Genomic DNA, 40,759 nt, shown 5'->3' on the forward strand with positions numbered 1-40,759 from the left:
CTGGTCCGGCGGGACGCTGGCGGCGGTGCCCGGCATCCGCGCAGCGGGCCCCGCCGGGGCGCCCGTGGCCGGGTCGACGGCCTGGGCCCACACGCCGTTCTGGCCGGTGGCGTTGCTGTACCAGGCGACGCCGAGCCGGCCGGCGCTCGCGTCGACGGCCAGCGTGGGCTCGTAGGCGCAACAGCTCGCGCCCTGGAGGTTGGCGGCCGGGACCGCGGCGTCGGTGCCGCGGTGCACGAACAGGCCGGAAGATGTCGCCCAGGCGAAGAACGGCGTCGCTCCGTCGGTGCCGGCGAGCGCGCTCATCGGATCGGCGAACCCGGCGCCGGTGGCGACGTCGGACGGCGTGAGCACCCAGCTCCCACCGCCGTCGAACGACGTGAAGTGGGCGACGTTCTGGATCGGGTCGCCCGCGTCGATCGAGTGCTGCGCCGCGGCGACGAGCTCGAGCTGGCCGGCTGCGGTTCGCATCAGCGCCGGGCTCCCGATTCCGGCCCAGCCGGAGGCGATCACCTGCGCGGCGCCGACCGCGCCGTCGGGCGCGATCACCGTGTGATTCAGCTCATAGCTCGTCGCGTCCGGCTGCCGCCGCCACGCGACGTGCAGGCGGTTGTCGGGCGTGCGCAGCAGGCTCACCTCGTCGGTGTTGCTCGCGCCGGGCGTGGTGACCGGATCCCACTTCGCGTGGGCGGCGCCGGGCAGGCAGAGCATCGCCGCGAAGGCGGCGGCAGGGAGCAGCGCGCGGCGCATCAGAACATCCGCCGGTGCTCGCGCGAGACCGTGAAGCCGTGGTGGTCGGTGCGATTGATGCAGGTCAGCCCGGTCGTCCGCGACGTGCAGCGGAATTGGCCGAAGCGGCGGCTGTGGCCGTAGGCCAGGACCGGGGCCGTGTGCGGGTCGGCGATGACGTCATTCGCGCCGTCGATGAACGCCTTGCCGGTCGGCCACAGATACGCGGCGCGGCCGGCGAGGAAACGCAGGTCGCAGCGGATGTGCGCCGGATCGTCGTCGCCGCGCTCGTACCCGCAGAGGATGCGGTGCGACGGGGTTTGGAAGGTCGTGACGTGGACCGAGGCGGACGCCGCACCGGCGAACAGCGCGAGCGCGATCAACGCGAGCGGAGCGGAGAGGCGAAAGGGGAGGAGCATGCACGTCTAACCCGCGAACGCGGGCCGCCTTTACGGCGTGCGACTGCGCAAGCGCCAGACGTTCACCGAGATCACCCGCTCGCCGTCGGCGGCGACGGTCGCGCTGTGCGGCACACCGCCGGGAATCACCGCGAGTTCGCCCGCGGACATCGGCGCCGGGCGGCCGTCGACCACGAAGTCGACGGTCCCGCCCTCGGCGATGAAGGTCACCTGATCCTCAGGATGCTCGTGCGTCTCCCACGCGCAGCCCGGCTCGTAGCGGTAGACGGTAACCGTCAGCTGGTCGGAGTCGATCGTCGCGCCGAAGATCCCTGGCCGGACCTCGGTGAACTCCTGATCATCCCAGCGCATCAGGCGGGCGCGTGGACGTCAGCCCAGGCGACGACGCGGTTGCGCAGGATGCCGACGTTCTCGATCTCGCACTCGACCTCGTCGCCGGGCTTGAGGTAGAGCGACATCGGGTCGTCGCTGAAGCCGGCCACGCCGGAGACGGTGCCGGTGGAGACGATGTCCCCGGGGGAGTAGCCCATCGGCGAGTAGTGGCTGATGATCTCCGGGATCGTCACCGACATGCGGCTGGTGTGGGAGACCTGGCGGGACTCGCCATTCACGCGCAACTCCATCGACAGGTTGTGGGGGTCGCCGACCTCGTCGGGGGTGACGATCCACGGGCCGATCGGGCAGAAGGTGTCGATGCTCTTGGAGAGGCAGAAGACGCCGGACTTCATCTCCTCGCGCTGGATGTCGCGCGCGGTGATGTCGTTGAAGATGATGTAGCCGGCGATGTAGTCCTCGGCCTCCTCGGGCGAGAAGAACTTGCCCGCCTTGCCGATCACGACGGCCAGCTCGAGCTCGTAGTCCATCTCGTTCGTGAGGCCGTCGGGTGGATAGACGATCGCGTCGTCGGTGCCGATGATGGCGTCGATGTTCTGGAAGAACACGATCCACGGCAGCACGGGGTGCGACCAGTTGACGTTCTTGGACTCCTCGTCGTGCTCGCGGAAGTTGCCCGCGGTGTGGAAGAACTTCTTCGGGATGATCGGGGCGCGCAGGCGCACGTCGGCGAGCGCGAAGGTCTCGCCGGTCTCGTCGGCGAGGAGTCCGCGCTCGTAGTAGGTGCGCATGTCCGGCACGTCGAGCTCGACCACGCGCGAGCCTTCGATGCGGCCGACGCGGCCGTCGTCGAACGTCACCAGTTTCATCGCATCTCCCTCAACCCTGTAGACTTACGTGCAACTTGCATACACTCTACAGATCTGCGTAAAGTTTCTCAAGATGCGCATCGCGAATTTGCATGACCGGCTCGTGCTGCTGACCGGCGGTGGCGCGGTCGACGTCGAGCGCGCCTCGGACGGCCGCTTCGGCCCCGACCCGCAGGCGATCTACGCGCGCTGGGACGAGTTCCGCGCGTGGGAGCCGTCGTACCCGCCCGAGCCGTTCGAGGCCGCGCAGCTCGGCGCGCCCGCCCCGCGCCCGCGCCAGGTCTTCGCCCTCGGGCTCAACTACGCGCTGCACGCGCGCGAGGCGCGGTTGGAGCTGCCCCCGGCGCCGCTGACCTTCACGAAGTTCCCGTCGTGCATCACGGGTCCTGACGCGGAGGTGGTCGTCGCGACCGACCGCGTCGACTGGGAGGTCGAGCTGGTCGCGGTGATCGGGCGCGAGGCGTACCGCGTCGAGGAGACCGACGCCTGGGACCACGTCGCCGGCCTGACCGTCGGCCAGGACCTGTCCGCGCGCGACGTGCAGATGGTCGGCTCGCCCCCGCAGTTCAGCCTCGGCAAGTCGTTCCCCGGCTTCGGCCCGACGGGGCCGTGGCTGGTCACCCCCGACGAGCTCGCCGATCGTGACGACCTCGCGATCGGCTGCGCGGTCAACGGCGAGCCCGTGCAGGGCGACCGCACGTCCTCGATGCTGTTCAGCGTGGCCGAGACGATCGCGTACCTCTCGTCGATCTGCACGCTGCTGCCCGGCGACCTGATCTTCACCGGCACGCCCGCCGGCGTCGGGAACCGGATGGACCCGCCGCGCTACTTGAAACCCGGCGACGCGCTAGTCAGCACGATCGAGGGCATCGGCTCGCTCACGACCCGGTTCATCGCGTGAGCGACTGGCTGGGACTCGCTGGGCGCCGGGTGGTGATCGCCGGCGGCGCCGGCGGTTTCGGTGCGGCGATCACGGACGCGTTCCGCGCCGCCGGTGCGCAGACCGCGGTGATCGACGTCGCCGGGGGCGACCACATCCAGGCCGACCTGCGCGACGCGGGCGCCGCGCGTGCGGCGATGGCCGAGGCGGCGGACCGTCTTGGCGGCGTGGACGTCTTCGTCCACGCCGTCGGCATCAACCGCCGCAAGCCGATCGACGAGTACACCGATGCCGACTGGGACGACATCGTCGCCATCAACCTGTCGAGCGCGTTCTGGACCGCCCGTGCCGCGCTTCCGAAGATGCGCGAGCAGGGCTTCGGGCGGATCGTCTTCTTCTCGTCGGTCGCGGGGCGCAGCGGCCACAAGCACCATGGGCCGTACGCGGCGACGAAGGGCGCGATCAACCAGCTGATGCGGGTGATGGCCCACGAGTCCGCGGCCGACGGCGTGACGGTCAACGCGGTCGCGCCCGGCTACATGGACACCGAGCTCACGCGCCAGTACCTCGCGGACCATCCGGGGCGGCGCGAAGCGCTCATCGAGCTGATCCCGGCCGGGCGTTTCGCCCGCATCGACGAGGTCGTCGGGCCGGTGCTGTTCCTGTGCTCGAAGCAGGCGAGCTTCGTCACGGGCACGGTCTTGTACATCGACGGCGGACGGAGCGTGATCTAAGACATGGCGGGCAAGGTCCAGGACAAAGTGGTGATGGTGACCGGCGCGGGGACCGGCTTCGGCGCGCAGCTGGCCGTGCGGGCGGCGCAGGAGGGCGCGAGCCGCGTGATCGTCCACTACCGCAGCTCGGCGGCGGGTGCGGAGGAGACGGCCGCGAACGTCCGTGCGGCGGGCGCCGAAGCGACCTTGATGCAGGGTGACATCTCGGTCTGGGACGAGATCAAGCGGATGGCCGACGAGGCGGGTGACGTCGACGTCCTGGTCAACAACGTCGGTGACATGGCGTCCTCGCAGACCTCGTGGCGCGAGCTCGACGAGGCGACGATCGACCACTGCCTCGCGGTCGACATCAAGGGCACGATGCTGATGGTCCACGAGTTCGGCACGCGGATGCTCGATCGCGGCGCCCGCGGCGCGATCGTCAACATCGGTTCGACGGTGATTGTGCGCGGCAGCCCGCGCGCGCCGATCTACGCCGCCGGCAAGTACGGCCTGCTCGGCATCACCAAGTCCTACGCCAAGGCGCTCGCGCCGCAGGTGCGGGTGAACATCTTCGCGCCGGGGTTCATGGCCACGCCCGCCGTGCTCGAGCGGCCGGACTTCCAGGCGGGCCGCGGCGAGCAGATCACCCGCGACACGCCGATGGGGCAGATCCCGCCGCCGGAGGAGCTCACCGGCGCCGCGCTCTTCCTCGCCTCCGACGACGCCGGCCACATCACCGGCAGCTACATGATCTGCGACGGCGGCTACTCGATGCTCGGCGCGTAGCGCCAAGCGCGCTCGCCGTCGCCGTTGACCGTGACCAGGCGCCCGAAGCGGTTGCCCGCGTCGTGCGTCATGGTCACGTACGTGTCGCTGTCGAGCAGCTCGTGGGCGAGCGCGGCGCGGGTGGCGCGGGCGAGCTCCGGGTCGACGTCGGTCGCCGACGTCCAGTCGTCGCTGAGCAGCTGCGCGGGGTTGTGCGCGGCGTCGGCGAGCAGCAGCGCGCGCTCCCCACGCGAGCGGATCTCGACCACGCAGTGCCCGGGGGAGTGACCGGGAGCGAGCCGCAGCGCGATGCCGGGGATGATCTCGCCGTCGGCGATGTGCTTGTGGATCCGGTCGGCGAGCGGGGCGAGGCGCGCGGGTGCTGGGATCGCCCCGAAGTCCTCGCGTCCCGGGCCCGTCTCGGGCGCCGGGTCCGCGCCGCACCAGTGATGCCAGTCGATCGCGTGACAGTGATGCTCGGCGTGCGAGAACAGGATGCGCGTCCCGTCGGTGGCCCAGCCGACGTGGTCGAAGTGCAGGTGGGTGAAGATCACGTCCGTGACGTCGTCGACGCGCACGCCGGCTTCCGCCAGACGTTGCGGGAGGGTGCCGACGGGCAGCTCGGGCAGCGCGCCGCCGCCGATCCCGGTGTCGACGATCACGAGTCGCTCGCGCGTGCGCACCAGGAAGCCGCCGAAGTTGACGCCCATCAGGCCGTCGGCGTCCAGAAAGCCGTCCGGCCACTCGGCGGCGGGCTTGCTCAGCAGCGCGTCGGGCGGGATCCGCAGCTCGCCGTCGCTCAGCGGGGTGATGTCGATGTCTCCGATGCGCACGGGCGTGTTCAGTCCTTGTGGTTCCAGCCGGCCTCGAGGCCGGCGATCAGCGCGGCGATCGCCGCGTGCAACGGCGTGGGGACACCCACCGCCTTGCCCGCCCGCACGATCCCGCCGTTGAGGGCGTCGATCTCCGTCGGCCGGTGCGCCAGGACGTCCTGGAGCATGCTCGGCTTGTGGGCGAAGTTCTCCTCGGCCGCGCGGGTGATCAGCGCGTCCGGGTCGCTGTCGAGCGTGATGCCGAGCGCGTCGGCCACGGCACGGCCCTCGTCGACCAGCGCCGTGACGGTCGCTCGCAGCTCCGGCTGCGCGCACAGCTCGCCGTGGGTCAGGCCCGTCAGCGCGGCCAGCGGGTTGGTCGCGGCATTGAAGAGCAGCTTGGTCCACTGCGCGCCGCGGGAGTCGGCCAGCGCGACCCCGCCGATCATCTCCGCGAGCGCGCGGATCTCCTCCTCGCGGGCGGGCTGCGGCTCGAACGGCCCGAGCCACGTGGTGCCGGGCGCGTCCTCATGCACGACCCCCGGCGCGACGACGTGCCCGGCGAGCAGCGTGACCCCACGGATCACCCGCGGGACATACCGAGCGACGACCTCCTCGCTCCCGATCCCGTTCTGCACGCTGCACACCGCCCCACCCGCAAACACGTGCGCGGTCGCCGCCATCGCCGCCTCGGTGAAAGTCGCCTTGGTCGCGACGATCCCAAGCTCGCACGGCGGAATCTCACCGGCGTCGGTGCGAGCATTGATGCGCGCCACCGCGCCGCCCTCGATCCGCAGCCCATCGCGATGGATGGCTTCGACGTGGGGGGCGGAGACGTCGTAGGCCCAGACCTCGGCGTGGGCGGCGAGGCGGGCGGCGAAGAGGCTGCCGATCGCGCCGCAGCCGACGACGCAGACCCTCACGAGGCGAGCACCGCGGCCGCCAGTTCGTGGCAGAGCTGCGGCGGGGCGCCGCCGATCCCGAGCCCGGCGACGACGCGCTCGCCGTCGGTGACGGGCAGCCCGCCGGGAAGCGCGGAGACCTTGTAGGGGAGCAGCGGGGCTGCGCCGTCGGGCAGCTCGCTGCTGGGCAGTTGGAACGTCGCTGCGGCCGCGGCGACGGCCTCGGCCACGAAGGGGCCGGCGGTCGGCGCGTCGTCCATGCAGTCCTGCTGGATCGGGTCGCCGCGCCGGTCGACGATCGCGACGGCGATCCGGAGATCCCGCCGCCGCGCCGCGACGAGCACGCGGTCGGCGAGATCGAGCGCCCACGCGAGCTCGAGCTGGGCGGACGCCGGCGGCGGGTCGGCCATCCCGAGCCCCGGCTCGTCGGGCAGCGCGCCGTACGCGTCCAGCCAGCGCTGCTCGTCATCGCCATGCTGGCCGACGTACGGAATCCCGAGCGCATAGTGGACGAGCAGGTCCTCGCCGTTGGCGGGCTTGCCGTCGGCGATCAGCTTGCGCCTCTCAGCGCCCGGATAGTCGACGAACGGGCCGACGGTCGCACCTGAAGCGGCGATGCCGGCGATCACCGGCTCGCCGATCGGCATCCCGCCCGCGCCCGGGAACACCGCCTCAGGCGAGCACGCGACGAACCCACGCTCCATCGGCGCCGGCAGCGTGCGCATGCGCCCGAGGTGCACGACGCTCGGTAGCTGCTGCGTCGCCGCGATCCACGCCTTCGAGCGCGCCCGCGCCATCCCACTGGTCCCGCCGCGGTCCATCCGCGAGGCTGAGACCAGCGCGCCGCTGGCGCCCACGACCGCCACCGCCCCGCGGACCCCGATGTCCTCGGCCTTGTCGATGGCGCGCGCGACGAGCGCACGGGCCGAGTACAACGGCATGTCCCGCGGGTGCATCACGCGAAGTATACAGACACGCGAGATGGACTCTCTACGCATAAGTGCGTACAGAATTCGCTCAAGCGCGGAACGCGCCGACCAGTCGTTGCAGCGAGGCGGCCATCTGCGCGAGCTCGTCGCTGGAGGCGGAGATCTCCTGCGTGGCGGCCGAGGACTGCTGCGTCGCGGCCGAGACGTCGGCGGTCGCGTCCCCGGCCTCGCGCGCGATCTCGCCGACGGCGCCCGTGGCGGTCGACATGCGCTCGATGCAGCCGGACACGCTCGTGATGCCCTCGGCAAGGGCATGGAACGCGGCCTCGGTCCTGCGGACCGTCTCGTTCGAGGATTCGGCGAGCCGGCGCACCTCGTCGGCGACGACGGCGAACCCGCGCCCCTGCTCACCCGCGCGGGCGGCCTCGATCGCGGCGTTGAGCGCCAGCAGGTTGGTCTGGTCGGAGATGGCGGCGATCTGGCTCGTGAGCGCGACTCCCTGCTCGGCCAGCAGCCCGGCCTCCGCCGCGAGCCCTTCGGCCTCGCGATTGATCGCCCGCGCCGCGTCGATGCTCTCGATCTGGCGTGCGGCGCCCTCCGCCACGGCCGAGGAGAGCCGCGCGATGTTCTCGATCGCCGCGCCGGTCTGGAGCGTGGTGCTCGACATCTGCTCCGACGCCCCGGCGACCTGCGACGCGGTGGCGCCGATCGAGACGATCATCTCGGCGATCCCGGCGCGCGTCGCGTTGTAGGCCTCCAGCCCACCCTGCGCCTTGCCGAGCATGACGTTGAACGTCTCGCCGAGCGCCCCGAGCTCGCTGCCGGGGACCGGCACGAGCGGCGTCGTCGCGGGCTCGACGCCGGTCGTCAGGTCCCCGTCGGCCATCGCCGCCAGGCCTTCACCGAGGCCGGTGAGGCAATGATCGCTGAGGCTGTTCAGCCGCTCCTGAAGTCCTGCGAGGCAGCTGTGATCGCCGAGCGCCGCGCGCAACGTCTCGCGGACGCCGTTGTAGCCCTCGAGCGCGGCCTGCGCCTGCGCCAGCATCGCGTTGAAGAGCTCGACCAGCTCCTGCGTCTCCGGGTCGGCGGCGCGCACGTCGATCCGGGTGGTGCGAGCGGACACCTGGACCGTCAGGTCGCCGCCCTGCATCGCCTCCAGCCCCGCGACGAGGCTCGTGAGGCAATGGTCATGCAGGCTGCGCAGGCGCAGCTTGAGCTCGAGAGCGGTCGGGTCGGGGGCGGCGACCGGCTCGGTCGAGCGGCGACGTCGGAGGAGGGAGGACATGTCCGTCGCTATCGGCACTCCGGTGGCGCTGGGCGCGCTCAATCATCCGGGTGAAATCCCCGCTCAGCCGCAGAACGGGCCCGATCGCTGCCGATGACTGAGGCATGTCATACGAATCACGCGGTCCCGCGGGGCTGATCGCCCTGTGGAAGCGCTGGTATCGCGGCGATGGGGAATTGACCGACGACTCCGCGATGTTCGCGGCGGCGCTGGCGGCGCTGAACCTGATGGGCGCCACGCTCTCCGTCCTGTGGCTGCTGCTGGCGCACGAGGACCACGCGAACGAGGTCGTCATCGTCTGCGCGACGCTCGCCGCGTACGCGCTCGGCACGTTCCTCGTCCTCGGGCGCCGCGCGAAGCCGTGGTGGATGTTCCAGCTCTCGATCGCGCTCGACACGCTCGTGATCAGCGTCGCGCTGGTCGCGACCGGCGACCCCGGCAGCGTCTACGCGTTCTACTACCTGTGGGCGACGCTCTACGCGGTGTGCTTCTTCGACGCCCGCCAGATCGTGCTCCAGGCGGTGTGGGTGTGCACGGCGTACGCGACGTCGCTCGCGCTGATCGGCGAGCGGCCGGTGACCGCGCTGATCGCGCAATGGCTGCTGCCGATGGTGACGCTGCTCGCCGCGGGAACGCTCGTGCGCGTCTTGACCGGCCGGCTGCGGCGGACCGAGGCCCGGCTCCGGCACGACGCCGGCCACGACCCGCTCACCGGGCTCCCGAACCGCGCCCGGTTCGGCGCGCGCCTGGAGGCGATGCTGGCCACGCCCGGGGAGCAGGTCGCGGTCGTGTTCATCGACCTCGACCACTTCAAGCGCGTCAACGACAGCCTCGGCCACACGGTCGGCGACGCGCTGCTGGTCGAGGTCGCCGCGCGCCTGCGCGGCCACGCCGCGCCGACGACGTCGCTCGCCCGCTTCGGCGGCGACGAGTTCCTCGCGCTGATCCGCACGCCGGAGTGGGAGGCCGACGCGCGACGGCTGCTGCACGCGTTCGAGCAGCCCGTCCGCGTCGGCGGGTACGAGTTCGCCGTGACGGCGAGCCTCGGCGTCGCCGCGGCGCGGCCCGGCGAGGACGCACAGACGGTGATCGCCAACGCCGACGCCGCCGTCTACAGCGCAAAGCACGAGGGCCGCGCCGGCGCAGCGATCTTCGACGCCTCGATGCGCGCTGCGGTGACCGACCGGCTGCGACTGGAGAGCGATCTGCGCGCGGCACTGGAGCGCGACGAGCTACGCGTCGCCTATCAGCCGATCGTCGCGCTCGACGACGACGCGATCGTCGGCGCCGAGGCCCTCGCCCGCTGGACGCATCCCACGCTCGGGCCGATCGCGCCGGACGTGTTCATCGCGCTCGCCGAGGAGACGGGCCTGATCCACTCCCTCGGCGAACGGGTCCTGACCACCGCGTGCCGCGACGCCAAGCGGTGGGTCGAGGAGATCCCCGGCTTCCATGTCTCGGTCAACCTCTCACCGCGCCAGCTGACCGCGGCCGACTTCATGCTGCGCCTCGAGCGTGCGCTCGCGCGCAGCGACTTCCCGCACGCGCGGCTGCTGCTGGAGGTCACCGAGACCACCGTGCTGACGCATGACGCCCGCACGCGCGCGAACCTGCAGGCGATCGGCGAGGCGGGCATCGGCCTCGCGCTCGACGACTTCGGCACCGGGCACTCCTCGCTCGCGCAGCTGCGCAGCGTGAACTTCGACGTGATCAAGCTCGACCGCGGCTTCATCGTCGCCGACCGCACGCCGACCGGCGACGCGATCCTCGCGGCGGTCGCGAGCATCGGCACCGCCACCGGTGCGCGAGTGCTGGCCGAGGGGATCGAGACCGCCGAGCATCGCGAGCGGGTGCTGCGGCTCGGCTGCGGGTTCGGGCAGGGCTGGAACTTCGGCCGGCCGTCCGCCGCGGCGGATTTCGAAGCGGTGCTGTGCGCTCACCTCGGCGATTCGGCTTCGTCGAGCAACCCGAGCGCGACCGCGCGGGCAACCGCCTCCTCGCGCGAGCTGACGCCAAGCTTGCGATAGATCGCGCGGATGTGCGACTTGATCGTGTTGCCGGACAGGTAGAGCGCGTCCGCGATCTCGCGCACCGTGCACTGCCCGAGCAGGCGCAGGACGGCGAGCTCGGCCGGTGAGGGGAGCTCGGCCACCGGCGCGACTTTGTCGGTCCCTTCGAGCGCGGCCGTCAGCTCGGCGGCGAGCGCGGGCAGCCGGCCCGCATCACGCGCGCCGGCGAGCAGCTCTTCGGCCTGCGCGAGCGAGCGTCGGGCGGCGGCGAGATCGCCGCGAAGGAGCTCGATGCGAGCGAGCTCCAGCAGCGCCCACGCGTGCCACATCCCGCCCTGGATCGTGCTGCGCACCGCGCGTTGCGCCGCCCGCTGGGCGTGGCCGAGGCGGCCTTCGAGGGCCGCGGTGACGGCATCGGCGAGCTGCGCCCGTGAGTCCGACGGGCGACCGATCAGCTCGGCCTCGCGCGTCGTCGCCAGCGCGCGGTCGGCGTGCCCGCGCGCGAGGTGTGGTCTCCCCGCGTGCGCGTCGAGGATCGCGAGCGCCGCCGACGCGCCGATCAGCCCGAACGGCCGCTCGCCCGCGTCCGGATGCTCGAGCGCCGCTCGAGCGGCCACCGCGGCGCTGTCGTTGTCACCGGCGATGAGCCGGGTGAGGGCGAGCACCGCGTTCGCGGCGACCACCAGTTCCTGCTGATCGGCGGCGAGGTCGACCGCCGCCTCGGCCGCCTGGACGGCGTCACCCACGTGATCGTCGGTGTAGTGGGCAAGCGCGAGCTGCAACGCCGCGCTGTCGATCGCCCGCCAGCCACCCGATCGCATCGTCCCGGCCGCGTGCACCAGCCCGAGCAGGCGGCGAATGTCGGGTGCCGGCCGGCCGACCGCGTGCCCGGCGATCACGGCGGCCACGAGCGCATCGGGCCGCCGGGCCAGCACCTCGCGCGGGATCGACGCCGTCCACCGCGCGAGCGTTCCCGTGCGACCGGTGCGCAGCAGGCGGAACTGGTGATCCTCGACGAACCCGGCGAGGGCGTCCCACTCGCCGGCGGCCAGGGCGTGCTCCGCCGCGTCGTCGACGCGCCCGCGCTCGAGCGACCACGCCATCGCCCGGCGGCGCAGGACGGTGCTCTCGCCCGGTTCGACGACGTCCAGCTCGGCCAGGAGATGATCGCGCAGCAGGCTGTGGTAGCGGTACCAACCAGGCCGGTCGGGCAGTTCGGTGACGAGCAGGTTCGCGCGCTCGAGCCCGCGCAGCCGTTCGAGCGAGCCCGAAGCCTCGAGGACGACGTCGCACTGCTCGCCCGACAGCTCCGCCAGCACCGACGTGCGGGTCAGGAACCGATGCGCGTCCGGCTCGAGGTCGGCGAGCACCTCGGCTGTGAGGTAGTCGCGAACGTGGCGGTGGGAGCCGCGGAAGGCATCGACGGCGGCCTCCGCGTCCGGGCGCTCACGCAGCCACAGCGCCGCGAGATAGAGCGCCGCCGCCCACCCCTCGGTGCGTTTCGTCAACGTCGCGACGGCCGTCGCGCTGAGCGAGACGCCCTCGACGGCCGCGAACAGGCGGCGCGCCTCGGAGGGGGTGAACGCGAGCTCGGCGGTGCGGATCTCGGCGAGCTCGCCCTGGCTGCGCAACCGTGCGATGCGCAGCTTCGGCAGCGTGCGCGAGCACATGACCAGGTGAACGTTCTCCGGCAGCACCTCGATCGCGTGGTCGAGCGAGCGCAGGCAGTGCTCGTCCCCGATCGACTGGAGGTCGTCGAGCACCACGACGAGCGGTTGCCGGTCGGCGGTGAGCGCTTCAGCGAAGGCGTCGATCGCCGGCCGCACGTAGCCGACCGGCTGCTGCAGCCGTTCCAGCGCGGCGGCTCCGGCCCCGTCGCGTTCCCGCTCCACCGCCGTCGCGATCGACGTCCAGAGCCGGACGGGATCGTTGTCTGACGGATCGGCGACCACGGACGCGGCCACGTTGCCGCGGTTGGCGATCCAGCTCTCCACCGCGATCGTCTTGCCGTAGCCGGCAGGTGCGACGACGAGCGTCAGCGACGCCTCCCACCCGCGATCGAGCGCGTTCTCCACACGTGGACGCCGCACGATCCCCCGCCGCAACCGCGGCCGGACCGCTGTGCCGAGTGGGCGAGCTGCGCTCACTGCAGATCGCCACGATCATCCCTCGGCGGGTGAGTGCGCCTCACACGGCCGGGGTGACCGTCGCGCTCAGGCCGCGCTGTTGGCCGCGATCGCGGCCGGCGTGGCGCCGCTGCCGAGCAGGCGCGAGGCGGTGGCGACGATGCCGACGCCGACGATGACCGCGAAGCCGAGCAGCGTGTCGCGCGCGCTCACGTACTGGAGCGCGATCCCCGCGCCGACCGCCGGGAACGACAGGCCGAGGTAGCCGGCGAGGAAGAGGCCGGCGAGCGCCTCCGCGCGGGTGTCGGCGGGTGAGATCTCGATCACGGTGCCGACGGCGCCCTTGAACACCGCGCCGCCGCCCGCGCCGCTCACCGCACCGCCGATCAGCAGCAGCGCGAGGCTCGGGGCCGGCAGCCAGACGGCGAGCACCGTCAGCGCGAGGCCGAGCAGCATCAGCGCGATCCCGAGCGCCAGCACGCGGCGCACGGACCAGGGGAGGGTCGCGATCTGCACGACCACGCCGGCGGCGAACATCACGAAGACGGTGAAGCCGGCCAGCGCGTGCGACGACTGGTGCAGCGTGCCGATCAGGAAGGTCGAGGCGAGGCCGGTGAACAGGCCGAGGACGCCGAAGGCGACGAACGCGCCGAGCGCCGCGGCGAAGAACGCGCCGCGCGCTTCGGCGGGCACGGCGAGGCGCTGGATCCGGTAGGGCGGGCGCGGGTTCGGCGTGGTGTGCGGGTCCGGGGCGACCGCGACGAGCGCGAAGGCGACGAGCAGCACGACGACGAACACGGCGTAGGGGACGGTGAGCGGCGAGCCGGCCCACTGCGCGAGAAGGCCGGCGATCAGCGAACCGAGGCCCAGTCCGCCGACGTTGACCACGGTGGCGACGACCTGCGAGCGCCGGTTGCCCGTGCCCGGGCGGGTGGCGGTATGGAGGTCGGCGAGGTACGCGGTGGCGGTCGCGGTCACGATGCCGACGGAGAAGCCGTTGATGATCCGCGCCACGATCAGCCCGGGGAGGTCGCGCCAGACCAGGAACACGAGGGCGCTCACGACCGTGATCGCGATCGCCGGCAGGAGCACGCGGCGGCGTCCGTGCCAGTCGGAGATGTGTCCCGCGAGGATGAGGCTGGAGACGACGCCGACGGCGTAGGCCGCGTAGATCAGGGTGATCACGAACGCCGAGAAGCCGTCGCGCTGCTGATAGAGCCCGTAGAGCGGGCTGGGAATGGTGGAGAAGGCCATGACCGCCAGGAACGCGAACGCCACCGACCAGAACGCGAGATCGTGACGACGCGCATCGGGGACGGTGCGAGTCAAGTTCATTGGCGCTCATCGTTGCGCACGAAACCATCGCGTTCAATGCTGATCGGAGCTATCGGTCATCACGCGCAGCGATTACCATTGTGGGTGACGATGGAACTGCGACAGCTCGCGACGTTCGTCGCCGTGGCGGAGGAACAGGGCTTCTCGCGCGCTGCGGATCGGCTTGGAGTGGTCCAATCGGCGGTCTCCGCGACGATCCGCAACCTCGAGCGCGAGTGGGGCGTGACGCTGTTTCACCGGACGACGCACCGCGTCGAGCTGAGCGCCGAAGGGCGCGAGCTGCTCCCCGTCGCGCGCGAGGCGCTGCGGGCGGCGGGCGCGGTCGACGGCGCGGTCGAGGAACTCCACGGCGGCCTGCGCGGGACGCTGCGCCTCGGGATCATGCAGACGACGCTCAGCCCGGGCGTGTTCAGCGCCGCGGGGGTCATCGCCGCGTTCCGCGCCACGCATCCGGCGGTCAAGATCGAGGTGCGCCAGGCCGGCAGCGGCAGCCAGGCGGACGCCGTCCGCGAGGGCGAGCTCGACCTCGCGTTCGTCGGGCTTCCACAGACGAGCCTCCCGGGTCTGGAGCTGACGCCGTTGTCGCGTGCGGAGATGCAGGTCGCGTGCCCGCCCGGGCACCGTCTGGCGTCGCGGGCCTCGGTCGACCTGGGCGCGCTGCGGGATGAGCCGTTCGCCGAGATGCCACCCGAGTGGGGCGTGCGGATCGCCAACGACCACGCGTTCGCCGCCGCCGGGGCACAGCGGACGATCGCGTACGAGATCAACGATCTGGTGACCGTCGCCGACTTCGTCCGCCACGGGCTCGCGATCGCGATCCTCGCGCCGGGCATGTTCCCGCAGGACCCGCTCCTCGCCTTCGTGCCGATCCGCCATCACGCGCCCGCGTTCCTGGTCTCGCTCGTGCAGCCGTCGAACCGTCCGCCCAGCCCGGCCGCCCGCGCGTTCGCCGCGACCGCCGCCGCCTACGCCGCGACCTGAACACGCAGCCCGGCCCGCCGCCCCCAGGCGATCGCGGCGGTGAGGAGGGTGGGCGCTGCGACGAGGAACAGCGCGTCATGCGCGCCGCGGTGGGCGAGCAACCCGCCGATCGCGGCGCCGGCGGCGAGACCGGCGCCCTGCGCACTGGTCAGCCAGGTGAGGGCCTCGACCGCGCGATCGGCGGCGGCGACGCCGTCGAGCAACTCGAACAGCGCGACGTTCAACAACCCGAATCCGGCTCCCGCGAAGACGAGCACCGCGGTGACTCCGAGCAACGACGCGAAGACGAGGCACAGCGGCAACGCGACCGCCACGACGAACGTGCCGAGCAGATAGCGCGCCGCGGGTGCGTGCCGGCGGGTCGCCCCGACCCAGAGCGTGCATGCGACGCTCCCGAGGGCGAACGCGGCCAGGGGAACACCGGCCGCGCCGGTCGCGTCCGCTTCGCGGGCGAGGGCGGGTACGGCGACGTCGAGCGCGCCGAACGCGAGCCCGAGCACCCCATCGCACACCGCCAACGTCCGCAACCCGGGACTCTCGCCCAAGACGCCCCAGAACCGGTGCGGGGATGAGGGTGGCTGGGTCTCACGTGAGGAGTCGGGTGCTGTGAGCGCGACGAGCAGTGCCGCCGTCGCGGCGCCGGGGATCACTGCGGCGAGGGCGACGAGCGGGCCCAGGAGCGCGGCCGTCGCTCCGGTCAGCGCCGGGCCCGCGACCGCGGCGACGTCGCCCAGCGCGGCGTTGAGCGCGTGCGCGGTGGGCGTGAGCTCAGGTCCCGCCACCTCGACCCAGGCCGCGCGGGCGGTCGCGATCACGGGTGGGACCACGGCACCCGCCAGCCCGCTCGCCACGACCGGAGCCCATGCCGGCCCCGCGCAGCCCACGATCACGAGCACGAGCCCGGCGGCGTGCAGGGGAGCGAGCACCAGCAGCGCCCGCGCGCCGCGGCGGTCGACGAGCCGCCCGCGTACCGGTGCGAGCGCGGCCGACGCCGCCGCGAACGCCGCCACCGCGGCTCCCGCGACCGCGAACGATCCCGTGGCGCCTTCGGTCGCGAGGACGATCGCGAGCGCATAGCTCGTGAACGACAACCAGCCCAGGGCGCACCCGGCAGCGAGCCGGATCGCCCCAGGGCGCGCCAGCAGCGCGCGATATGGCGTAGCCACAACCACTTCCCTTCACTCGACGCTTGACCGGACCGGTGGACCCGCGGCGAACGCGGGCGGGTCGGGTCTACGGCGGCGTGAGGCGCAGGAGCGGCATCGCTCCAACGATCATGTCATGCGGGCGGTCACAAGAACGGCGCTCGGTGGAACTTAAGTGTTAAGTCGCCACTGAACGGAGGAATGCTCGTGCCCGGACGTCCCGTAGGTCTGATCGCCACCAGCGCGGTGCTGCTCGCCGCCGCGCTGTTCCCCACCGCCGCGTCGGCACAGGCGCCGGCCACGACGCTCACGGCTGCGGGGGTCGGTCAGTCTGCGCCCAAACCGGACGATCCCAAGAGCGAGCGCTCGATCCGTGAGGCCGTAGAGGCTGCCGAGGCGTCGGCGCTGCCGAAGGCGGTCGCGGAAGGCAAGGCCCACGCCGTCGCGCTGGCGGCCGCCGCGGGTCTGACGCTCGGTGCGCTGATCTCGATCTCGGACTCGCCGCCCAACTCCTACCCGTTCTACTACCAGTTCGGGACCTTCCCCAACGGCCACTACTGCGGGAACGTCCGCCGCGTCAAGACGGTCGTGCGCAACGGCAAGCGCGTTCGCGTCGCGGCCGGTACCCGCAGGGTCTGCCGCGTCCCGCCGCAGGTTTCCGCCTCGGTCCAGCTCACCTACGCGGTCACACCGGCGGCGTAACGATCTCGATCCGGATCTGCTCGTCGTCCGGGATCTCGGCGACGCGGTCGCGACCGCGTCGCCAGTGACTGGGAAGGAGGAAGTACTTGCCGCCCGAGTGCATCAGCAGCCGCAGCCCGCTGTACTGCTTCCGGTAGCGGCCGGGCACCGGCTTGCCGGTGCCCGCGGGCACGAGGTCGCTGTCGCTGACGCCGTGGCCGTGCAGGAACAACGTGCTCTGGGAGAGGACGACCACTTCGGCCGCGTTCGGGAGCTCGCGCTCGATGGCCTTCGCGCGAGCGAGCCCGTCGTAGACGGCGAAGAGTGAGACCGTCCAGAAGAGGGCCATCACCAGCAGCGCGACGAGCAGGGCCCGCGGTAGCTCGCTCTGCTTGAACCGGCCGGTCGCGGTTCCCGCATAGATGAGGAGAGCGAACGCGGTGGCGAGCGACGCGGGCAGCCACGCGTAGAAGATCGCCGGCGAGTTCGGCATCCAGTGGCCGATCCGCGCTGACCACGCGGGCATCAGCAGCGCCGAGCCGCCGAGGACGAGCAGGGCGATCGCCAGCACGCCCACGGCGTTGTGCGCGCGAGCGGCCGCCGCGGGGCGGCTCGCCAGGTACCGGTGCAGGGCAAAGCCGGCGACCGCCACGAGCCCCAGGCGCAGCATCGGCATATATGCCGAGCCGACGCTGCGCAGGATGTAGTCGGTGTTCGCGAAGTCGAGCAGGCTGAGGTCGACGCCGAAGTACGCGAACGTCCGCTGGGTGCGGGCCCAGCCGAAGTACAGCAGCAGCGACGCCAGCAACGCGCCTTGCGCCACCACCCAGCCGGCGACGCGCCAGACGGCCTCCGGGCTCGCGCCTGGCTGCGGCGTGAGCGCGGACGTGTCCTGTGACATCGCTACTCGCCGGGGTCGGCGGTCGTGGACGGACTGGCCGTCGGGGTCGCCGTGGGCACGTTCGTGGGCTCCTCGGTCGGCTCGGCCGTCGGCGTCGCCGTCGGGACGTTCGTGGGCTCCTCGGTCGGAACGTTCGTCGGCTCGTCGGTCGCGGTCGCCGTTGCCGTCGGAACGTTCGTCGGCTCCTCGGTCGGATCCGCGTTGGCGGTCGGGACGCTCGTGCCCTCTTTCGACGGCGTCGCCGTCCGGCCCGGCTTGTGCGGCCCCGGCTGATGCGGGCCTTTCGTCGTGGCCGCGGTCGCGGTGGCGTCGCCGCCGTCCGGGGCGTCAGGACCGAACTGCGCGGCGTTCTCCGACCCGCCGCAGGCGGCGATCGCGATGACCAGGCAGGTCAGCAGTGAGCGGGCGAGTCGCTTCAGAGCCATCGCTGGGTAGACCCGGCTCCGGACGACCCTGATACACGAGCCTCGTGCCCGCGACGCCTTCGCGGCGTCGCGGGCACGCTCGCCCTACCCGGCGACCTGCAGCCGCTGCCGCGCCGCGTCGACCGCGGCCGGGTCGTGCACGACGCGGGCTGACGGATGCGCGCCGGTGAGCGTCAGAAGCTGGTCGGCGCCCGCTTCCGGCAGGACCTCGTAGCTGGTCCAGCGGATGGTCTGCGGGGCCTCTTCAGCGTCGCGCCCCGGGTCGCGGAGCTCCAGCGGCTTGCCGTTGTCGGCATCCACCCAGATCGTCCACGCAGGCCGGCCGGCGTCGGGCTTGAGCGAGATCGCCCAGGCCTGGGTGCCGTTGTGGTCCTCGAGCCCGGTCACGCGCATGTGGCCTTCGCTGAGCAGGATCCGCACCTTCTCGACGATCGGATCGCCGGAGGGCAGCGCCGGGTCCCGGCCCTTGTTCGCGGGGACGGGCACGCGGGACTTCCCCACGGTCGCGCCGCCCGCTGCGGCCTTGCGCTCCGGGGCGCCGCCGGCGCCCTTGGCGGCCGGGCCTGAAGGGCCGTCGTAGATCGTGTCGGTCGACGGGTCGTAGAACGCATCACCGGACAGTTCGTAGGTGCTGGCGTCTTCGATCCGCAGACGCTGGTCGGCCGGGTCGTCGGAGGACTGCCAGACCTCGCGCGTCGTCGTGCGCCCGCCCTGGGTCTCGACGCTGCGCGCGTGCAGGATCTGGTCGGCGCCGGGGTCCAGCCAGTGCAGCGCCTGGGTGATCGCGGAGGCCGACGACGGCCCGCCGACGTCACCGGGCCCACCGGCCAGCATCACCGCGCCGGCGACGGTGAGCGTCACGCCCGCGGCCACCGGGATCGCGACCGCGCGCGGAACCGCGCGGCGCGCCCGAGCCTCGATCGGCTGCTCGCGCACGCGGGCCAGCAGCTCGGGGTCGAACGCGTCGTCGTCGACGCGCGGGCGAGCGGCGCGCAGCCGCTCCATCACGTCGTGTTCCATGTCGGACTCTCCTTCGTCGTCGTTGGACTGAGCGCGGCGCGCAGGCGGCGCCGTGCTCGAGCCGCGCGCATCCGGAACGCGGCGTGGGTGATGCCGAGGACCCGTGCGGCGTCGGCGCCGGAGAGCTCGAACCAGGCGCTCAGGACGATCGCCTCGCGGTCCAGCGGCGAGAGCGCCATCAGCGCCGCGCGCAGCTCGCCGTCCTCGACGTGGTCGGCGGGGTCTGGCCCGGGTACACGCGGCTGGAGGTCGAGCAGCGCGTGCAGGGCACCCGCCCGGAACCGGGTGCGGCGCGCGTTGGCGAGTACCCGCCGCGTGACGCCGATCAGCCACGCCAACTCGGCCCCGTGCGGGATGTCCCGCTGCCGGCGCCAGGCGATCGCGTACGCCTCGGCGACCGCGTCGTCTGCGTCCTCCCGCGACGCCATCGAGCGGGCGTACGCGAGGACGCGGGGATACGTCGCCCGATAGAGCTCTTCGAAGTCCACGCAGGGCAAGTGTCCACGACCGCGCGGAGTGCAACCGGGGGTGCCCCGGGAAACGCTCGCCCAGCGATACCGAGCCGGGGCACCCCCGCGGATCTACCCCCGGCGGACGGTGAGGCTGAGCGTGCGCGCCGCGCCGCCGGCGATCGTGGCGCGGGCGGTGTAGCGGCCCGGCTTCAAGCTGGCGAGCCTGAGCGAGCGGGTGCCGGGGCGCAGCGTCCGCGTGCGCAGCGCCTTGCGGTGGCCGCGCCGCGTGACCGTGATCTTGACCGTGGCCGGAGCGGTGAGCGTGACGCGCAGCCGGGTGCTCGCCGACGCCCGGAAGCGCTTCCGCGAGGCCGTGAACGCCGTGATCGCGGGTCGGGCGGCGGGGGCCACGACGGCGGCGGCGGCGGCGGGCGCGGGCTCCGGGTCACCCACCGGCGCGGGTACGTCCGGCGTCGCCACGGGGGAGACGACGGGCGGCTGCTCGCGGGCGAACGCGAGCACGGCGCTGCGGTTGTAGGACGCGGCGTAGAGGTTGCGGCCGTCCGGGCTGACGACGAGCTGGTGCACGCCTTCGAGCAGACGGCCCTGCGCGCAGATCCCGCCCGCGCCGTCGTAGCTCAGACACCCGCCGGTGCCGTCGAGCTGGTGCAGGCCGCCGGTGGGGGGATCGCGCTCGAACGTGTCGATCGCCCCGGCCAGGACCGCCGCGACGTAGACGTTGCGGCCGTCGGGCGCCACGACCACCGCCTCGGCTCCGGCGAGCGCCCGGCCCTGGACGCATCCGTCGCTGCCGTCGTTGGTGACGCACCCGTGGCGCGCCCCGCTCGCCGCCTGGCTGAGCGCGCCGCTCGGTGCGCTGCGCAGCGCGGCGACGCCGCCCGGGACGGTCGACGTCACGTAGACGTCGTCCGCGGCGACCGCGACGTCGAACGGCGCCTGCATCCCGTGCACGGCGGGAATGCCGCACGCGCCGTCCACGGGCGACACGCAGGAGGGCATGGCGAGCACGCCTGCCGGGTTGCGCGGGAAGGTCCACAGGGCGCGGCCGCCGCGGTCCACGGCGAACAGGTGGTTCGCGGCGGGCGTCAGGGCGAGCGCGGTGGGCTGCTTGACGGCGAGACCGGCGTGGGTGCAGTCGGCCTCCTTGCCGGTCGTGCTGCTGGCCATGCCGTCGCGGCTGATGCACGCCGGTCGCCCCGGCGGCTGGGAGAGGATGCTCGTCGCGGGATCGCGCCGCAGCTCGGCGATCGCCGCGTCGCCGCCCGCAGCGACGTAGACGTCGCTGCCGACGGTGATCACGTCCTCGGCGGCCCCGAGCGCGGTGCCGCTCCCGGGGCACCCGGGCAGCATCCACGAGCCGATGCACGGCTGGGTCGGCGGCTGCGACAGCGCGCCGCTGTTCGGGTCGCGAGCGAACACGGTCACCTCGTCGGCGAGGTTCGCGACGTAGACGCTGCGACCGTCGCTCGAGACCGTGATGGCGACGGGGTTCGACAAGCCGCGTGGGACCCGCACGCAGTGCGGATCTCCGGCCGCCAACAGGGTGAAGCAGCCCAGTTCGGTCAGCGCCCCGGTTGCGGCGTCGCGCGCGAAGACGGCGAGCGACTGCGTCGCCGGCGCCGCCACGTACACGTTGCGGCCGTCCGGGCTGATGGCGATCGCGGTCGCGCCTTCGATGCCATAGCCGTCCGCGCACGTCCCGCCGCTTGAGCTCTCGCTCACGCATCCGGCCTGCGTCAGCGCGCCGGGCTGCGCGGAGGCCGCGCTCGGCAAGAGGAGGGTGAGCGCGAGTCCGGCGAGGGCGACGATCTTCATGCCGCCAGCTTCTCCGGCGGCGCCTCACGCGCCCAGGGGAGAAGCCTGGCGTTCTGGTTGGCGGACGACCGCCAACCGCTGGCCCTAGCCGCGCAGCCCTCCCGCCCACGGGCGGTTCGCGGGGCGCTCTCCCTCGGCATGCTCGGCCGAGGGCACCTCGTCATCGGAGTTCAGCAGCCCGCCGAGCGACAAGAGGTCGACGCGATCCTCGTCGCCCTTCGGCAAGGGGAACGTGGCCTCCCACGCGGGCGTCTCCGCGACGGGCGCGCGGCGCACGACGGGTGCCGCGGCACGCGGGGCGACCCGCCGCGCGACCGGCTTGGCCAGCGCGGGTGCCGGAGCCGGAGCGGGCGGCGCCGTCTGCGCCACGGGCTTCGGCGCCACGGCCTCCGGCTCGCGCGTCGCGCCCGATTCCAGGGGCCGCATCGGCCGCGGCGCGATGCCGGTGTCGATGTCCACGGCGCGCGAGCGAACCTCGGCGAGCATCCAGTCGCGATCCGGCGAAGCGGGCATCCGCTCCAGCCGGTTCATCAAAGCTCTTAGTTGCGCCAGCCGATCTTGGCCCTTCATCCGCTCCCCCTGTTGGACGCTGTCACCTCCGCACCCACGTCTATCGGCCGGTCGGCCCCCGACCTTTAGACCGCGAACGCGCCAGCTTCTGGGCGACCGGGTACAAGCCGGAGGGATGCGGCTTTCGGCAACCCGCAAGGTACTGACCGCGTGGCCCTACGCCCTTGGGCTCTGCGTCCTCCTCACTGCCACCCGGTTCGCGGCGTGCCACCGCGACGCCTCGCCATATGGCAACGCCTGGATGGAGGACCACAACGGCTACTGCTCCAACAGCGGCTGGGACGCGTTGACCGGCGGCTCGGCGCTCCGCGCCGTCGCGTTGATCGCGATCACCGCAGCCTGGCCCGCCACCGCCCTGGCCGCGGCGACCGCCGCGGCTTCCGCCCGCGATGACGGAAGGCTTCCACGCCGCGCCTGGCCGTGGGTCGCGGGTATCGGTTCAGCGGCGGTGATCGCGTTCCACTTCAAGTGGGGCCACGTGACGATCGTCGGCGGCGCGGGCGGTTAGGCGTCGGCGTTGGAGTGCTGGTCGGTGTCGCCGAGCGGCGAGTCGTCGTCGGCGGGCGCCGCCGGCGGCCGGTGGGTCGCGTCGGACTCGCCGCCCTCGGCTCCGGGATGGTTCTCGTCGTCGCGCTTGTCGTTCGTTCGTTGCGGGTTCATACCAAGACCTACGGGCGGCGTCGGCGAGAACGGTCACCGCGACGGCGCCAACCGCGTCATGCGGGGACGCGCATGCGGTTGTTGCGCGCGTTGTGCTCGACCTCCACGCGGCCCAGCGCCTCCAGCACGGGCGGCACGTAGTTGGCGAACCGGCCGCGCAGGCCCTTCTTGATCCCGTACCACCCGCCCACCGGGTTGTCCGAAGCCCGTGCCCACGCCTCGACCGTCCCCTCGGCCGCGGGCTTCTGCTCGTCGGCGCTGCCGAGCGGCATCCAGTCGCCGTGCGCCGCGAGCATGTCGACGAGGTCGTCGAGCGCGCGCAGGTGGTAGCGCAGCTGGGTCTTGCCCACCTGCACCACGAGCGCGGGCGGGTCGAGGGACTCGTCGCGCCAGGCCGTGTATTCGGACGAGCCGGGCGGGGTCTTCAGCTGCCAGGGACTGCCGGGAGTGCCGTCGGACATGCGCCCAACGGTAACCAAAAAGTGACGGAGGCGCAAAGCGGCGCCCCCGCTGAACGCGTCAGGCGACGCGCTCGGGCTCGGCCACGGGCTCGGCCACGGCGACCGGCTGGATCGCGGCGAGCTCACGTTCTTCGCGCTCGTCGTCGTCCTTGGTGTCGCCGGACAGCGAGCCCTTGAACTCGCGGATCCCGCGACCGAGCGACTTGCCGGCGTCCGGCAGCCGCTTGGGGCCGAGGACGACGAGCGCGATCACCAGGACGATGATCAGTTCCATGGGTCCGATGTTGGGCATGTAACGCGCCTCCTTACTTGATGAAGCCGGTCGCGCCGACCGCCGCGAGCACCGCGGACTTCGTCAGCGCGGGGTTGAACGCCGCCGGCGCCGGGCCGAGACCCGCGAGGTTACGGATCCACGCGGCGTGGCGTGCCTCGACCGGGTGGATCGAGATCGCCGCCTTGAAGACGTCGTTGGACTTGATGAACGGCGCCTGGCCCTGGTAGGCCTGCACGCCGGTGTCCTCGAGCGCGATCGAGGTCGCGGTGAACGAGGCCTTGCTCGTCACGGCGGACCCGAACGCGAACGCCGGGCGCTTGATCGCGGCGTTGCCGAGCGCCTTGCGCAGCGCCTCGACATGCGCCATCTCATGCTGGTGCACGAGCCGCGCGAAGCGCTCGAACTCGCCCGTCAAGCCGGCGTGCTTGAGCGCCGACGCGTAGAACGCGGACTCCAGGTACTCGAGCGTGAGCGCGAAGTTGAGGATCGCGACGTCGCCCTTGGACGTGGCGGCCAGCGCGGAGCCGGGCACCATCCCGCCCGCGACGGCGATGCCGCCCGCCGCGAGCCCCGAGTTGCGCAGGAAGCGGCGGCGCGAATGGCGCGCGGCCGTGTCGGCGGTCTCGCGCAGTGCGCCGTCGGCGTCGAACTCGACGACCGCGGACAGGTCGACCCTTGGCTTTGAAGTGAACATGGTCATGGCCTCCGGGTTCAGGACTTGATGAAGCCGGTCTGCTTGACCGCGCTGAGGACTTGCGACATCGACATCGGCGTGCTGAACGCCTCAGGCGCGGGCTTGACCGACTTGCCCGCGTAGAGCAGGTCACGCACCCACGCCGCGTGGCGCGCCTCGACGGCGAGGATCGCCCCCGCCGGCCCGAGCACGGCGTTCTGGTGGATCAGCGGCGCCTGGCCCTGGTAGGCGGCGACGCCCGTGTCCTCGAGCACCTTCGCGGTGCGCAGGAACGTGCTCCACTTGCGGGTCGTGCCCTTGAAGTCGAAGGACGGGCTCTTGACCGCCTTGGACCCCAGGACACCTTTCAAGGTCGCGACGTGGGTCGCCTCGTGGGAGGCGACGACCGACGCGAACCGGCCGACCGCGCCGGTGTACCCGCCGACGCGCAACGCCTCGGCGTAGAACGCGGCCTCGAGGTACTCGAGCGTCAGCGCGTAGTTGAGGATCTTGACGTCGTTGGCCTTCGAGCCACCCGAGCGGGCGGACGCCGAACGCGGCAGCAGCGCGGCGAACGCGCCGACACCCGCCAGCGCCCCGGCACCGCGGAACAACCCGCTGCGCGTGCGCTTGGAGTCTTCGATGCCGGCGATCGCCTCGGCGACCGCCTCGTCGCCGTCGAACTCGACGACGCTGAGCTCATCGCTCATCAGTTCCCCTTCCGGGAGATCAGTCATACGGCCCTTGCTGCGCCGACCTCTCCCGGCCCGGATCACTGGTGTCCGGTGGCGAACAGCCCCGGTTAATTCCCTGCAGATCGGGGAACCACGCGAGCGCGGTTCATTCGCGCGCGGCGGCTTGCAGGCCCTGGTCGAGCATCTCGACGAGCAGGGCGAAACTCACGTCGAGGTCGAGCGGGAGGCCGAAGCCGTCGCCACTCTCGAGCGTCGCGAAGCCATGCAGGGCGGAGCGCAGGACGCGGGCCGCGTGGACCGCTCGCTCGTCCTCGAGGCCGTAGCCGCGCAGCACGGCGAGCAGCGTGTCCAGTGCGGCGGTCGCCGCGGCGCCCGTCTCGGCGTCCTCGAGGTCCGTCGTCCGCTGCGTCGCCGCGTAGGTGCCAGGGTGCTCGACGGCATAGCGCCGGTAGGTGTCGGCCGCCGCCGCGAGGGCGTCCTTTGCGGCCCGTCCGGCGACCGCCGCCTGCAGGCCCGTGGCGAGTTCCTGCGCGCCGCGCAGCGCCAGCCGGCGTCGCAGCCCCGGCAGCCCGTCGACGTGCACGTAGAGCGACGGCGGACGCACGCCGAGCTGTGCCGCGAGGCGCGCCAGCGTGACCGATTCGAGCCCGTCGGCGTCGGCCAGCGCGGCGGCGGCGGTGACGACCGCTTCCGTGTCGAGCCCGGAGCGCGCCATCAGGAGAGCACGCGATCGATCGCCGCCACCGGGTTGCGCACGGCCGGGCCATGGCCGACCACCATCAGCGTCGGCTCGAGCGCGCGGACGACCCGGGCGGAGGTGAGCTCGGTCTCGCCGTTCCACGTCGCCATCGAGGCGAGCGGGAACGGGAACCGCATGCGATCGGTGGTGGCGAGACGCCCGATCGAGGTGAAGGTGTCGCCCGCGATCACCGAACGGTCGCGCGTGTCGAGGAAGGCGACGTGGCCCGGCGTGTGGCCCGGGGTCGCGACGACCTCGAGGCTGCCGACCCGGTCGCCGGCGTTCAGCCGGCGGTCCGGCGCGGTCTTCACCGTCGGCCAGCTGCCCGGCAGCTTGCCCTCGACCACCTTCTCGCCCGCGAGGATGCGGGCGTCGAGCTCGGGGATGAGCACCTCGACGTCGGCGCCGAGGCGCTCCCGCAGCCCATCGAGCGAGCCGGCGTGATCGCCGTGTCCGTGCGTCAGGGCGATCCGCCGGATCGGCGCGCCCGCCCGCCGTGCCGCCTCGACCAACGCATCCGCCCCACCGCCGAGCGTCGTGTCGACGAGCGTGAACCCGTCGTCTTCGCGGACGAGGAAGGCGTTGACGAAGTGCAGGCGGGTGAGTTGCGTGAGGTTCTCGGTGACGGTGGTCGTCTTCATCAGGGTCTCCTTGGGCGTCAATTACCTACTGTGCTTAGGAGAATACCTAATGGCATTAGGATGTCAAACGCTGTCGAGCGCCGCGACGTCCTCGGGGGTGAGCTCGAGGTCGCCGGTCGCGACGTTCTCCTCGAGGTGGGCGAGGCTCGACGTGCCCGCGATCACCAGCAGGTTCGGCGCGTGGGCGAGCAGCCAGGCGAGGCCGACCTGGGCGGGCGTGGCGCCGAGCCGCGCGGCGATCGACGTGACGACGGCGTTGCCGGTGACCTTCCCGAAGTCCAGCGGGAAGAAAGGCGAGAAGGCGATGCCGCGCTCGGCGCAAGCGGCGAGCAGCGCCTCGTCCTTGCGGAAGGTCAGCGCGTACTGGTTCTGCACGCACGCGACGTCGATCCCGAGCTCCGCGGCACGGTCGAGCTCCGTCAGCGTCACATTGGAGAGCCCGATCGCGCCGATCTTGCCCGCCTGCACGGCGTCCGCCATCGCGCCGAGCTTCTCGTCGAACGCCGGGTCACCGACCTCCATCAGGCGCAGGTTCATGACGTCGACGCGGTCGACGCCGAGCCCGATCAGGTTCTCGTCGATGCCCCAGTGCAGCTCGGTGGGGGTGGACGCGGCGATCCAGCTCTTGTCCGGCCCGCGGCGACCGCCGACCTTGGAGACGATGGTCATCCCGTCGTAGGGGTGAAGCGCCTCGCGCAGCAGGTCGTTGGAGACCCACGGGCCGTAGTAGGCGGACGTGTCGAAGTGGTCGACGCCCAGCTCGCGGGCGCGGCGCAGGACGGCGATCGCCTGGTCGCGGTCCTTGGGTGGGCCGAAGACGCCGGGGCCGGGCAGTTGCATCGTGCCGTAGCCGACGCGGTTGACGTCGTGTCCGGCGAGCGAATAGGTCGAAGTCATGGGAGACATGCTGCGCTAGCGTCAGCGGGGTAACCAGGAGCCAGCTGAACATGGGAGTCGCACCACCACCCACGCGCCGGGACGAGCTGAGCGCCTTCCTGCGCTCGCGCCGCGCGCGGATCACGCCGTCCGACGTCGGCCTCCCCGACGACGGCAGCCGCCGCCGTACTCCCGGCCTGCGCCGCGAGGAGCTGGCCGTGCTCGCCGGCGTCGGCGTCTCCTGGTACACGTGGCTCGAGCAGGGGCGCGAGATCAACGCGTCGCCGCAGGTGCTCGACGCGATCGCGCGGGCGTTGCGGCTCGACGCGGCCGAGCGCGCGACGTTGTACGCCCTCGCCCGTGAGGAGCTGCCGCTGCCCGACGGCGATGAGGAGCCCGAGCCCTACGACGAACTGATCGCCCTGGTCGACGCGCTGCACCCGCATCCCGCCTACCTGCTCGGCCCGCTGACCCGCGTGCTGGCGATCAACCGCGCGGGGGAGGCCGTGCTCGGCGGCTTCGATCACCTCCCGCCCGAGAACCGGTCGATGCTGTATCGCTGGTTCATCGACTACGCGCCCGGCGAGCGCCCGCGTTCGTGGGAGTCGACCGGCCGCAGCATCGTCGCGCGCTTCCGCGCTGAGCACGCCCGCCACGCGGGCGAGCCGGAGTACGAGGACCTGATCGCGCGCCTGCGTCTGCACAGCCCCGAGTTCACCGCGTGGTGGGACGCCCACGACGTCGCCGACCGCCAGCGCGGCACCAAGACGATCGAGCACCCGACGCTCGGCACGCTGCACTTCTGCCACGCCCAGACGATCCCGACCGGCGCGCCGGACCTGCGCCTGACCGTCTATGCGCCCGCGGACGAGGCGACCCGCGTCACCCTCGCAGCACTCTAAAAGACCTGATCGTTCACAGGGTTCGGCGCGTCGGCTGGTAGGGCTGACCGGATTCTCAACACGACGCGGGTCATGGCCAAGCTGGAACCGGGTGGGGCGCAGCTTTCGATGCTGCGAGTGATGGCCGAGTTGCGCGGTCGAGGGATCGCCTCTGAGCTGTTGTGCGGCTGGGCGAGCGCGGAGGGGCTCGAGCTCGCGCGTCGGCACGGCGCGGAGCCGACGATCTGGGGCGAGGGCGGGAACCTGCAGTGGACGCCGGATCCGGCGTTCGCGGACTGGCTGCAACCGCGGCTTGCTCAAACCGATCTGATCCACGCGCACATGTTCGGCGCGTGGTGGGCGGCGGCGCACGCCGCGCCGTCGGGGACCCCGCTGGTGGCCAGCGAGCACAATCAGTACCTCTGGCCCGACCGGCCGTACGACGCGGAGATGCGCGACGGCCTCGACCGCGTCGACGTCTTCTTCGCGCATGGGCCGAGCGCCCGCGCGACGGTGCTCGAACACGGTCTGGTGCCGGATCGCGTGCGAACCGGGATCTCACCGGTCGTCGGAACCCAGGACCGGCCGCTCGCCGGCCTGCCGAGCCCGCGCATCGTGTTCGCGGGCCGCCTCCACGCCGACAAGGGGCCGGACATCCTGCTCAGCGCCATCGCGCTCCTGCGTGACCCGCCGCAGACCCTCATCCTCGGCGACGGACATCTCCGGCCGATCCTCGAGGAGCAGGTGCGCGAGCTCGGCCTGCAGGCGAAGGTGCGCTTCCTCGGGTGGGTGCCCAATCCCGGCTCCTACATCGCCGGCGCCTCCGTGCTCGCGATCCCGTCGCGCGACGAGTCGTTCTCGCAGACCGCGATCATCGGGCTCGCCCACGGCGTGCCGGTGATCGGGACCGACGTCGACGGCTTCCCGGAGACACTCGGCGACGGGCGCGGCGTGATCGTCCCGCCGGAGGATCCGAACGCGCTGGCCGTGGCGCTCGAGGTGGTGCTCAACGAGGAGCTGCCGCGTCCGCGGCCGCAACGGGCGTTCACCGACGCCTACGAGCCCGCACGCGTCGCCGACGTCTACGAAGCGACCTATCGCCACCTGCTCTCGCCCGAGCCGACGGCCCTTCCGGCGATCGCGTGATCGCCGCGCTCGAATGGTCCACGGGGTCGATGGTCCCCGCGGGATTTGCCGCCGTCTGCGCCGAGGTCGGCGCTCGCGAGGCGCCGACCGTGGTCGAGTGCGGGTCGGGCTTCAGCACGTTGGAGCTCGCGCGGCTCGTGAGCGAGCGTGGGGGACGGCTCGTGTCGCTCGAGCACGACGAGCTCTGGGCGGGGCGGGTGCGCGAGCACCTCGCGGCGGCCGGGCTCGCGGGGACCGCGGAGGTCGTCCTCGCCCCGCTGGAGCCGGGCCCCGGGCTCCCGTGGTACGCCGCTCACGCCCTCGCGTCCGTCCCCGACGCCATCGACGTGCTGCTCGTCGACGGGCCGCCGGCGTTCGAGCCCGGGACCGGGCTCAGTCGCTACCCGGCGCTGCCGGTGCTGTTGCCGCGGCTCACCGACGGCGCCGTCGTGGTGCTCGACGACCTCGACCGGCCGGGCGAGCAGCAGGTCCTAGAGGCGTGGACGCGCGAGTGCGGCTTCCGCTTCGAGATCCGCCCGGCGGAGCGCATCGCGGTCGGGCATCGAACCTAGACCGGTTCGTCGGCGCCGATGAGGCGGTCCAACTGAACGTTCGGATTTCTTTGTGCGAAGCGCTCGAGGACGAAGCGATTCGGGAAGACGGCGAGGTGGGTGCCGTCGCCGCGGACGAAGACGTCGGTCGCGCCCGGGTCCGCCAGGACCTTGATCGCGCCCTCGGCGTCGGTGCGCCGGGCGGCCGCCCACGGGAGCATCTGGGTGTGCACGTCGGCGCCGAACTCGGTCTTCAGACGCTCGACCGCGACCTCGAACTGCATCGGGCCGACGCCGCCGAGCACAGGCACCGGGTCCTGGTTGTGCGCGCGGCGCAGGACGTGGATCACGCCCTCCTGGTCGAGCTGCTCGAGCCCGCGGTGGAACTGCTTGTGGCGGCCGACGTCGCGGTTGGAGATCGTCACGAACGACTCCGGCGTGAGCGTCGGGATCGGCGGGAAGTGGACGGTGGACCCGATGAACAGCGTGTCGCCGACGCGGACGTCGCCGCCGATCACCACGCCCACGACGTCACCCGGGAAGGCCTCGTCGAGCGAGGAACGGTCCTGGCCGAAGACCTCGTGCGCGAAGCTGAGCGCGAGCGTGCGGCCGGTGCGCGCGTTGGTCACCCGCATCCCGCGCTCGAAGCGCCCTGAGTTGATGCGGATGAAGGCGACCCGGTCGCGGTGGCGTGGGTCCATGTTGGCCTGGACCTTGAACACCAGCGCGGCGAACGGGTCGTCGACCGGCCGCGGCGTGCCGTCGTCGGCGGGGCGGGGGAGGGCCGGCGGCGCGAGGTCGCGGATCACGCCCAGCAGCAGCCCGACGCCGAAGTTCCAGGCCGCCGAGCCGAACAGCAGCGGGATCTGCTCGCCGCGCAGGAAGGCGTCGAGGTCGAACGCGCTGCCCACCTCGTCGACCAGCTCGAGCTCCTCCTCGGCGACGGCCCACGCTGCGTCGTCCTCGGCGTCGCCCTGTCCGCGGGCGTTCATGATCCGCTCGGGCGCGATCCCGGCGCCGCCGGTCGTGCGCTCGAAGCGGTGGAACGTGTCGTCGCGCCGGTCGATCACGCCGCGGAACGCGCCCGGGATGCCGACCGGCCACGTCAGCGGCGCGAGCGGCAGCTCGAGCGTGTCCGTCAGGTGGTCGAGCATCTCGAGCGGCTCAAGACCCGGGCGGTCGTACTTGTTCACGAACGCCAGCAGCGGGATCCCCCGCGCGCGGGCGACCCGGAACAGCTGCTCGGTCTGCGGCTCCACGCCGCGCGCGGCGTCGACGAGGATCACGGCGCAGTCGACCGCGGCCAGCACGCGCAGCGTGTCCTCGGAGAAGTCCTTGTGCCCGGGGGTGTCGAGCAGGTTGAACACGACGCCGTCGTGCTCGAAGCGCAGCACCGTCGAGGTGACCGAGATCCCGCGCCGGCGCTCGAGCTCCATCCAGTCCGACGTCGCGGCCTTGCGCCCCTTGCGCGCGGTGACCGACCCGGCCTCACCCACCGCGCCCGCGTAGAGCAGCAGCTTCTCGGTGAGGGTGGTCTTGCCGGCGTCCGGATGCGAGATGATGGCGAAGGTCCGGCGACGCTTCGCCTCTTCGACCACTCGTCTCGCGTCCGCGGTCGCGATGACGGGAAGCGCGCTCATATACGGCGATCGAGCGTAGCGGCCCGACCGCTACGACAGAGTCAGCGGGCTCCGCTGACGAGACGCCCCGGGTCGTTCGGGTGGGCGCCGAGCGGCTCGGTGTGCTCGGTGATCCAGGGCCACAGCGGGAGCGATTCGAGCATGGCGCGCAGCTCGGTGGGGTCGTCGGCCTCCCAGAGACCGAGGATGGTCCACACGCCGGGGTCCGACGGCGGCGTCCAGATGCGCAGGAGGTTGCCCGTCTCGATCAGCTCGGCGGCGCGAGCGGCCTCGTCGGCCTTGCGCTGCTCGACCTCGGTGGGATCGGTGCCTGCGGGGATGGTGACGGTGAGCGTGACGAGGAATTCCATGCTCCCGAGCGTGGAGCAGCGGCGACCGGTTCTCCACGACCAACTGCGTCACGCTGTTAGGCAGCGCCTAACAGCAGGCGTATCGTTCGCGCCCGTGGAGCTCCGCCAGCTGCGCTACTTCGTCGCCGTCGCCGAGGAGCTCCATTTCGGCCGCGCAGCGCAGCGCTTGCAGATCGCGGCGCCGTCGCTCTCCCAGCAGATCAAGGTGCTCGAGCGCAGCCTCGGCGCTCCGCTGTTCGAGCGTGATCGCCGCCATGTCGCGCTCACCTCCGCCGGCCGCCAGCTCCTGCCCGACGCGCGCGAGATCCTCGCGCTCGCCGCGGCCGCGCAACGCCGCGTCGCCGGCACGACCGGCCCGCTGCGCCTCGGCTACGTGAGCTGGCTCCCTGAGCCACTCGTCGCGTCGATCCGCTCCGACGTCCGGATCGACGAGTGGGTCATGCCGAGCCATGTGCAGATCGCGCGCGTCGCGGACGGCGGCCTCGACGCGGCGGTCGCCTGGGCGCCGGCGGCCGGCGAGCGGCTGGACCTGCAGCTGCTCTGGCCGGAGCCGCTCGTCGCCGTGGCGCCCGCGACGGCGAGCCACGACCCGGTCGCGGCGCGGGACGTGTGCGTGCTCGTCGACGCCGACCTCACGTCATGGGACGCGTGGAACCAATACGCGCTCGACTTCGCGCAGGCCACCGGGTGCCGCGTCGTGCACGTCGACGACGGCGGCATCAGCGGACCCGGGTTCCACGACCGGGTCAGGCGCCTGGGCGTGCCCGTCCTCGCCTCGCCGAAGCGCCAGCCGGCGCCGCTGCCGCCGGGCCTGCGCGCCCGCGGCGTTCACGCACCAGTGCCGCTGTGGTGCTGGTCGCTCGCCACGCGCGCCGACGACGACCGCCCCGCCATCCAGACCCTCCGCGAGAACGCGGTTGCGCTGTGCGCGGCGGCCGGGCTGCACGTCCAGCCGGATGAGCCGTCCTGGGTCCCGCCCAGCGACCCGCACCGCGAGGCGATCGCGGTCCTGCCGCGGGAACAGGTCGTTAACAAGGTGCCGGATCCGCGCCCATAGGGTCGGCCGGTCGCCGGCGTTTCTCCGGCGGCGAGGCCGACAGGAGACTTCATGAATGCAGCACGCGGAGCAATGGATTGGTTCGCGCACCGGCGCGCCCCACGCGCCGTCGCCCTGACCGTCGTCGGTGCGATGGCGGCCCTGGCGGGGCCCGCGACGTCGCACGCGGCGCCGTTGACGGGCGTCGACCTGTCCAAGTACGCGCGGGTCGGGCGCTTCGACCTGCCCGAGCCGACCCGGACCACGCCGCCGGCCAACAGCCTGCTGGCCCAGGAAGCGTCCGCGGTCACCTATGACTGGGACACCGACTCGCTGTTCGTCGTCGGTGACGGTGGTACCTCGGTCGTGCAGGTGTCCAAGACCGGCGCGCTCATCAACTCGATGACGCTCGCGCAGGGGGCGAGCCCGCAGGGCACCGAGTTCTATGACACCGAGGGCATCGCCTACATCGGCAACGGCAAGTTCGTGCTCACCGAGGAGCGCGATCGCAAGGCGAACCTCTTCACGTACGTCCCGAACACGACGCTGACCCGCGCGGCGGTCCAAACGGTCAAGCTCGGCACCACGGTCGGCAACATCGGCATCGAGGGCCTGACGAACGATCCGCAGACCGGCGGGTACATCTTCGTCAAGGAGGCCACGCCCGAGGGCATCTTCCAGACCGGGATCGACTTCGCCGCGGGCACGGCGACCAACGGCTCGCCCACGACCGAGAACTCGGCCAACCTCTTCGATCCGGCGCTGGCCGGCCTCGCGGACTTCTCCGACGTGTTCGCGCTGTCGAACCTGACGACGCTCACGGGCGCCGACAAGAGCCACCTGCTCATCCTCAGCCAGGAGGCGGGCAAGATCGTCAACGTCGACCGAGCGGGCGTGGTCTCGAGCTCGCTGACGATCGTCGGCGACGCGAACAACCCGCTGACCGTGCCGAACCAGTCGCACGAGGGCCTCGCGATGGACAACGACGGCATGCTCTACGTCGTCAGCGAGGAGGGCGGCGGGGACGTCGGGCACCCGCAGCTGTGGGTGTACGCGCCGACGGGCACCGGCGCCAATCAGGCGCCGACGGGCGTGGCGCTGACCAACCAGGTGGCGACCATCGCCGAGACCGCGAGCACGGCGAGCCGCGTGAAGGTCGCCGACGTCAACGTCACCGACGACGGGACCGGCACCAACACGCTCGGGCTGACCGGCGCCGACGCTTCCTCCTTCGAGGTCGACGCGAGCGGCCTCTACCTCAAGGCCGGCACGGTCCTCAACCGCACCACCAAGCCGAGCTACAGCGTCGCCGTCACGGTCGACGACACGACCGTCGGCGCGACGCCGGACGCCACGAGCCCGACGTTCACGCTCACGGTCACCGCGGCCGCGGCGCCGGCGTCGCTGATCGTCTCCGAGGTCTCCCCGTGGAGCAGCGGCGACAGCCCCTACGCCGCCGACTGGTTCGAGATCACCAACAAGGGCACCGCGGCCGTCGATTTGACCGGCTACAAGGTCGACGACGACTCGAACACCTTCGCTTCGGCGATCGCGTTGACCGGCGTCTCCAGCATCGCTCCCGGCGAGTCGGTCGTCTTCATCGAGGGTTCCGCGGCCACCGCGGCGGCCTTCAAGACGTTCTGGTTCGGCGACAAAGTCCCGGCCGGCTTCCAGATCGGCACGTACAGCGGCTCGGGCATCGGCCTGAGCACCGGTGGCGACCAGGTCAACCTGTTCAACGCGGCCGGCACGAAGGTGACGGGCGTGAGCTTCCCCGCCGCGACGACGTTCGTCACGTTCGACAACACCGCGGGTCTCAGCGGCGCGATCACGGCGCTGAGCGTCGCGGGCCGCAACGGCGCGTACACGATGAGCGGGGCGACCGGCTCTCCCGGCACGGTCGCGCCGAGCCTGATCATCTCCGAGGTCTCGCCGTGGAGCAGCGGCGACAGCCCCTACGCCGCGGACTGGTTCGAGATCACCAACACCGGCACGCATGCGGCCGACCTCACCGGCTTCAAGGTCGATGACGACTCCAACACCTTCGCTTCGGCGATCGCGTTGAGCGGCATCTCCACGGTCGCCCCGGGCGAGTCGGTCATCTTCATCGAGGGCTCCGCGGCCACCGTGGCCGCCTTCAAGACGTTCTGGTTCGGTGGGTCGGTCCCCGCCGGCTTCCAGATCGGCACCTACAGCGGGTCGGGCATCGGCCTCAGCACCGGTGGCGACCAGGTCAACCTGTTCGATCCCGCCGGCACCAGGGTCACGAACGTGAGCTTCGGCGCCGCGACGACGTTCTTCACGTTCGACAACGCCGCCGGCTTGAAGGGCCCGATCACCACCCTGAGCGTCGCCGGCCGCAACGGTGCGACCACCGTGAGCGGCGCGACCGGCTCGCCCGGGAAGATCGCCGCCAACGGCGCGCAGGTGACCGCGGGCGGCCAGGTGACGGGGGTCGTTCCCGGCCAGCTGTCGCTGACCCTCGGCGTCCCGGCGGCCTTCGCGCCGTTCGTGGCCGGCGTGGCGAAGGACTACCTGGCGCAGACCACCGCGACCGTGACCTCCACCGGCGGCGACGCGACGCTGACCGTGGTCGACACGAGCACCGTCGCTCCCGGCCATCTCGTCAACGGCACGTTCCCGCTGCCGCAGGCGCTGCAGATCAGCGCCAACGGCGGCGCGTACGCGCCGATCAGCGGCACGCCGCTGGGCCTGGTGACCTACAGCGGCCCGGTGTCCAACGACGCCGTGGCGATCGGCGTCAAGCAGCCGATCGGCGCGAGCGACGGGCTCCGGACCGGCGCCTACGCCAAGACGCTGACGTTCACGCTGTCGACGACGACGCCGTAGCGCGAGACGCGGTTCCGCGGGCGTGCGTGTCGCGCACGCCCGCGGCTATTGCGCGAGCCCGCGCAGCAGCGCGGCGATGTAGGCGTCCGCGCCGCGGCGCTCCGGGCGCGTGGAGATCGCCCCGAGCATGCGCACGACGACGAGCAGGTCGACCGCGTCGAGCTCGGCGCGGAACGTGCCGGCCTTGTGGGCGGCGGCGACGATCGGCTCGAAGATCTCCAGCGCGCGCCGGCTGAACCCGTCGCGGACGTCGTCCGGCAGGTCGTGGTGGGCGAGTGCCTGCAGGAAGCCGCGGTTCTGGCACTGCACGGCCATCGTCGAGTGCAGGAAGTGGGCGAGGACGTCCTCGGCGTCGAGGGCGGCGCTCGCGGCGTCCTGCAGCTCGTCGAAGACCGTGCCCATGACCGCCGAGATCAGGTCGGTCTTGGCGGGGAAGTGGCGGTAGAGCGTGGCGACGCCGACGCCCGTCCGGCGGGCGAGCTCGTCGACGCCGATCTCGAGCCCTTCGTCGCGGAACGCGGTGGCGGCCACCTCGATCAGGCGGGCACGGTTACGGCGCGCGTCGCTGCGCATCGAGCGCACCGCGGTCGGGTCCATGTGAAGAACCATAGCCTTAACCGGAGGGAACCCTACGGTATTCGCTAACGTGATCGATTACCGAAGGGCAGCCTCCGCTTTTTACTCCGCACACACAGGGTCATGAACGAACACTCCGGCCGGCAACACCACAACGTCACCCTCGCGATCCTCGCGATCGGCGCGCTCGCCTTCGCGCTGGCGCAGACGACCGTCATTCCCGCGCTGACTGCGATGCAGCACGCGTTCGGGGTGAGCACGAGCGACATCACGTGGATGGTCAGCGGCTACTTCCTCGCGGCGTCGATCGCGACGCCCGTGCTCGGTCGCCTGGGGGACATGTTCGGCAAGGAGCGCTTCCTCGCGATCTCGCTCGGCGCGTTCGCGATCGGTTCCTTCGTGTCCGCCATGAGCAACAGCCTCGGCTTGATGATCGTCGGCCGCGTCCTGCAGGGCATCGGCGGCGGCGTCTTCCCGCTCTCGTTCGGCATCGTGCGCGACGAGTTCCCGCTGGCCAAGGTTCCCACCGGCATCGCGATGCTCGGCGCCACGGCGGGCATCGGCGCCGCGATCGGGCTCCCGCTCGGCGGCCTGCTCGTCGACCAGGCCAGCTACCACTGGATCTTCTGGGTGTCCGGGGCGATGGGCGCGATCGCGACGATCACCACGATCCGCTACGTGCCCGAGTCGCCCGTGCGCACGCCGGGCCGCGTCGACTTCATCGGCGCCCTGATCCTCGCGGTCGGCCTCTCCGCCGTGCTGATCGCGGTGTCGCAGGCCAACCAGTGGGGCTGGGGGTCGGACAAGACGCTCGGCCTGGTCGGTATCGGCGTGGCGATCCTGGTCGCGTTCGTGGCCTTCGAGCGCCGTACGCCGTCGCCACTGGTCAACATGCGCACGCTCGCGCGCCCGCCGGTGCTGATCACCGACATCGCGACGCTGCTGGTCGGCTTCGGCCTCTTCGGCGTCTACGTCCTGATCCCGCAGATCGCCGAGCTGGCCAAGGGCGGCGACGTCGGCCTCGGGCTCAATGCCACCGAAGCCGGCCTGCTGATGGCGCCGGGCGGGCTGATGATGATCATCGCCGCGCCGATCGTGGGTCGCGTCAGCGAGCGGATCGGCTCCAAGCTGCCGCTCGCGATCGGTTCGTTCCTGGCCTCAGGTGCGCTGCTCGGCCTGGCGCTCGCGCACGACTCGGCGCTGCTGATCGTGCTCTGGGGCGCGATCCTCAACACCGGCATCGGCTGCGCGTTCGCCGCCCTGCCCAATCTGATCATCGGCGCCGTGGATCCGAGCGAGACCGGTGAGGCGACCGGCGTGAACACGATCGCGCGCAACGTGGGTGCGGCACTCGGCGGGCAGGTCGCGGCGTCGATCGTCGCCGGCCAGGTGACCGCGAGCGGAGCTCCGGGCAACCGCGGCTTCGAGCTGGCGTTCCTGATGAGCGCCGGCGTCGCGCTGCTTGCCGGCATCTTCGGGCTGCTGATCCCCGTCAAGCGCATCGAGCGCGCGTCCACGCGGCCGCTGGCGGTGGCCGAGCACTAGCGCGCCGCGCGATTTGTTAAGGGTGGCGTCCCGATTGTCATGTGTGGCATCGGCCCTTAGCGTCGTGGAGTGCAATCGATCTCACCACGCCACATACTGATTCTCGTCGCGACCGCGGCGATGGCCGCCGTGCTCGCCATCGCCATCCAGTCGAGCTGGGCCGACGGCGCCTCGGGCGGCTACGGCGGCAGCATGACCGGCCATGACATGGGCGGCGGCCCGAGCCAGAGCCAGGGCCAGATCCCGAACCAGCTCAAGAAGGACATCGCCACCGCGCGGTTGGCGCTCGCGCCCTACGCGACCGACCTCGACGCGGCCAAGGCGGCCGGGTACAGCCGCCAGATCACGCCGATGATGCCTGACATGGGCTACCACTACATGGACCCCAGCGTGACGGGGTTCGACCTGCGCCGCCCGCCGATCCTCGTCTACGAGCGCCACGACGGCACCAACCAGCTCGCGGCCGCCGAATGGGTGTTTCCTTCCAAGCCGGCCAAGGCGCCGCTGCCCGGCGCGAAGTACGGATCCTTTCCTGCCGCCTGCCATTACGAGGACGGGACGTTCGTGGCGCAGAAGCGCGAGAAGGCGTGCGCGCCCGCGACCGCTAGCGGTTCCGCGTTCACGTTCTGGCATCCCGATCTCGTGACGCTGCACCTGTGGCTCTGGTACCCGAACCCCGACGGCCTGTTCAACAGCACCAACCCGCTGATCGCACCGTTCAACCGCGGCTGAAGGCGGGGTACCTGTATGGTATGACCGTATGAGCTGGCAGCACGAGTTGGCTGACGCGTTCGTCGATGCCGGGGTCGAGGTCGCGGCTTGGGTGCCGGACAAGCGGCTGGCGCCGATCGGCGAGCGGCTGGTCGCGCGCGGACTCACGTTGCGGACGCTCACCCGTGAGGAGGAGTGCTTCGGGTACGCCGCCGGCTACCGGGCCGCCGGCGGCATGCCGCTCGTGCTGCTGCAGTGCTCCGGCCTCGGCAACTCGCTCAACGCGATCGGGTCGCTGGTGATCCCCTACGGCTTCGGCTTCCCGGCGGTGCTCTCGATGCGGGGCACGCTGGGGGAGCGCAACCCGTCGCAGATGCCGCTGGGCCGCACGACGGCGGGGATCCTCGACCTGCTCGGCGTGCAGCCGTTTTCGCTCGCGGCTGGCGGTGACGCTGCCCGGATGGCGCGGGGCGCGGTCGCCACGGCAGAGGGCGCGCGGGTGCTCGCTCCGATCATCCTCGAATCCGCCCTGGAGCTCACTTGAACCCGACCTCGGTCGTCGCGGCGGTGTTGTCGGCGGCGCCGGACGCGCTGTACGTCGCCTCGCTCGGCACGCCCACCTCGGCGCTGCGCGAGGCGAGCGGCGACGGCCCGCACCTCTACATGGGCGGCTCGATGGGCACCGCGCTCGCGGCGGCGATCGGCGTCGCCGAGAAACGGCCGGAGCGCGACGTGATCGCGCTGCTGGGCGACGGCGAGGCGCTGATGGGCGCGGGCTCGTTCTGGAGCCTGGCGGGTGTCGCGCCGGCGAACCTGCTCGCGATCGTGTTGATCGACGGGCACTACACGATCACCGGCGGGCAGCCGCTGGCGGTGCCGGATGCGTTTGGCGCCGTCGCTGCGGCCTTGGGCTTGGCGACGGCGACCGCGCGGACCGCGGACGAGATCGTTGCGGGCGTTTCGTCGTTGCCGCGGCCTGGCGTGCTCGAGGTGCGGTATGAGGAGCGGGCGTGGCCGGGGCCGTCGCCGTTCGTCGATCCGCCGGTGGTGCGTTTTCGTTTTGAGCAGGAGGCTGCTCGGGACGAAAGTCAACTGCTCCGGTGAGGGGGGAGGGTGTGGCAGTGCCACCCGTCCTGGGCTTGCCGCGGACCCGCTCGGCGCGCGGCTCTGTTGGTCCGAAGTGCCGTGCTGAGATACCGACAGTTACGGGCGTGGTACCGACACCCCCATCCGCGCCGGGCCTTCCGGTGATCGGTTTCGGCGAGCAACGAGTCACCCCCACGAACGCGCCAACTCGACCAGTGCGACCCTGATCGAAACCCGCGGACTGGCCCTCAAACGCTCACGGTCGAGCACGGCGACCGGGAAACGGCGTGCGAGGGACAAACTTTCCAGCCCACGCCCGTAACTGTCGGTATCCCCGCACCACCATTCGGGCCAGAGAGCCGAGCCGCGAGCTGGACTCACGTCTGCCCGGGACGGGTGGCTCGCCGCTCCCCCCTCCCCGCCCGGCGCAGTTGACTTTCGTCCCTACAGGTGGCTCCGCGACGCGCCGACGAGGTAGACCTCGCGGTGGTCGTCGAGGAAACGTCCGAACGACGTCGCAGGGCGGCCCAACAACGCCGGCAGTTCGTCTGAAACCACGCTGTCGTCGTACGCCGCGCTGATCGCGGCGAGGTCGTCCGCCCGCCACGCGGGTAGACCCGCATCGAGCAACCCCGCGCGAAACGCCTCGGGCGCGACCGCCTCGTATTCGACCCGCCGGCCCACGAGCCGAGCGAGGCACACCGCGATCTCCGCATAGCTCACCGCGGACGGACCCGTCAACGCGTATGCCCGCCCGGCATGGGCGACCGGGTCGCGCAGGACCGCGGCGACGGCGGCGCCGACGTCGCGGGTGTCGACGAGCGGGTAGCTCCGCTCGCCCATCGGCGCCGCGAGCCGCCCGCGATCCGCGACGTCGGCCGCGAAGCGCAGGAGATTCTGGAGGTACAGGTGCGGCCGGAGGAACGTCCACGCGAAGTCCGACCCGCGCAACGCCGCTTCGATGGCGTGGTGCCAGCGCATCAGCGCGACGGGCGAATCCGCGCGGGCGCCGATCGCCGAGAGCTTGACAACGTGTCGCACACCCGCCTCGCGCGCGACCCGCAGCACCCGCAGATGCTGCTCCACCTGCGCGGGGTTGTCGCGACCCGTGAGGAAGAGCACGGAGACGCCGTCCAGCGCGGCGCGGAGCGAGACGGCATCGTCGAACGATCCGGCGACGACCTCCACGCCACCGCCGGTGCCCGCGGCGCCACGGCCGGCGGCCGCGTCGTCGCCGGCGCCCGCGCCCGCGCCGACCTCGACGCCGCC

The 40,759-nt window shown here is 72.2% G+C and carries 45 protein-coding genes (1 of these 45 cut by a window edge); 16 read left to right on the forward strand and 29 right to left on the reverse strand.

Annotated elements, in window-relative coordinates; all coding sequences use genetic code 11:
* The 4 genes in view from OM076_RS02265 to OM076_RS02280 are tightly spaced (at most 30 nt apart) and all read right to left on the reverse strand, a layout consistent with a single transcriptional unit that may run on beyond the window.
* Positions 1-750: the 5' portion of a hypothetical protein gene (locus tag OM076_RS02265; protein ID WP_270037735.1), read on the reverse strand. The gene continues 615 nt to the left of window position 1, outside the view; the window shows 750 of its 1,365 coding nt (coding positions 1-750); its start codon is at positions 748-750; its stop codon lies beyond the left edge, outside the window.
* The gene (locus OM076_RS02270; protein ID WP_270037736.1) at positions 750-1,148 is read right to left on the reverse strand and encodes a DUF6636 domain-containing protein; all 399 of its coding nucleotides are present in this window, start codon (positions 1,146-1,148) and stop codon (positions 750-752) included. Before OM076_RS02270 ends, OM076_RS02265 begins: the two co-directional genes overlap by 1 nt.
* A gap of 30 nt (positions 1,149-1,178) precedes the next feature.
* Positions 1,179-1,499 (reverse strand): cupin domain-containing protein, encoded by a 321-nt coding sequence (locus OM076_RS02275; protein ID WP_270037737.1) that lies wholly within the window; start codon positions 1,497-1,499, stop codon positions 1,179-1,181.
* Positions 1,499-2,350 carry a fumarylacetoacetate hydrolase family protein gene (locus OM076_RS02280; RefSeq protein ID WP_270037738.1) on the reverse strand — a complete coding sequence of 284 codons (852 nt, stop codon included), beginning with the start codon at positions 2,348-2,350 and terminating at the stop codon, positions 1,499-1,501. The genes OM076_RS02275 and OM076_RS02280 overlap by 1 nt, the downstream gene beginning before the upstream one ends.
* Before the next feature lie 73 nt (positions 2,351-2,423).
* Here OM076_RS02280 and OM076_RS02285 point away from each other — a divergent pair, with 73 nt between their 5' ends.
* Genes OM076_RS02285 through OM076_RS02295 form a run of 3 tightly spaced genes read left to right on the forward strand, consistent with a single transcriptional unit; the run spans position 2,424 to position 4,732 of the window.
* Positions 2,424-3,251, forward strand: coding sequence for a fumarylacetoacetate hydrolase family protein (locus OM076_RS02285; RefSeq protein ID WP_270037740.1), 828 nt, complete (start codon positions 2,424-2,426; stop codon positions 3,249-3,251).
* The gene (locus OM076_RS02290) at positions 3,248-3,964 is read left to right on the forward strand and encodes an SDR family NAD(P)-dependent oxidoreductase (protein ID WP_270037741.1); all 717 of its coding nucleotides are present in this window, start codon (positions 3,248-3,250) and stop codon (positions 3,962-3,964) included. Before OM076_RS02285 ends, OM076_RS02290 begins: the two co-directional genes overlap by 4 nt.
* A 3-nt stretch (positions 3,965-3,967) precedes the next feature.
* Positions 3,968-4,732 (forward strand): SDR family NAD(P)-dependent oxidoreductase, encoded by a 765-nt coding sequence (locus OM076_RS02295; protein WP_270037742.1) that lies wholly within the window; start codon positions 3,968-3,970, stop codon positions 4,730-4,732.
* Here OM076_RS02295 and OM076_RS02300 read toward each other — a convergent pair.
* The 4 genes from OM076_RS02300 to OM076_RS02315 all read right to left on the reverse strand — a co-directional run bounded on the left by OM076_RS02300 (position 4,711) and on the right by OM076_RS02315 (position 8,639).
* A complete protein-coding gene (locus tag OM076_RS02300; RefSeq protein ID WP_270037743.1) occupies positions 4,711-5,544 on the reverse strand; it encodes an MBL fold metallo-hydrolase in 834 nt (277 codons plus the stop codon). The two genes, OM076_RS02295 and OM076_RS02300, sit on opposite strands and share 22 nt — an antisense overlap.
* Positions 5,545-5,552: 8 nt before the next feature.
* Entirely contained in the window at positions 5,553-6,446 is an 894-nt protein-coding gene (locus OM076_RS02305) for a ketopantoate reductase family protein (RefSeq protein WP_270037744.1), read from the reverse strand.
* Positions 6,443-7,381 carry a GlcG/HbpS family heme-binding protein gene (locus OM076_RS02310; RefSeq protein ID WP_270037746.1) on the reverse strand — a complete coding sequence of 313 codons (939 nt, stop codon included), beginning with the start codon at positions 7,379-7,381 and terminating at the stop codon, positions 6,443-6,445. Before OM076_RS02310 ends, OM076_RS02305 begins: the two co-directional genes overlap by 4 nt.
* Positions 7,382-7,442: 61 nt before the next feature.
* Positions 7,443-8,639, reverse strand: coding sequence for a methyl-accepting chemotaxis protein (locus OM076_RS02315; RefSeq protein WP_270037747.1), 1,197 nt, complete (start codon positions 8,637-8,639; stop codon positions 7,443-7,445).
* Positions 8,640-8,743: 104 nt separating this feature from the next.
* On the opposite strand from OM076_RS02315, the gene OM076_RS02320 reads away from it, so the two are divergent.
* The gene (locus tag OM076_RS02320) at positions 8,744-10,666 is read left to right on the forward strand and encodes a putative bifunctional diguanylate cyclase/phosphodiesterase (protein WP_270037748.1); all 1,923 of its coding nucleotides are present in this window, start codon (positions 8,744-8,746) and stop codon (positions 10,664-10,666) included.
* On the opposite strand, the gene OM076_RS45835 is transcribed toward OM076_RS02320, so the two are convergent.
* Both OM076_RS45835 and OM076_RS02330 read right to left on the reverse strand, forming a co-directional pair.
* Entirely contained in the window at positions 10,576-12,738 is a 2,163-nt protein-coding gene (locus OM076_RS45835) for a helix-turn-helix transcriptional regulator (protein ID WP_270037749.1), read from the reverse strand. The genes OM076_RS02320 and OM076_RS45835 overlap by 91 nt on opposite strands.
* Positions 12,739-12,861: 123 nt before the next feature.
* Positions 12,862-14,109, reverse strand: a complete 1,248-nt coding sequence (locus tag OM076_RS02330) for an MFS transporter (RefSeq protein ID WP_270037750.1) — start codon at positions 14,107-14,109, stop codon at positions 12,862-12,864.
* 90 nt (positions 14,110-14,199) lie between these two features.
* On the opposite strand from OM076_RS02330, the gene OM076_RS02335 reads away from it, so the two are divergent.
* Positions 14,200-15,090: a LysR family transcriptional regulator gene (locus tag OM076_RS02335; protein WP_270037751.1), complete on the forward strand. Its 891-nt coding sequence runs from the start codon at positions 14,200-14,202 to the stop codon at positions 15,088-15,090.
* On the opposite strand, the gene OM076_RS02340 is transcribed toward OM076_RS02335, so the two are convergent.
* Positions 15,075-16,256: an MFS transporter gene (locus OM076_RS02340; protein ID WP_270037752.1), complete on the reverse strand. Its 1,182-nt coding sequence runs from the start codon at positions 16,254-16,256 to the stop codon at positions 15,075-15,077. The genes OM076_RS02335 and OM076_RS02340 overlap by 16 nt on opposite strands.
* 186 nt (positions 16,257-16,442) lie before the next feature.
* Here OM076_RS02340 and OM076_RS02345 point away from each other — a divergent pair, with 186 nt between their 5' ends.
* Positions 16,443-16,937 carry an SIMPL domain-containing protein gene (locus OM076_RS02345; RefSeq protein WP_270037753.1) on the forward strand — a complete coding sequence of 165 codons (495 nt, stop codon included), beginning with the start codon at positions 16,443-16,445 and terminating at the stop codon, positions 16,935-16,937.
* Here the strand turns inward: OM076_RS02345 and OM076_RS02350 are convergent.
* The 6 genes from OM076_RS02350 to OM076_RS02375 form a co-directional block, all read right to left on the reverse strand.
* Positions 16,921-17,817 (reverse strand): hypothetical protein, encoded by an 897-nt coding sequence (locus OM076_RS02350; protein WP_270037755.1) that lies wholly within the window; start codon positions 17,815-17,817, stop codon positions 16,921-16,923. The two genes, OM076_RS02345 and OM076_RS02350, sit on opposite strands and share 17 nt — an antisense overlap.
* A 2-nt stretch (positions 17,818-17,819) precedes the next feature.
* Complete coding sequence (locus OM076_RS02355) at positions 17,820-18,242, reverse strand: hypothetical protein (RefSeq protein ID WP_270037756.1); 423 nt, start codon at positions 18,240-18,242, stop codon at positions 17,820-17,822.
* 84 nt (positions 18,243-18,326) lie between these two features.
* The gene (locus OM076_RS02360) at positions 18,327-19,262 is read right to left on the reverse strand and encodes a hypothetical protein (protein ID WP_270037757.1); all 936 of its coding nucleotides are present in this window, start codon (positions 19,260-19,262) and stop codon (positions 18,327-18,329) included.
* On the reverse strand, positions 19,247-19,750 hold the full coding sequence (locus OM076_RS02365) for an RNA polymerase sigma factor (RefSeq protein WP_270037759.1): 504 nt from the start codon (positions 19,748-19,750) through the stop codon (positions 19,247-19,249). The genes OM076_RS02360 and OM076_RS02365 overlap by 16 nt, the downstream gene beginning before the upstream one ends.
* 93 nt (positions 19,751-19,843) lie before the next feature.
* Positions 19,844-21,550 (reverse strand): beta-propeller fold lactonase family protein, encoded by a 1,707-nt coding sequence (locus OM076_RS02370; protein WP_270037760.1) that lies wholly within the window; start codon positions 21,548-21,550, stop codon positions 19,844-19,846.
* An 84-nt stretch (positions 21,551-21,634) separates the two neighbouring features.
* Positions 21,635-22,081 carry a hypothetical protein gene (locus tag OM076_RS02375; protein WP_270037761.1) on the reverse strand — a complete coding sequence of 149 codons (447 nt, stop codon included), beginning with the start codon at positions 22,079-22,081 and terminating at the stop codon, positions 21,635-21,637.
* 154 nt (positions 22,082-22,235) lie between these two features.
* Here OM076_RS02375 and OM076_RS02380 point away from each other — a divergent pair, with 154 nt between their 5' ends.
* Entirely contained in the window at positions 22,236-22,628 is a 393-nt protein-coding gene (locus OM076_RS02380; protein ID WP_270037762.1) for a hypothetical protein, read from the forward strand.
* Here OM076_RS02380 and OM076_RS02385 read toward each other — a convergent pair.
* The 8 genes from OM076_RS02385 to OM076_RS02420 all read right to left on the reverse strand — a co-directional run bounded on the left by OM076_RS02385 (position 22,625) and on the right by OM076_RS02420 (position 27,160).
* Complete coding sequence (locus OM076_RS02385; RefSeq protein WP_270037763.1) at positions 22,625-22,780, reverse strand: hypothetical protein; 156 nt, start codon at positions 22,778-22,780, stop codon at positions 22,625-22,627. The genes OM076_RS02380 and OM076_RS02385 overlap by 4 nt on opposite strands.
* A gap of 56 nt (positions 22,781-22,836) precedes the next feature.
* A complete protein-coding gene (locus OM076_RS02390; protein WP_270037765.1) occupies positions 22,837-23,241 on the reverse strand; it encodes a DUF6855 family protein in 405 nt (134 codons plus the stop codon).
* Positions 23,242-23,299: 58 nt separating this feature from the next.
* Entirely contained in the window at positions 23,300-23,515 is a 216-nt protein-coding gene (gene tatA / locus OM076_RS02395) for a twin-arginine translocase TatA/TatE family subunit (protein WP_270037766.1), read from the reverse strand.
* 31 nt (positions 23,516-23,546) lie between these two features.
* Positions 23,547-24,209, reverse strand: coding sequence for a ferritin-like domain-containing protein (locus OM076_RS02400; protein WP_270037767.1), 663 nt, complete (start codon positions 24,207-24,209; stop codon positions 23,547-23,549).
* 17 nt (positions 24,210-24,226) lie between these two features.
* Positions 24,227-24,898 carry a ferritin-like domain-containing protein gene (locus OM076_RS02405; protein ID WP_270037768.1) on the reverse strand — a complete coding sequence of 224 codons (672 nt, stop codon included), beginning with the start codon at positions 24,896-24,898 and terminating at the stop codon, positions 24,227-24,229.
* 130 nt (positions 24,899-25,028) lie between these two features.
* Positions 25,029-25,598 carry a TetR-like C-terminal domain-containing protein gene (locus tag OM076_RS02410; protein ID WP_270037769.1) on the reverse strand — a complete coding sequence of 190 codons (570 nt, stop codon included), beginning with the start codon at positions 25,596-25,598 and terminating at the stop codon, positions 25,029-25,031.
* Positions 25,598-26,263 carry an MBL fold metallo-hydrolase gene (locus OM076_RS02415; protein ID WP_270037770.1) on the reverse strand — a complete coding sequence of 222 codons (666 nt, stop codon included), beginning with the start codon at positions 26,261-26,263 and terminating at the stop codon, positions 25,598-25,600. Before OM076_RS02415 ends, OM076_RS02410 begins: the two co-directional genes overlap by 1 nt.
* A gap of 63 nt (positions 26,264-26,326) precedes the next feature.
* Positions 26,327-27,160, reverse strand: a complete 834-nt coding sequence (locus OM076_RS02420) for an oxidoreductase (RefSeq protein WP_270037771.1) — start codon at positions 27,158-27,160, stop codon at positions 26,327-26,329.
* A gap of 50 nt (positions 27,161-27,210) precedes the next feature.
* On the opposite strand from OM076_RS02420, the gene OM076_RS02425 reads away from it, so the two are divergent.
* From OM076_RS02425 to OM076_RS02435, 3 genes are all read left to right on the forward strand, one after another.
* Positions 27,211-28,041 (forward strand): helix-turn-helix transcriptional regulator, encoded by an 831-nt coding sequence (locus tag OM076_RS02425; RefSeq protein WP_270037772.1) that lies wholly within the window; start codon positions 27,211-27,213, stop codon positions 28,039-28,041.
* A 72-nt stretch (positions 28,042-28,113) separates the two neighbouring features.
* On the forward strand, positions 28,114-29,166 hold the full coding sequence (locus OM076_RS02430) for a glycosyltransferase (protein ID WP_270037773.1): 1,053 nt from the start codon (positions 28,114-28,116) through the stop codon (positions 29,164-29,166).
* The gene (locus OM076_RS02435; protein ID WP_270037774.1) at positions 29,163-29,717 is read left to right on the forward strand and encodes a class I SAM-dependent methyltransferase; all 555 of its coding nucleotides are present in this window, start codon (positions 29,163-29,165) and stop codon (positions 29,715-29,717) included. The genes OM076_RS02430 and OM076_RS02435 overlap by 4 nt, the downstream gene beginning before the upstream one ends.
* On the opposite strand, the gene OM076_RS02440 is transcribed toward OM076_RS02435, so the two are convergent.
* Together OM076_RS02440 and OM076_RS02445 are read right to left on the reverse strand one after the other, a co-directional pair.
* Positions 29,714-31,336, reverse strand: coding sequence for a peptide chain release factor 3 (locus OM076_RS02440; protein ID WP_270037775.1), 1,623 nt, complete (start codon positions 31,334-31,336; stop codon positions 29,714-29,716). The two genes, OM076_RS02435 and OM076_RS02440, sit on opposite strands and share 4 nt — an antisense overlap.
* Positions 31,337-31,377: 41 nt before the next feature.
* Positions 31,378-31,686, reverse strand: coding sequence for a muconolactone Delta-isomerase family protein (locus OM076_RS02445; RefSeq protein ID WP_270037776.1), 309 nt, complete (start codon positions 31,684-31,686; stop codon positions 31,378-31,380).
* 94 nt (positions 31,687-31,780) lie between these two features.
* Here OM076_RS02445 and OM076_RS02450 point away from each other — a divergent pair, with 94 nt between their 5' ends.
* Positions 31,781-32,743 (forward strand): LysR family transcriptional regulator, encoded by a 963-nt coding sequence (locus OM076_RS02450; protein ID WP_270037777.1) that lies wholly within the window; start codon positions 31,781-31,783, stop codon positions 32,741-32,743.
* A gap of 72 nt (positions 32,744-32,815) precedes the next feature.
* Positions 32,816-35,572 carry a lamin tail domain-containing protein gene (locus tag OM076_RS02455; RefSeq protein WP_270037778.1) on the forward strand — a complete coding sequence of 919 codons (2,757 nt, stop codon included), beginning with the start codon at positions 32,816-32,818 and terminating at the stop codon, positions 35,570-35,572.
* A gap of 45 nt (positions 35,573-35,617) precedes the next feature.
* Here the strand turns inward: OM076_RS02455 and OM076_RS02460 are convergent, their stop codons facing one another.
* Positions 35,618-36,169, reverse strand: a complete 552-nt coding sequence (locus tag OM076_RS02460; protein WP_270037779.1) for a TetR/AcrR family transcriptional regulator — start codon at positions 36,167-36,169, stop codon at positions 35,618-35,620.
* A gap of 102 nt (positions 36,170-36,271) precedes the next feature.
* On the opposite strand from OM076_RS02460, the gene OM076_RS02465 reads away from it, so the two are divergent.
* The 4 genes from OM076_RS02465 (at position 36,272) to OM076_RS02480 (ending at position 39,508) form a co-directional block, all read left to right on the forward strand.
* The gene (locus tag OM076_RS02465; protein WP_270037780.1) at positions 36,272-37,693 is read left to right on the forward strand and encodes an MFS transporter; all 1,422 of its coding nucleotides are present in this window, start codon (positions 36,272-36,274) and stop codon (positions 37,691-37,693) included.
* A gap of 69 nt (positions 37,694-37,762) precedes the next feature.
* A complete protein-coding gene (locus OM076_RS02470; protein ID WP_270037781.1) occupies positions 37,763-38,425 on the forward strand; it encodes a hypothetical protein in 663 nt (220 codons plus the stop codon).
* Positions 38,426-38,453: 28 nt separating this feature from the next.
* Positions 38,454-38,948: a thiamine pyrophosphate-binding protein gene (locus OM076_RS02475; protein ID WP_270037782.1), complete on the forward strand. Its 495-nt coding sequence runs from the start codon at positions 38,454-38,456 to the stop codon at positions 38,946-38,948.
* Complete coding sequence (locus tag OM076_RS02480; RefSeq protein WP_270037783.1) at positions 38,945-39,508, forward strand: thiamine pyrophosphate-dependent enzyme; 564 nt, start codon at positions 38,945-38,947, stop codon at positions 39,506-39,508. Before OM076_RS02475 ends, OM076_RS02480 begins: the two co-directional genes overlap by 4 nt.
* Before the next feature lie 426 nt (positions 39,509-39,934).
* On the opposite strand, the gene OM076_RS02485 is transcribed toward OM076_RS02480, so the two are convergent.
* The coding region (locus tag OM076_RS02485; protein WP_270037784.1) for an NmrA family NAD(P)-binding protein at positions 39,935-40,759 on the reverse strand (825 nt) is incomplete at its 5' end.

The organism is Solirubrobacter ginsenosidimutans, assembly GCF_027587205.1.

Coding starts and splice junctions, on each gene's coding strand:
- OM076_RS02270 (WP_270037736.1), bottom strand. CDS start 1,148: ATGCTCCTCCCCTTTCGCCTCTCCGCTCCGCTCGCGTTGATCGCGCTC.
- OM076_RS02275 (WP_270037737.1), bottom strand. CDS start 1,499: ATGCGCTGGGATGATCAGGAGTTCACCGAGGTCCGGCCAGGGATCTTC.
- OM076_RS02280 (WP_270037738.1), bottom strand. CDS start 2,350: ATGAAACTGGTGACGTTCGACGACGGCCGCGTCGGCCGCATCGAAGGC.
- OM076_RS02285 (WP_270037740.1), top strand. CDS start 2,424: ATGCGCATCGCGAATTTGCATGACCGGCTCGTGCTGCTGACCGGCGGT.
- OM076_RS02295 (WP_270037742.1), top strand. CDS start 3,968: ATGGCGGGCAAGGTCCAGGACAAAGTGGTGATGGTGACCGGCGCGGGG.
- OM076_RS02310 (WP_270037746.1), bottom strand. CDS start 7,381: ATGCACCCGCGGGACATGCCGTTGTACTCGGCCCGTGCGCTCGTCGCG.
- OM076_RS02315 (WP_270037747.1), bottom strand. CDS start 8,639: ATGTCCTCCCTCCTCCGACGTCGCCGCTCGACCGAGCCGGTCGCCGCC.
- OM076_RS02320 (WP_270037748.1), top strand. CDS start 8,744: ATGTCATACGAATCACGCGGTCCCGCGGGGCTGATCGCCCTGTGGAAG.
- OM076_RS02330 (WP_270037750.1), bottom strand. CDS start 14,109: ATGAACTTGACTCGCACCGTCCCCGATGCGCGTCGTCACGATCTCGCG.
- OM076_RS02335 (WP_270037751.1), top strand. CDS start 14,200: ATGGAACTGCGACAGCTCGCGACGTTCGTCGCCGTGGCGGAGGAACAG.
- OM076_RS02350 (WP_270037755.1), bottom strand. CDS start 17,817: ATGTCACAGGACACGTCCGCGCTCACGCCGCAGCCAGGCGCGAGCCCG.
- OM076_RS02355 (WP_270037756.1), bottom strand. CDS start 18,242: ATGGCTCTGAAGCGACTCGCCCGCTCACTGCTGACCTGCCTGGTCATC.
- OM076_RS02360 (WP_270037757.1), bottom strand. CDS start 19,262: ATGGAACACGACGTGATGGAGCGGCTGCGCGCCGCTCGCCCGCGCGTC.
- OM076_RS02370 (WP_270037760.1), bottom strand. CDS start 21,550: ATGAAGATCGTCGCCCTCGCCGGACTCGCGCTCACCCTCCTCTTGCCG.
- OM076_RS02375 (WP_270037761.1), bottom strand. CDS start 22,081: ATGAACCGGCTGGAGCGGATGCCCGCTTCGCCGGATCGCGACTGGATG.
- OM076_RS02380 (WP_270037762.1), top strand. CDS start 22,236: ATGCGGCTTTCGGCAACCCGCAAGGTACTGACCGCGTGGCCCTACGCC.
- OM076_RS02385 (WP_270037763.1), bottom strand. CDS start 22,780: ATGAACCCGCAACGAACGAACGACAAGCGCGACGACGAGAACCATCCC.
- OM076_RS02390 (WP_270037765.1), bottom strand. CDS start 23,241: ATGTCCGACGGCACTCCCGGCAGTCCCTGGCAGCTGAAGACCCCGCCC.
- tatA (WP_270037766.1), bottom strand. CDS start 23,515: ATGGAACTGATCATCGTCCTGGTGATCGCGCTCGTCGTCCTCGGCCCC.
- OM076_RS02400 (WP_270037767.1), bottom strand. CDS start 24,209: ATGTTCACTTCAAAGCCAAGGGTCGACCTGTCCGCGGTCGTCGAGTTC.
- OM076_RS02405 (WP_270037768.1), bottom strand. CDS start 24,898: ATGAGCGATGAGCTCAGCGTCGTCGAGTTCGACGGCGACGAGGCGGTC.
- OM076_RS02410 (WP_270037769.1), bottom strand. CDS start 25,598: ATGGCGCGCTCCGGGCTCGACACGGAAGCGGTCGTCACCGCCGCCGCC.
- OM076_RS02415 (WP_270037770.1), bottom strand. CDS start 26,263: ATGAAGACGACCACCGTCACCGAGAACCTCACGCAACTCACCCGCCTG.
- OM076_RS02420 (WP_270037771.1), bottom strand. CDS start 27,160: ATGACTTCGACCTATTCGCTCGCCGGACACGACGTCAACCGCGTCGGC.
- OM076_RS02425 (WP_270037772.1), top strand. CDS start 27,211: ATGGGAGTCGCACCACCACCCACGCGCCGGGACGAGCTGAGCGCCTTC.
- OM076_RS02430 (WP_270037773.1), top strand. CDS start 28,114: ATGGCCAAGCTGGAACCGGGTGGGGCGCAGCTTTCGATGCTGCGAGTG.
- OM076_RS02440 (WP_270037775.1), bottom strand. CDS start 31,336: ATGAGCGCGCTTCCCGTCATCGCGACCGCGGACGCGAGACGAGTGGTC.
- OM076_RS02445 (WP_270037776.1), bottom strand. CDS start 31,686: ATGGAATTCCTCGTCACGCTCACCGTCACCATCCCCGCAGGCACCGAT.
- OM076_RS02455 (WP_270037778.1), top strand. CDS start 32,816: ATGGATTGGTTCGCGCACCGGCGCGCCCCACGCGCCGTCGCCCTGACC.
- OM076_RS02460 (WP_270037779.1), bottom strand. CDS start 36,169: ATGGACCCGACCGCGGTGCGCTCGATGCGCAGCGACGCGCGCCGTAAC.
- OM076_RS02465 (WP_270037780.1), top strand. CDS start 36,272: ATGAACGAACACTCCGGCCGGCAACACCACAACGTCACCCTCGCGATC.
- OM076_RS02475 (WP_270037782.1), top strand. CDS start 38,454: ATGAGCTGGCAGCACGAGTTGGCTGACGCGTTCGTCGATGCCGGGGTC.